The following is a 57,671-nucleotide window of genomic DNA, read 5'->3' on the forward strand; positions in this document are numbered from 1 at the left end:
TTGTTTGAGCGAAGCGAGTTTTGTCCACGGATGGACTTATGCCGCGGAGGCCATGGATGGCCGGGAGCGGCTTGGGCAGGCGCTGAAAAAGGGGCCGGATTCGAGGAAACAAGCCATCGTGTGAGGCCGGCAAGGCAGGCCAATCACTTACAAACCGGGTGAGTAGTTACCATTCGGTTAATCAGAGTGGGGGCTGCGGCTGTCGATGCCGCGCTCCAGCTCTCCGCTTTTGCGCAGTTCGCGCTTGAGGATCTTGCCGGCGGCATTTTTCGGCAGGGACGGGCGCAGCTCCACCTTTCTCGGTACTTCATGCCGCCCCAGGTTGTCCCGGCAATAATGCCTGATATCGGCGGCGGAGAGCCGCTCACCCTCCTGCAACACCACATAGGCGACGGGGATCTCACCGTGCAGCTCGCTCGGCTCCCCGACCACCGCCGCTTCCAGAATCGCCGGATGGGTGTAGAGCAGCTCCTCAACCATGCGCGGATAGACATTCATGCCGTTGACAATGATCATGTCCTTCTTGCGGTCGACAATATAGATATAGCCGTCTCCATCCTTGTAACCGAGATCGCCCGTTCTCACCCACTCGCCAAAGAAACTCTCGGCCGTCGCCTCCGGCAGATTCCAGTACCCCTTCATCACGTTGGGTCCTTTGACGCAGATCTCGCCGATGCTGTCGATGCCGAGCGGCCGGCCGTCGTCGTCATAGATCGCCATCTCCACGTCCGGCACCGGCAGCCCGACCGAGGCCGGCTTTCTCACCCCGTCGACCGGGTTGACACAGGTCACCGGCGAACACTCGGTCGGCCCGTCCCCTTCACACACCGGCACCCCGAAGCGCTCCTCGAACTGACGCATGATCGCCTCCGGCATGGCGGCGCCCCCGGAGACACAGTAGCGGATGCTCGACCAGCGTCTGACCTGCTCATCCGGCAAACGCAGCAGCACGTTGTACATACTGGGCACGCCGAGAAACACCGTGGCGGCCACCGCCTCGATCAACTCCGATACGGCCACCGGATCGAATTTCGCCAGCGGCGCCAGGCTCAACCCATGCAGCAGCGGCGTCAGGGTGCCGACGGTGGCGGCGAAGGAGTGGAACATGGGCAACACCACCAGCAACCGGTCCTCGCCCGGACGCAACTGCAGGGCGCTCCTGACGCTGCAGGTATTGGAGACCAGATTGCGGTGGGTCAACATGGCCCCCTTGGGGTGGCCGGTGGTACCGGAGGTATAGAGGATTGCCGCCAGGTCCTCGGCCGGATCGAACCGCGGCCGGGGCACGGACGCGGTACTCTCGCAGAGTGCCGTAAAGTCGAGATCCCGCGGACTGGTGGCTTCACCACCGATGCAGACGGCAAAACGCAGCGCCGCCAGTTCGTCGCGGAAGGCCGCGACCCCCGCCGCCATCAGCCGATGATAGATCAGGCCACTGATACCGGCATCATTGAGGATATAGAGAATCTCGCGCGGCTTGAGCAGCAGGTTGACCGGCACCACCACCGCGCCCGCCTTGACGATGCCGGCATAGGCGATGGCAAACTCGGCGCAGTTGACGCAGTAGAGGGCGATGCGGTCGCCCTTGCCGACACCCTGCCCGGCCAGCGCTGCGGCCAGCGCATCGGACTGCCGGTCGACCTGGGTGAAGCTGACGTGGCTGTCGGCCGAGAGGATGGCCGGCCGGTCACCAAACCGCTCGGCGGTGGCGCGCAGCATCTCCGGGATGGAGGGTATCGCTGTTGTTGTCATGTTTGTCACCCGCACAATAGAGATAGCGCAGGATAAAACCTGACATGGCCCGATGCAATGGAGTCGATTGCCGGGCAGCAATTCCAAGTATGGCTTTCAATAGCCGTTTCGTTGTCCCAGCTCGGTTAGTAGGGAACCACGGATGGACACGGATTCACACAGATAGGAGATCAGAATTCTGAATCCGTGTTTATCTGTGTGAATCCGTGGTTCTCCTGGGTCCCGCCCATTATGAACTTGTCCATATGCCTCTCTGGCGCCCACCAAACCACCGGAGAGGTTATAGCGTTCATTCCATCCTTAGGCCCGTAAACGGTGCATGGCATCCTCGGCTCCGTAAACGGTACATCCCTGTACCACTCCTCTTGCACCACTCCTCGCGGCTAAAAATGAATCCTTGCCAAGAGATGCTGAGGATAAACCTCGCCAAATTTAGAATTGCTGGTTGCCGGACCCGTCCCTGGGGCCGGACAGCGGATCAGGATCAGATCACCTTGGAGAAGTTTTTCTGCTGCACACCGGCCGACAGATAACGGTCGAAGGCCATGCAGATATTGCGGATCAGCAGGCGCCCCCGGGGCAGCACCCGGACCCCCTTTTCATCCAGCGAGATCAGGCCGTCGGCCGCCATGCCCGGCAGGCGCGCCAGCTCGTCGGCGAAGTACTGGTCGAAACGGATACCCCAGGCCTGCTCGACGACGCTGTAGTCGAGCACGAAATTGCAGATCAGACGGGTAATCACGTCGCGCCGGATGAGATCATCGGACGACAATTCGATACCCCGGAACACCGCCAACCGGCCGGCATCGATGCGGGCGTAATATTCGTCCAGGCCGCGCTCGTTCTGACTGTAGGTGCTGCCGACCATGCCAATCGAGGTGACGCCCAGGGCCACCAGATCACAATCGGAGTGGGTAGAGTAGCCCTGAAAATTGCGATACAGGGTGCCCTCGCGCTGGGCCACGGCCAGCTCATCGTCGGGACGGGCAAAGTGGTCCATACCGATATAGACATAACCGGCGCTGGTGAGGTGGTCGATGGTCATCTGCAGGATATCGAGCTTCACCTGGGCGGCAGGGAGATCCTCGGCATGGATGCGCCGCTGCGGCTTGAACATCTCCGGCAGATGGGCATAGTTGAACACCGAGAGCCGGTCCGGCCCCACCTCGATCACCCGGTCCAGGGTCTTGGTGAAGCTCTCGACGGTCTGGAACGGCAGACCGTAGATGAGATCGATACTGACCGAGCGGAAGTTGTTGTCGCGGGCCGCCTCCAGGACCGCCAGGGTCTCGGCCTCGGACTGGATCCGGTTTACCGCCTTCTGCACCCGGTCATCCAGATCCTGCACCCCGAGACTGAGGCGGTTGAAGCCCACCTCGCGCAAGGTGCGAATGGTCTCGGCGGTGGCCTCGCGCGGGTCGATCTCGATCGAATACTCACCCTTGTCGTCATCCGCCAGGGTGAAGTGCTCGCCGGTGACCCGCATCAGCTCCTGCATCTCCTGGTGGCTGATGAAGGTGGGCGTGCCCCCGCCCCAGTGCAACTGCTCCACCACCCGGCTGTTGTCGAAGATCGCCCCCTGCATGGCGATCTCCTTGTGCACCCGATCCAGATAGGTGGCCGCCATGCTGCGGTCCTTGGTGGCGATCTTGTTGCAGGCGCAATAGAAGCAGATGGTGTCGCAGAACGGGATATGGAAATAGAGCGACAGCGGCCCACCCTGGGCATTGGTCGCCTCGGCCGCCGCCCGGTACTGCGCCTCGCCGAACCCCTCATGAAACTGGGGTGCGGTCGGATAGGAGGTATATCGCGGTCCGGAATAGTCGTACTTGTTGATCAGCTCCAGATCAAATACCAGTGATTGATCCATGCTCAGTCCTCGTCGACATCGAGTCCCCGGCGATGGGTCTCGTTGATCTGTTGCAGAAGAATATGAAAGGGGATTTCGTCGCCATGACTATTGGCCACCTCGATGAATGGCAGATCCTCACGCCCGAAGGCGTAGGTGCCGTTGCACATCGCGTCGTAGAGCTGGTCGATGCCGCGCTCCAGCGGTTCCAGGTAGGCGGGGAATGTGGCCATCTCCTCCATCTCGTAAAGCAGGCACTCCTTCAGATCACCCACTTCGAATTTGGCCTGCTTGACCCACTCCGCATACTCCTGCGCGGTGCGTGCACGTTGAATTGCCATGCTATTGCCTATCCTTCATCAAATATATCCTGATACTCATTCAGCTGCTCGGCGGTGAGCAGAAAAACCCCGTGCCCTCCGCGTTCGAACTCGAGCCAGAGAAACGGGACATCGGGAAAACGTTCGCCCAAGGCATATTCGCTGTTGCCCACTTCGACCACCAGGATACCCTCCGGTTCGAGATAATCGGCGGCTTCCCGAAGTATGCGACAGACGATATCCAGGCCGTCCGCCCCGGCCTCCAGCCCCAACGCCGGCTCCCGGTGATACTCATCCGGCAGGGTCGCCATCTCCTCCACGCTGACGTAGGGGGGGTTACTGACGATAATGTCATAGTGGCGTCCACGCAGTCCGTCAAACAGATCAGAACGGATCGCTTCCACCCGGTCCTCCAGGTTGTGGCGCTCGATATTGATCGCCGCCACTTCCAGCGCCTCCGCCGAGATATCCACCGCATCCACATCCGCCTCTTCGAAGGCGTAGGCGCAGCCGATGGCGATACAACCGCTGCCGGTGCAGAGATCCAGCACCCGGCTCACCGTCTCCGGCTGGATCCAGGGCTCAAACCGGGCCTCGATCAGCTCGGCGATGGGTGAACGCGGCACCAGCACCTGGTCATTGATATAAAAATCCAGGCCGGCAAAGGTCGCTTCGTGGGTCAGGTAGGCCGCGGGGATGCGGCGGATGATCCGCTCCTGAAACAGGGCGTGCACCCGCGCCTTCTCGTCCGCGGTCAGGTTGGCGTCGAGGTAGGCCGGCGGCAAATCCCGCGGCAGATAGAGCGCATGCAGGGTCAGGCTGAGCGCCTCATCAAAGGGATTGTCTGTCCCATGGCCGAAATAGAGGCCGGCCTCGGTGAACCGACTGGCCCCCCAGCGGATAAAATCCCGCAGGGTATTCAGATTTTCGATCGCATCAGTCATGTATGGACCACCCGAAGAAGAGGGTGAATGATAGCCTATTTGGATTAGCTCTGGAAACGACAGCGAATCACCGGGCTGCCGCTGAACAGCGGGACATTCCGCGGCAGGGGTGGTTTTTTTCAGGAGCAATCGGTATACATAGAGCGTGTCCACACTAGCCGCACAAATTCGCCATCTTATCCCGCTACGCGGTCTGCCCGAACCCGTCATCGACTATATCAGTCGGCAGGCGTGGCTGGAGTGCACCGGACCCGGAGAGGACCTCCAGGCGCCCGAGGCTGGGGAAGCCACCGGTTACCTGCTCAAAGGACGGGTTTCGCTTCGGCTTGAAGACGGTTCGACCCGCACGCTGGAGGCCGGATCGGTTGCCACCGGCAGCCCGCTGCTCAATCCCGGCCCGCCCGGGGTGGCGGAGGCGCGCTGTGAGGGGTCAGTGGAACTGCTACGCCTTCCCCGCGATCTGGTGGAAAGCATCTACGCCAGCTGGTGGAACAACCGGCAGCGCAGCGACACCGGTATCGAACTGAAGGAGGACGACCTGGAAGACCGGATCTACATGGAGTTCTACCAACAGATCCAGGCAGGCGACTATGAGCTCCCCAGCATGCCGGATATCGCAGTAAAGATCGGCAGCGCGGTGGAAAACCCCAACAGCAGCAGCGAGGATCTGGCGCGGATCATCTCGGCCGATCCGCCGCTGGCGGCACGCCTGGTACGCACCGCCAACAGTCCGGCATTCGGTGGTGAAAGCCGCATCATCCACTGCCGCGATGCGGTCACCCGCCTGGGCCACGGCAACACCCGCAACCTGGTCACCAGTTTTGTCCTGAAAAACCTGTTCACCACCGACTCCCCGCTGATCCGGCAACACATGCTACAGCTTTGGCGTCACAGCCGGCGTGTCGCCGCCATCGCCTATGTGCTGGCGCGCCTGTCACCCGGCCTGGTGGCGGATCAGGCGATGCTGTCGGGCCTGCTGCAGAATATCGGCGCCATCCCCCTGTTCTGCGCCGCCGCGAAATATACCGAGCTGCTGGAAGACCCGGAGAAGCTGGATCGACTGGTGGATGCGCTCAAACCGGAGGTTGGCGCCCTCATCCTGCGCAATTGGAATTTCCCGCAAAGCGCGATCGATACCGTACTGCAGGGTGATAAGTGGTTTAGACACACGGCGCAGGCCGCCGACTATGGCGATCTGGTGATCGTGGCCCAGCTGTTCTCCTATATCGGCACCCGCAAGATGCAGCGGTTGCCGGCACCCGATCTCTCTCCGGCATTCCACAAGATCGCCGCCGGCAAGCTCAATCCCCTGCTCTCCATGTCCATCATCAATGAGGCGGAAACGGAGATCCATGCCATCGAGGAACTGCTTGAAGGCGGCTAATTCGACCTTGTCAGATGCTGGCGCTGTTTCCGATATTGGGCGGATAGCTTCCGGGTGAAGGGATTCCAAACACGCCGTAAACCCTTTCATGCTACGCATCCTGCTTCGCATGAAAGTCCGGCCCACCCACCCCTGGGGGCTAGACAACGGCATGGCATGCGCTGATGCTTATCCACCCTACGAATTCAGCGAGTTGGGCCTTGTGAAATGGACTCCGGAACTTAAGTTTTAACCACGCTGGCCTTTTGCGATCTCTGCTGTAAGCTTTATAGACCGTAGGGGAAACAACAAAAGTCGGCCCAGATGAAACTGTTTAAGACGCTTAAAACCCAGATCGCCGCAGCACTGGTGCTGATCATGCTGCTGTTCGGGACAATCTTCACCCTGAGCATGATGGCCCTGCAGGAGCAGCAGAGCTACAACACCCTGCTGAACATCACCTCCCGGCTTGAGCAGACGGCGCAAAGCCTGGTCTCCCTGGGGATGAACTATTCCAGGAATGTCCCCCCGGACAGCAGCAGTTATGCGCGTGATGTCAAACTGTATTACAGCGCCATGCACGGTCAGGTAGAGATGCTGGACACCATCACCAACAGCTTTATGCTAGCGGACTTCCCTCCGGCGCTTACCGATTACCCCGACCCGTTCCAGCCCCATCTGACACCGGCCACGGAGCAGGCGGTTTCCGCCGTCGAGGAGGTCTGGAAAGACTTTCGCGGGGGCATCATGGAGGCGCTGGGCAATGACAGCGGTATGCCGCGCCTGGAGCGCGCCTCGGACTACATCACCCACTACAACGCGCCGCTGATCGCCTCCATCAACATACTGCTCTCCCGGATACAGCAGCAGACCGACCAGCGGCTGACTCAGGTTTATCAACTGCATCTGGGCCTGCTGACCGCTGCCGTGATAATCACCCTCGGCGTATTCGCCTGGTTTTTCCTGGTGGTGCTGAGACCCCTGCGTCTGGCCGTGGACGGCTTCCAGAAGGTCGCCCGCGGGGATTTCGGCTATCAGGTGCCCATCAACAGCGACAACGAACTGGCCTTGATGACCCGCTCGTTCAATACCCTCTCATTGCGACTGCATGCCATCTTCCGGCTGATTGACCAGATACAGCAGGGCTCGGACCTGAATGAGACACTCGGTTTTGTCGCCAAGGAGTTCGCCTCCCTGCTGCCGCTTGACTGGGTCGGTGCACTGTTCGTGGCAGGTGACAACAACACCATTGTGCTGGAAGGCAGTTACCGGGCCGGACAACCGGAGATCGCCCGGCGCAGCCGCTATCCCCTGGGCAATACCCTGCTCCTGAAGGCCCTGGAATCCGGCGAGCCGCTGCACATACCGAACATGTCGGCCACTGGAAGTCAGAACCCCGACTTTCAGTTTCTCAACCATCTGATCAGCGAGGGGGTCCAGGACGCCATATTCCTACCCATAACCGATGCCAGCCCGATTCCCGGCGTCCTGGCGTTCGGCACCTGCACAGCGGACACCTACACCCCGGAACATCTCGAACTGCTCACCAATATCGCCGGCCTGATCACCCACAGTTTCGGTAAGACCGTGAAGCTGGCGGAACACAACCGACTGGCCGCCATCGGCGGCTTCGCCTCGGGTATTGCCCACGAGATACGCAGCCCGCTCTCCACCATCAGCATGGCACTGGACTATTTCCAGGACGCCGGACTATCCGATTCCGCCAACAAACGGGCCACGCTGGCCCGACAGGAAGCGGAGCGGATGGCACGCCTACTGGAAGAGATCCTGCTTTATGCCAAACCGCTCCAGTTGCGGCTTGAGCTTATCGACATCAAACAGCTGCTGACCCAGCTGTTCGAGACACACCGGAAGATCGCCCAGGAGAAGCAGCAACGTTTCGAGCTGGTGGCACCGGACACCGAGCTGCAAATACTGGGCGACCAGGATCGGTTGATCCAGATTTTCCTGAACCTTGCCAAGAATGCCTGTGATGCGGCGCCACTGCATGACCCGATCGTCTGGCGCCTGGAGAAGGACGGCATCGCCCGAATCCTGAAGGTCAGCGTGACGAACGGGGGGGATCCGGTCCCGGAAGAGCAGCTGCCACAGCTGTTCAATCCGTTCTTCACCACCAAGGCTCATGGGACCGGCCTTGGGCTCAGTATCGTCAAGCGTATTGTCGAGGCGCATGGCGGTGAAATAGCCATCGCCTCCAGTCAAGGCCAAGGAACCCGCGTCACACTCCTGCTGCCGCTGGCATGACTACGCCGGCAATGTTTGGAACCCTAGGGGTAACTACTCACCCGAGGTGTCCATTAAAGCCGCTCCAATGCACCACGGAGGCACAGAGGACACGGAAGTTAACTGAACGTAACTATTCAGCCGGTTCAGCTTAGGGTTCGATGCCGTCGTGGCTACGGGGAATTTGTGCCAAGAGACGCCGTGAATACATCCATGTAGGTCCACTATGGCCTCCCTGCCATAGAGGCTCTTTCCACAAATTCCCCGTAGCCACGACCCAGCCTGGATTCTGAATAGTTACAACTGAACAACGTAGCGTGGCGGATAATTGGAGCCTTCATTGTACTCAGCCCCCCTTGACCCTGGAATGCACCGCTTTCGGACTTGAGGATGGAACCTGCGGGAGGATCTTGTGGTTTCTCTGTGCTCTCTGTGTCTCCGTGGTGTGGATAGGGGGCGAATAGTTACCCCTAGGGCGGGCCATGCCCGCCGACGGCGCCCATGGGGCGCCCTATGAAAAAAGGCCACCCGTACGGGTGGCCTTTCAAATTACACACAGCGGGAAATCTTTACTGAGACCGGTTCAAGCAGCGGCGGTAGTATCCGCCCGGGGCATGACCGGCTCCTTGTGCTGCTCCTTGCGGCACCCTTCTTCCTTCAGACCACCCCGTTCAACCAGCTCTGCCAGGGTGATACTCTGCAGGAAGGAGAAAATCTCATTACTGAGGTCATCCCAGAGATTGTGGGTCAGGCAGCGTTTGCCGTCCTGGCAGTCACGGTTGCCGCCACAGCGGGTAAACTCCACCCACTCATCAACGGCACAGATGATATCGGCGATGGAGATCTCATCCGCTTCACGACCCAGATAATAGCCACCACCCGGTCCACGTACGCCTTTGACCAGTTGCTTGCTGCGCAGGGCGGCAAACAGCTGCTCCAGGTATGACAACGAAATACCCTGAGTTTCGGAAATCTCAGCCAGTGTCACCGGCCCGTTATTGCCATTGAGGGTAAGATCCAGCATTGCAGTTACGGCGTAGCGCCCTTTGGTTGATAGTCTCATAATTTCAGTTCCACTTGTTGAATAATTACCTACTCCTTTACTTGGTTATAAAACTATCATTTCCCTATGGAAATTGTCAACATTTATTGGATCGACTCCAATAACAAAAAGGCATATGTCCTATTTTTCTTGATTTTCTCTGAAATAACAACAAGTTAAATAAATACATGCGCCCTCTAAGGGCAGAGGTCGGAGTCAAATTTGATCATGGAACGGGGGCATTTCATACGACAATGTCCCGCAAATTACACTCCGACCCCTAGGGGAATCCTACAGATTGTATGAAGCTATTGATAAATGAGGGTAAATATGGGTCTGCAGCTCTTCAGACAGGGGCGAGGCGTTCCTGGGTCGGAGCCGTCAGGGCGTGCCGCGGTAGAAAGCAGTGGCCCTGGCGGACTGAATAGGCGAGCCATTTTGAAAGGAACAGACTGAGTTTCCACTTCTGTTCCAGTGTCGGGCGGATGAACCCCCTGTTGAGGGGGAGTATATGCTGCTTGAGACTGAGCACCTCGGCCTGGCGGGAGTCATGGTAGATTCTGATGGTGGCGTCGGGATCCGGCGACTGCCCCGACTCGTGGGCGAAATAGTAAGTCAGATGCAGCAGGCTGGTGTACGGCGTCTGCTCAAGCACCTCCAGATAGAGATCCATGACCCCATCCAGACGGGAAAGGTAGCGTCCCTGCATGGTCCTCATGTCGGGGGCCAGCCGCATCAGATAATGATAATTCTCATCACACAGATCCATCAGCCAACCCACCGTCGGTTTGCCCGACAGCAGCGTCTTCAGGCTCCAGGGGTAATGCGGACTGCGGCGCACATATTGTCTCTGCATTATCTGTGTCTAACATTCATGGTGGGATTTCCGGGATCCGCCCGACCCACTTGCCTGCCTATCCGTAAACTGCGGAATTTTCGTTCCGCCCGTCTAAAGCTACGTCTGCGACCCGCCTCCATGGCACCGCTTATCTTGGATAATAGTTATCGGCGTCCCCGTATAATACTGAAGCCGCTCACGGCGGCAATGACACCTTCAAGACACTATAGCAAACGGCCCACGGCGCCCTCCAGCATAACGGAACAGCCCCAGGGCCATTTCATCTGAACACGCAACTGCTTGTGCGAGTGGATCTGTCTGCTTGACCGCTCCTGGGCATCCCTGCCCTCGCGGCATTAGTGAATCCATTCACGTCATTGGCGGGTGTCCGCGGCCATGGGTGAGGCAGCGCTTGCGAAGCGTGGCTTCGCGCGCAGCCGAACGCTGAAGCAGCTGTGCTGCGATGCCGGAACGGCCGCGGCAAGCCCCCGGGAGGAGTGGTACAGGGATGTACCGTTTACGGAGCCGAGGATGCAAGGGTTTACGTCGTCCTGGAAACGGTCCTGTATTTCCTCCACAAAGCAGAAGGCCGGCATTTCAGCCGGCCCCGATTCTGCAGTCTGGAGCGCCCGGATCAGGCGTTCTCTGCCGCAATCTGCTGATGAACCTCGCTCATATCCAGTTCACCCGCCTTCTGCACCAGATCGCGGAATCCGCCCTCGGGCAGGGCGCCAGCCTGACTGAAGATGATTACCTTTTCGCGGAAGATCATCAGGGTGGGAATGGAACGAATCTGAAAATGTCCGGCGATCTCCTGCTCCACCTCCGTGTTCACCTTGGCAAACACGACATCCGGATGATCCTCGGACACCTTCTCATAGGTGGGGGCAAACGAGCGGCAGGGACCGCACCAGGGAGCCCAGAAATCGACAATGACAAAATCATTGTTGGTCACGGTCTCTTCGAAGTTATCTTTGGTCAGTTCTATGACAGCCACGGGAAGATCCTCTTTCGCTAGATACAGTTGCGAAACACTATATCATCATTTTCTAATGGATTCTAATTTTATCCGCCCATAAAAAAAGCCGGGGGCTACCCGGCTTTTCCGCAACCCTGGTGATGGACTCAGTCCAGGGCGGCAAAGATATTGTCGCGAATCTGATCCACACTGCCGACGCCGGCAATCTTGTGGTGCACCGGCGCCCCGTCCTGGCCGCTGGCAGCCCAACTGGAGTAGAAATCGATCAGCGGCTCGGTCTGGTCATGGTAGACCTTGAGGCGCGCCTTAACGGTCTCTTCCTGGTCGTCGTCCCGCTGGATCAGCGGCTCGCCGGTGACATCATCCTTGCCCTGCTCCTTGGGTGGGTTGAAGGTGACATGGTAGGTACGACCGGAGGCCAGGTGCACGCGACGGCCGGACATGCGCTTGATGATCTCTTCGTCGGGGACGTCGATCTCGACGACCGCATCCACCAGGACCCCGGCATCTCGCAATGCTTCCGCCTGGGGAATGGTGCGTGGAAAGCCGTCGAACAGGAAGCCGTTTGCGCAATCGGCATCGGTGATCCGCTGTTTCACCATCCCCATGATGATATCGTCTGAGACCAGCCCCCCTTCATCCATGATCTTCTTGGCCGCCTTACCCAGTTCGGTCCCCGCCTTGACATGGGCGCGTAGCATGTCGCCGGTCGAGATCTGCGGAATATTGTACCGCTCCTTGATATAGTTGGCCTGGGTACCTTTGCCCGCGCCGGGGCCTCCTAGCAGAATCACTCGCATTCAAATACTCCTTGGTTCTGGATAATAATCATTTTTGAATGGCGGGAGTCTGACACAGGCCACCCCCAATCACCATTCGAGTATGCAAATATATGAATATAAAAGACTTATGTTGCAACCGCACATAAGCGTGACAACCCTACCAAATAGTTAAATATCACACAATAAATCCGCTCCCGGCCCGCCATGGACAAACCTGTTCCATTGCCAAAAAGGGTAACGCCGGCGGCGGAGTCCAGGGGGACCGAATAGCCGAACTTATTTTTGCGCGAGCCCTGAGTCCATCCCTGAATAAAAAAACCCGCCACGGCTGAGCCGTGGCGGGTTTTTGCTCGCCGGGCGGTATCGGCTCAGGCCGACAGGCTCAGCATCAGCTTGTTGAGCCGGTGAACAAAGGCGGCCGGGTCCTCCAGCTGCCCACCCTCGGCCAGGGTTGCCTGATCCAGCAACACCCGGGAGAGATCGGCAAAACGCTCCTCGTCCGGCTCCTGGTCCATCTTCTCCACCAGCGGATGCTTCAGGTTCAGCTCCAGGATCGGCTTGGTCTGAGGGGCGTCCTGTCCCAGCTGCTTCAGCACCCGCTGCAGGTTGGCCCCCATATCATGCTCGTCGGCCACCAGGCAGGCGGGCGACTCGGTCAGACGACTGCTGACCCGCACCTCCTTCACATCGTCCCCCAGTGCCGCCTTCACCCGATCCAGCAGCCCCTTGTGCTCCTCGGCCTCCTTCTCCAGTGCCTCCTTGTCCTCCATGTCGCCGAGATCCAGCTGGCCCTTGGCCACCGACTGCAGCGGCTTGCCCTTGTACTCGTTCAGGTGGGAGACCAGCCACTCATCGACCCGGTCGGTGAGCAGCAGCACCTCCACACCCTTGGTGTTGAACACCTCCAGGTGCGGGCTGTGGCGGGCCGCCGCGTAGCTGTCGGCGGTGATGTAGTAGATCTTTTCCTGCTTCTCCTGCAGCCGCTCGAGATACTGGTCCAGGGAGACCGTCTCCTCCTTGCCCTCCGACTTGGTGGTGGCAAAACGCAGCAGACCGGCGATTTTTTCCTTGTTGGCGAAATCCTCCGCCGGCCCCTCCTTCATCACCCGGCCGAACTCCTTCCAGAACTTCTGGTATTTTTCCGCGTCATCCCTGGTCATCTTCTCCAACAGACCGAGGACCCGTTTGGTGCTGGCGGTGCGGATACTGTCGATCTTCTTGTCATGCTGCAGCAGTTCGCGGGAGACATTCAGCGGCAGGTCATCGGAATCGACCACCCCCTTCACGAAACGCAGGTAGTGCGGCATCAGTTTCTCCGCCTCATCCATGATGAAGACCCGGCGCACATACAGCTTCACCCCATGCTTCTGGTCGCGTTCCCAGAGATCGAAGGGCGCCCGGCCGGGGATGTAGAGCAGCGAGGTGTACTCGTTCTTGCCCTCGACCCGGTTATGCACCTGGTCCAGCGGCTCCTCGAAATCGTGGGCGATGTGCTTGTAGAATTCGTTATATTCCTCCTGGGTGACATCCGCCTTGTTGCGCATCCACAGTGCGGTCCCCTTGTTGACCTGCTCCCACTCGGGTTCCGGCGCCGTCTCCTCCTCGTCCGTAGCGAAATGCTCCTTGAGCATCTCGATCGGTATGGAAATGTGGTCGGAGAATTTACTGATGATGCTGCGCAGGCGGTAGCCCTCCAGGAACTCGCCCTCCTCTTCGTTGAGGTGCAGGGTGATGGAGGTGCCGCGACCCGGCTTTTCGATGGTTTCGATACTGTACGCACCCTCGCCGGTAGACTCCCAGCGCACCCCGTGCTCAGCCCCCAGGCCGGCCCGGCGGGTCTCCAGGGTCACCTTGTCGGCGACAATGAACGCGGAGTAGAAACCGACACCGAACTGTCCGATCAGCTGGCTCTGGCTGGCCCCCGAGTCATCCCCCTTGCCGCCCAGCGCCTCCAGAAACTTCTTGGTGCCGGAACTGGCGATGGTGCCGATGGTCTCGGTCACCTCCTGACGGCTCATGCCGATGCCGTTGTCCTCGATAGTGACGGTGCGGCGCTCCTTGTCCACAGAGACGCGGATCCGCAGATTGGGGTCTTCCTCATAGAGCGCATCGTCCGTCAGGGCCTCGAACCGGAGCTTCTCCGCGGCATCCGACGCATTGGAAATCAATTCCCTCAGGAATATCTCCTTATTACTGTACAGCGAACGAATCACCAGGTTGAGTACCTGGCTCACTTCCGCCTGAAACTCCAATGTCTCTTTATGCGCATCGACTGTCATGGTGTTGCCGCCTCCAATAAAATTTCAAGTAGCTCGTATTTCAAGTGGATCGATATTCTCAGTTCCCAGGCCCTAACCCCCTAAAATCCGCAAGGTAATCGGCCATCGACAGAAGGTGAGGGTCAACCGGTGAATTTCAAGCCGGCCGACGCGGATAGGAAAGGCGGCGGGCTAAGGGCTCGCGCAAAAATAAGTTCCGGTATTCGGTCGCCACTGGACCCCGCCGCCGGCGTTACGCTTTTTGGCAAGGGAACAGCCATTGCCTGCAAAGCGTGCCTTGCCGGCGTGGCCCAGTGACGCCCTCGGTACTGCGGAATTATTCTTGCGCGAGCCCTGAATCCAGCATACGGTCTTCCGCTTCCTTACCGGCGTAACGCCGAATCGCCCCCTCTCCCCCCATTTTGTTTGCAAAATATGACAAAATCCGTACACTTCAGCCCCACCTGAAGCGAGTAGCGTTCCGATACTGTGTATAGCCGAATACCGACCACAGATCGACGCCCTGGCGCCAACTACTGAAGAACGGTCCTGCACCCGACACCCAGGCCGGATCACGACTGCCATGCTCAAGCGTCTGCTCTTCGTCGTTGTCATCACCTATGGCGCCTATGCGACCTACACCTCTCGCTCCATAGAACATGATCCGGGGGTGCTGGTCGAAAACGCACCGAGTCAGCGCGACCCTGACAACTCCAGCCCCTTTACTCACAAAGGCTACCGGGTGACACCGCTGGCGGAGTTCAGTCTGGAGGCCAGGATACTGGGCACCAAGCGCTATACGCTGGGGCGAGAGTCGGAACTTTCACCTGTCGACCTGGCTCTGGGCTGGGGTCCGATGTCCGACAGCGCGGTACTCTCCCAGCTCTCAATCCGTCAGAGTGGCCGATTCTATCACTGGTCCACCGAGAGATTGCCGATCCCGATACAGGCCATCTCCCGCCACTCGGCAAATATGCATATGGTGCCAGCCGACAAGCAGACCGAGGCCGGGTTAAACAACCTGCGCGAGGGCGATATTATCCGTTTGGCGGGTTATCTGATCCGCGCGGATGCAGCGGACGGCTGGCACTGGACAAGTTCCCTGACACGGGACGATACCGGCAACGGCGCCTGCGAACTGGTCTGGGTCAGGGAGATCAGCCGACGCGGGTCAACGCTCTAAGATTTTATATTTGCTGCAATTTACCGAGGAAGATCATGAACAACTATGTCCAATGGCTGAGCGAACTGGGGATGGACGACGTCGAACATGTCGGCGGCAAAAATGCCTCCCTGGGCGAAATGATCCAGAACCTGTCCAATCTTGGCGTACAGGTACCGGGTGGTTTTGCCACGACTGCCTTTGCCTATCGGGAATACCTCGCCACCGACGGCCTGGCCGATCGTATCAACGAAGCCCTGGGCGAACTGGATGTGGACAATGTGCGGGCGCTGGCCGAGACCGGCGCCCGGATCCGCCAGTGGATCATGGAGACTCCCTTCCAGGCCGCGCTGAACCAGGCCATCGACGAGGCCTATGTCGCGCTGATCGAGGAGTATGGCGAGGAGGTGACCTGGGCGGTGCGCTCCTCGGCCACCGCCGAGGATCTGCCGGATGCCTCGTTCGCCGGCCAGCAGGAGACCTTCCTCAATGTCTCCGGCCTGGACAATATCAAAAAGCAGATCCACGAGGTGTTCGCCTCCCTGTTCAATGACCGGGCCATCGCCTATCGCGAACACCAGGGATTTGAACATTCGCTGGTCGCCCTCTCCGCCGGTGTGCAGAAGATGATCCGTTCCGACATCGGCGCCTCCGGCGTGATGTTCACCCTGGATACCGAGTCCGGCTTCCGCGACGCAGTCTTCGTCACCTCCAGCTACGGCCTGGGCGAGATGGTGGTGCAGGGGGCGGTCAATCCGGACGAATTCTATGTCCACAAGCCCACCCTGGCAGCTGGTCGGCCGGCGGTGGTGCGGCGCAATGTCGGCGGCAAGGCGATCAAGATGGTCTACAACCCCGGCGGCAACAGCCCGGTCAAGATCATCGATGTGGACGAGGCCGAGCGGCACCTGTTCTCCATCACCGACGCCGAGGCCGAGGAGCTGGCGCGTCAGGCGGTCACAATCGAAAAACACTACCAGCGGCCCATGGATATCGAGTGGGCCCGGGACGGTATCGATGGCCGGTTGTACATCGTCCAGGCCCGGCCCGAGACCGTGCAGAGCCGTAGCGGCAACATCATGGAGCGTTATGAACTGAAGACCAAGGGCAAGGTGCTGACCGAGGGCCGCTCCATCGGCTCGCGCATCGGTGCCGGCACCGCCAAGGTGGTGATGAGCCTGGACGACATGGACCATGTGCAGCCGGGCGACGTGCTGGTGACCGACATGACCGATCCGGACTGGGAACCGATCATGAAGCGGGCCGCCGCCATCGTCACCAACCGCGGCGGGCGCACCTGCCATGCCGCCATTATCGCCCGCGAACTGGGTGTGCCGGCGGTGGTGGGCTGTAATGACGCCACCCAGCATATCCAGAACGGACAGGAGGTGACCGTCTCCTGTGCCGAAGGCGACACCGGCTTCATCTACGACGGCAAACTCGATTTCGAGTACAAGACCATCGAACTGGACGCCATGCCGGAGATCCCCACCAAGATCATGATGAACGTGGGCAATCCCGACCGCGCCTTCGACTTCGCCAGCATTCCCAACGCCGGCATTGGGTTGGCCCGGCTGGAGTTCATCATCAACAACATGATCGGTATCCATCCCCAGGCACTGCTGGAGTATGACAACCTGCCGGATGAGCTGAAGGCCGAGATCGGGCCGCGCATCGCCGCCTACAAGAGCCCGACCGACTTCTACATCAGCAAGATCGTCGAGGGCGTCTCCACCCTGGCCGCCGCGTTCCCCGGCCCGGTGATCGTGCGCATGTCCGATTTCAAATCCAATGAATACGCCAACCTGATCGGCGGCACCCGCTACGAGCCGGAGGAGGAGAACCCGATGATCGGCTTCCGTGGCGCCTCCCGCTACATCTCCAAGAGCTTCGCCCCCTGCTGGGAGATGGAGTGCAAGGCACTGAAGTATGTGCGCGAGGTGATGGGCTTCAGCAACGTGGAGATCATGATCCCGTTCGTGCGCACCCTGAGCGAGGCGAAAGGGGTGGTCGAGGCGCTGGAGGCCAACGGCCTGAAGCGGGGCGAGAACGGCCTGCGCCTGATCATGATGTGCGAACTGCCCTCCAATGCCGTGCTGGCGGAGGAGTTCCTGGAGTATTTCGACGGCTTCTCCATCGGCTCCAACGACATGACCCAGCTGACCCTGGGCCTGGACCGGGATTCCAGCCTGATCGCCCACAGCTTCGATGAGCGCGACCCGGCGGTGATGAAGATGCTCAGCATGGCCATCTCCACCTGCCGCGCCAAGGGCAAGTACGTCGGCATCTGCGGCCAGGGGCCTTCGGATCACCCGGACCTGGCCAAGTGGCTGCTGGAACAGGGGATCAGCAGTGTGTCGCTGAATCCGGACACCGTGATCGACACCTGGCTGTTCATGGCGGGGCAGCAGGCCTGACCGGATAGCCGGAAACCGGGCGGTAACGAAACTGGGCGGGGGCAACCCCGCCCGGTTTTTTATTGCCCGAAACAGTGTCGCCTATCAACCTCGACGACGAAAAACGCCAGAGCCGAGACAACGACTCTTAGCCGACGGTTTATCACCAGAAAAGGCTCCGGAATTACACAGAACAACCTACGGCACCCTTCAACCATATAAATTTAAAGGCTTTGAATCTGCGCCCCAGTGTTTACAATGGGGGCGAATTTCACAGCGGGCAGAGACCCGTCAGCCGAATAACGGGAGCGTATTACAGTGGAAGAGAGAAATGTTGATGTCGCCATTATCGGCGCCGGCAGTGCCGGACTCTACGCCCTGGGCCGGGTCAAGGCCTCGGGAAAAAGTTTCGTCCTGATCAACGGCGGCGAACAGGGGACCACCTGCGCCCGGGTCGGCTGTATGCCCTCCAAGGTGCTGATCCAGATCGCCGAGGATTTCCACCGCTGCGGCATCCTCGGGCGCTACGGAGTGGAGGGCCACAAGGCCCTTACCCTGGACGGCGAGGAGGCGATGGGCCATGTACAGGATCTGCGCGACACCTTTGTCGACCGGGTCGTCAGCAACAGCACGGCGCATATGAGTGAGGAGCTGTTCATCGAGGGCTATGCCCGCTTCCTCGAACCCCATCTCCTGGAGGTGAACGACATCCGCATCCGCGCGGAGAATATCATCATCGCCACCGGCTCGCGTCCCATCATACCCAAGCCGTGGCAGGCCTTCGGCGAGCGTATACTGACCACCGACAGCCTGTTCGAGCTGGAGGAGCTGCCGCAATCGCTGGCGGTAATCGGGCTCGGTGTCATCGGCCTGGAGATCGGCCAGTCCATGGCCCGGCTGGGGGTGGAAACCACCGGCTTCGACCAGCTGGAGACCATCGGCGGGCTGGATGATCCGGCGGTCGCCAAGGCGGCCGTCGAGATCATCGGGCGGGATTTTCAGCTCCATCTCGGTCATGCCGCGGAGATCAGCGAAGAGGGCGACAAGTTGCGGGTCAGTGCCGGCGAGCACTCGGTACTGGTGGACAAAGTGCTGGCCAGCCTGGGGCGACGCCCCAACCTGGACAACCTGCAGATCGAGAATACCGGTATCGACCTGGGGGTGAACGCCATCCCCACCTACAACCCCCAGACCATGCAAATCGGCAACAGCCATATCTTCCTGGCCGGCGACGTGGATGCCGAGCGACCGCTGCTGCACGAGGCCGGCGACGAGGGGCGGATTGCCGGCCACAACGCCTGCAGCGACCGGGTCCAGGCGTTTCAGCGCAAGACCCCGCTGGCCATCAACTTTGTCGATCCCAATATCTGTCACGTCGGCCGGCGCTGGTCCGAACTGGACCCGGAACAGAGCGCCATCGGCGAGGTCAATATGGCCCCGGTGGGTCGCGCCCTGATCATGGGCAAAAACAAGGGCCTGATCCGGGTCTATGCCGACAAGGCCAGCGGCCGGTTGCTGGGCAGCGAGATGATCTGCGCCAAGGGCGAGAACCTGGCCCATCTCCTGGCCTGGGCTATCCAGCAGCAGCTGACCGTCGGGGATCTGCTGCGTATGCCGTTCTACCACCCGGTGATCGAAGAGGCATTGCAGGCGGCGCTGTATGACCTCTACAACAAGGTCGACCGCAAGAACAGCGGGCCGATCACCGAACTGAAGCTGGTGGAGTGAGCGGCTACCGGGGGACAGGAACACCCCAAGGCCTTCCAATTTAATATTGCCGGGTAGTAACTACTCACGGGGTGATTGGCCTGCCTTGCCGGCCTCACACGATGGCTTATCTCCTCGAATCCGGCCCCATTTTCAGCGCCTGCCCAAACTCGCTTCGCTCAAACAAGGGCAGGCTTGTATCTGAAAAAGGGGCCGGATTCGAGGCGCCATCGAGATCGCCCGGTAAGGCAAACCAACCACTTACAGACCGGGTGAGTAGTTACGCCGGGTAAAGCTGATTCAGTTTCGTAGGGTGGATAAGCCGGTAGGCGCATCTACCCTACAAAAGCCACACTGGCGCCGAACCACAGATTCACACAGATAAACACGGATGCAGAATTCTGATCTCCTATCTGTGTGAATCCGTGTCCATCCGTGGTTCCTTCTGATAAATATTTCTTATGGACTGGATGCAGGTTGGACTTGCATTGGAACAGAGTATCGACAAAAGTACTTTATCAAATTGAAGTAGTACTAGGAGTCTGTTGGGCTTAACGCTGATTTACTGCGGAAAAGCCCTACGGACTCCTAGGAGGCTGTCGGGTTTATCCGTTTGAAGCGAAAATCACTGGGGGCGAATCAAATCAGTTTATCGAACGAGGCGAATAGTGGACCTATTTAACGAGTTCGATAAGCTGAGTTGATCGCCATCCAGGGATTTGCAGCCAAACAGCGTTAAATCCGACAGCCTCCTAGCATCAGCCCTCCGGGGTCCGGCGGAAATGGCTGATCAATGCCTCATCCCTGAACAGCTGCGCCGTGCCGTCCCCCTCCACCCGCAGGTTGAAGCGGATCCGGGTCTCGGTATCCTCCTGCGTGGTGCAATCCAGCTGAATCTCACCGTCGTTTTTCGCGCCCCAGAAACAGTGGTGACTCTCCGCGCCGCTGGCGGCATCAACAAGTTCGGCCCGCCCCTCAAAGTGGACCAGTACCTTGGAAAAGGGCGTTGCGGCGGAATCGACCGCCTCCCAGTTGCCGGCTCCGGGATGAGGGGAACAGCCGGCCAGGCCAGCCGTCAACAGAAATACCAGTCCCGCCATTCCGATCTTTCGCATCATCAATCCCGTGTTTAACCGTTGCTTGTCGTGGCGGCATTATAATGCAGAGCCGTTCGGTTTGGTTACCCATAATCTCGGCCGCCCCCCACTAGGGATCGGAGTCAGATTAACAAGGAACCACGGATGGACACGGATTCACACAGATAGGAGGTCAGAATTGTGAATCCGTGTTTATCTGTGTGAATCCGTGGTTGTCCTAATTGCCAGATACGCGGAACCTTCCACAAGGTCGCCCAGTCGCCGACTCCAGGATCCGCGCAAAGGCAGATGTGGATGGCCGCCGGATGTGCCACAATAGACGCCGATTTATGACTCCCGGTAATCCGGCCCGCTGACCGAAACGGATCTACAGGCGCCGGCAACCCCCACTCTGTCTCAACTAAAAGAAAGGTTATGGCCCAGTACATCTATACAATGAACCGCGTCGGCAAGGTGGTACCGCCGAAACGGGTGATCCTCCGCGACATCTCCCTCTCCTTCTTCCCGGGCGCCAAGATCGGCGTGCTGGGTCTGAACGGCTCCGGCAAATCGACCCTGCTGCGCATCATGGCCGGGATCGATACCGATATCGAGGGCGAGGCACGGCCGCAGCCAGGCATCCATGTCGGATACCTGCCGCAGGAGCCGCAGCTCGATCCGGCCAAGGATGTGCGCGGCAACGTGGAGGAGGCGTTGGCTGACGTAGTCGAGGCACTGGCCGAACTGGACAAGGTCTACGCCGCCTATGCCGAACCGGATGCGGATTTCGATGCCCTGGCCACCAAACAGGCCAGGCTGGAGGATCTGATCAATGCGAAGGATGGCCACAACCTGGAGCGCACTCTGGAGATCGCCGCCGATGCGCTGCGCCTGCCGCCCTGGGATGCCGATGTCACCAAGCTCTCGGGCGGTGAACGGCGCCGCGTGGCGCTGTGCAAGCTGCTGCTCTCCAAGCCGGACATGTTGCTGCTGGACGAGCCGACCAACCACCTGGATGCGGAGTCGGTGGCCTGGCTGGAGCGCTTCCTGCACGACTACCCCGGCACCGTGGTGGCGGTCACCCATGACCGCTACTTCCTGGACAATGTGGCCGGCTGGATTCTGGAGCTGGACCGCGGCCACGGTATCCCCTGGGAGGGCAACTACAGCTCCTGGCTGGAGCAGAAGGAGCAGCGCCTGGAGATGGAACAGAAGCAGGAGGCGGCCCGCATCAAGAGCATGCAGCACGAGCTGGAGTGGGTGCGCTCCAACCCGAAGGGACGCCACGCCAAGAGCAAGGCGCGCCTGCAGCGCTTCGACGAACTGCAGAGCCAGGAGTTCCAGAAACGCAACGAGACCAACGAGATCTATATCCCGCCCGGCGAACGGCTGGGGGATCTGGTGATCGAGGCCGAAGGGCTGAGCAAGGCGTTCGGCGACAAGCTGCTCTACAGCGATCTCTCCTTCACCCTGCCCAAGGGCGGCATTGTCGGTATCATCGGCCCCAACGGCGCCGGCAAGACCACCCTGTTCCGCCTGCTGACCGGCCAGGAGCAGCCGGATGGCGGCGAACTGCGCATCGGCGAGACGGTGAAGATCTCCTCGGTGGAGCAGTCGCGCGAGGCCCTGGATGACAAGCACACGGTGTGGGAGGAGCTATCCGGCGGTGCCGACATCATCACCATCGGCCGCTACGAGCTCAACTCCCGCGCCTACGCCAGCCGCTTCAATTTCAAGGGCACGGATCAGCAGAAACGCATCGGCGACCTCTCCGGCGGCGAACGCAACCGCGTGCATCTGGCCAAGACCCTGCAGCAGGGCGGCAACGTGCTGCTGCTCGACGAGCCGACCAACGACCTGGATGTGGAGACCCTGCGGGCCCTGGAAGAGGCGCTGCTCACCTTCCCCGGCTGTGTGGTGGTGATCTCGCATGACCGCTGGTTCCTGGACCGCATCGCCACCCATATCCTCGCCTTCGAGGGGGATTCCAGCGTCACCTGGTTCGAGGGTAACTATGCGGATTACGAGGCCGACCGCAAACGGCGCCTCGGTGCCGAGGCGGACCAGCCGCACCGCATCAAGTACAAGCCGCTGAACCGTTGAGCGGTTAAGTACAGGGGTCGGAGTCAAGCCGCTTGGACGGGGAGGAAGTTGTCGCCGCAGGTGCACGGCTTGACTCCGACCCCTCCCCATCGGCACGGAAAAAACCGTAGGATGCGGTGAGTAAAACGAACCGCATCGATCATTGGGCAAATGATGCGGTTCGCAAGCTCACCGGCATCCTACGCTGAAAGTTTGTTGGTACGGTCACGATTTCATACAGGTCATCACCATGGACCAGACAGAGCAACTACTTGAGCGCGCACAACGGCTGATCGAACGCCTGGAGGGGGTCTTTTCGCCCAGGGTTGCGGAACCCGACTGGAGCTGTAGCGCCTATCGCTGGAAGCGCAGCACAGGACTTCAGGCCATCGCCCGGCCGCACAAAGTGCTGCTGAGCGACATCCTCTGCGTGGACCGGGTCAAGGCGGAGATCACCCGCAATACCCGCCAGTTTGTCGACGGGCGCAGCGCCAACAACACCCTGCTCTGGGGCTCCCGCGGCACCGGCAAGTCCTCCCTGATCAAGGCACTGCTGAACGAATTCGCCGACCGGGGACTGCGCCTGATAGAGGTGGAGAAACACGACCTGATCGACCTGCCGGCCATCGTCGAGCTGATCCAGGACCGGCCGGATCGCTTCCTGCTCTATTGCGACGACCTCTCCTTCGAGGCCGATGACGCCAGCTACAAATCCCTCAAGGCGATCCTCGACGGCTCGATCTCGGCACCGCCGGAAAACGTGCTGATCTACGCCACCTCCAATCGCCGCCACCTGCTGCCGGAGTTCAAGCAGGAGAATCAGGACGTACATATCGTGGAGGGGGAGATTCACCAGAACGAGAGCGTCGAGGAGAAGATCTCGCTGTCCGAGCGCTTTGGCCTCTGGCTCTCCTTCTACCCGTTCAGCCAGGATCAGTACCTGACCATCGTCGACCACTGGCTGACTCGCTTGGGGGCCGCGACAACCGCCGATGAGACGATCCGCCTGGAGGCGCTGCGTTTCGCCTTGAAACGGGGCTCACGCAGCGGCCGGGTGGCACTGCAGTTTGCCCGCGACTGGGCCGGCCGGCTACCGGAGGAGCGGCCGGCCAGCGTCGACTAGCCACGCCCTTTACCCATAAGTAGGCCGGACTGCATCCAGGCGTAGGATGGGTGGAGCGCCGCCATGAACTCTCCGCCGACTCCCTCTCCGGCGCGCAACCCATCGTGCACCTGCATCCGCATCCGAAGATGGGTTACGGCGCGCCCGACCGCAGCGAACAGCCGTCAACAAGGGGGCCGCGCCTCCACCCATCCTACACGCGTGTTCGCCGGCATTGTGGGTATAAGGGTAGAACTAACCGCGCCGCCAGGTGGTGCCCTGGGGGCTGTCCTCCAGCACCACACCCTGCTCCTTGAGCTGCTCCCGAATGCGGTCGGCCTCGGCCCAGTTCTTCTCGGATTTCGCCCTTGCACGCTTCTGGACCAGTGCATCGATTTTTTCATCGCTCAACACAATGTGGGCACTAAAACTCGCAGTTAATATTCTAGGTTTACCTTTGAGATAAACTTCCGGGTCATCTTGCAGGATACCCAGCACCCCGCCCAGCCGGCGCAGTTCCGCCGCCAGCCCCGCCGCCCGGCGCTCATCCTCGGGGCGCACCCGGTTGATCTCCCGCACCAGTTCAAACAGTACCGCCAGTGCTTCGGGGGTATTGAAGTCATCGTCCATGGCCGCCCGGAAGCGCTCCCCGAAGGCCTCCCCGCCCGCTGCCTCGGCTACCGGCAGGCCGCGCATGGCGGTGTAGAACCGGGTCAGGGCGCCACGCGCGTTGTCCAGATGTTCATCATCATAGTGGAGCGGACTGCGGTACTGGCTGGTGAGGATGAAATAGCGCACCTCCTCCGCCTGGTAACGGTCCAGGATCTCCCGCACGGTGAAGAAGTTGCCCAGGGATTTGGACATCTTCTCATCATTGATGCGGACAAAACCGTTGTGCATCCAGTAGTTGACGAACGGCTTGCCGGTCGCCCCCTCAGACTGGGCAATCTCGTTCTCGTGATGGGGGAAGGTCAGGTCGGCACCACCGCCATGGATATCGAAGGTATCGCCCAGGCAGCAGGTGGACATGGCCGAGCACTCGATATGCCAGCCGGGCCGCCCCGCGCCCCAGGGGGAGTCCCAGGCCGGCTCACCCGGCTTGGCGGGCTTCCAGAGCACGAAATCAAGGGGATTGCGCTTCTGATTCTCCACCTCGACCCGGGCCCCCGCCTGCAGGTCCTCCAGCGTCTTTCCTGACAGCTTGCCGTAGCCCTGAAAACTGTCCACCGCGTAATAGACATCGTCGTTATCGGCCACGTAGGCGTGGCCGTTGGCCAGCAGCCGCTCGATCATGGCGATGATCTCGGCAATGTGCGCGGTGGCCCGCGGTTCGCTGTCCGGCTCCAGCACGCCCAGTGCCGCGGAGTCGTCGTGCATGGCATGGATGAAGCGTTCCGTCAGCGCGGCGATCGGCTCGCCATTTTCGTTGGCGCGGTTGATGATCTTGTCGTCGATATCGGTAATGTTGCGGATATAGGTGACGTCATAGCCCTGCGCCTGCAGGTAGCGATAGACCACATCGAACACCACCATCACCCGGGCGTGCCCCAGATGACAGAGATCGTAGACCGTCATGCCACAGACATACATTTTCACTTTTCCGGGTTCCAGCGGCACAAACGCCTGTTTCTGGTTGGTAAGATCGTTGTAGATCTTCAGCATAACGACTCCGACAGCTCATCTTGATACGGAAAACCGGCAGCGGACAGAATCCGATTGCCGCTCCCAGACCGCGCATAGTAAACGAAAGCGCCCGGGCAACAAAGTGGAGCAACAAAGCGGGGGTTTTTCCGCGGGCCGGTAACCTATATCATTAAGCACTCGATTGCCCCTGAATCACACTACTACGCGAGCATTGAATATGAATAGACGCCTTTTTTCGCTCCTGCTACCGCTGGTCATGCTATTGGGATTCACTTCTCAAGCCAGTGCGGATAGCACCCGGGTACTGATGAAGACCAGCCTGGGAGAGATTGAACTGGAACTGGACGGCGCCAAGGCCCCCGATACCGTGGAAAATTTTCTACGCTATGTCGATGAGGGCTTCTATAGCGGCACCATTTTCCACCGCGTGATCAACGGCTTCATGATCCAGGGCGGCGGATTCACCCCCGAACTCGACCAGAAGCGCGGCCACGCCGCGATCAAGAACGAGGCCAGGAACGGGTTGTCCAACGCACGCGGCAGCATCGCCATGGCCAGGACCAATGCCCCGCACTCCGCCACTTCCCAGTTCTTCATCAACCATAAAGACAATGACAATCTCGACTATCCCAGCTTCGACGGCTGGGGTTATGCGGTCTTTGGCCGGGTCACCCGGGGGATGGACACCGTGGACCGGATCGCCGATGTCGCCACCGCCAACAAGATGGGTATGCAGAATGTGCCCGTCAAGGATGTCGTCATTGAAAGCATCACCCGACTCTCAAACTAACCCGAAGATTTCATAAATTTGTGCAGAGATCGCGCCGGATATTGTTTTCACAAGGAAATTCCCGAGGGAGTGGCGTATCAGTGACTACGACCGACCGAGGGAATATTTCTTGTGGAAGCAAGAGACAAGCGAGATCAGTGCAAATTTGTGAAAGATTCGGGTTCAACTACAGGAAGCCAGCACATGATCACTCTCAAGACCAATCGCGGCGATATTGTCATCGAACTGGATGAAGAGAAGGCACCGATCACCAGCGCCAACTTTGCCCAGTATGTTAAGGACGGCTTTTATAACGGCACCATTTTTCACCGGGTCATCAACAACTTCATGATCCAGGGTGGCGGCTTCGAGGCCGGAATGGCCGAGAAAAGCACCCGCGCCCCGATCGAGAACGAGGCCAAGAATGGCCTGAGCAACGTCACCGGCTCCATTGCCATGGCACGCACCATGGACCCCCACTCCGCCTCCGCCCAGTTCTTTATCAATGTGGCGGACAACAAGTTTCTCGATTATCCGGGCCAGGACGGCTGGGGCTACTGTGTCTTCGCCCGGGTGGTCGAGGGCATGGACGTGGTCAACCAGATGAAAAGCGTCGACACCACCATGCGCATGGGGCATCAGGATGTGCCGGTGGAGGATCTGATCATCGAAGAGGCCATCATCAGCGACTAGTACTTCTTCAAATTGATAAAGTACTTTTGTAGGGTGAGGAGTGGTACAAGGATGTACCGTTTACGGACCTGAGGATGGCATGCGCCTACCGGCTTATCCACCCTACGAAACCGAAACAGTTTCACCCGGCAATATTAAATTGGAAGACTTCTAGCGAGGCTCAGCCAGCATGCCGCAAGATAGCCTGCTCATATCGGACCTGCACCTGTCCCCGGCACGGCCCGGTACCGTGGAGCTGTTCCTGCGTTTTCTGCGGGAACGGGCCCGCCATGCCGGGGCACTCTACATCCTCGGCGATCTGTTCGATGCCTGGATAGGCGACGACAACAGCCTGCCACCGGCACCTGAGGTGATTGAGACCCTGCGCCAGGTGAGCGACGCCGGCTGTCGACTCTCGGTGATGCACGGCAATCGGGATTTTCTGCTGGGAGAGGATTTTGCCCGGGCCACCGGCGCTCGCCTGTTGCCCGACCCCTGTGTTGTGGAGCTGGGTGTGGGGGAACCGGGCGGGCAGCCGACCCTGCTGATGCACGGTGACCTGCTGTGCAGTGATGATCTGGAGTATCAGCAGGCACGGCGGCGGCTGCGCAGCCCGGAGTTCATCCGCGATTTCCTCTCCCGAAGCATCGAGGAGCGGATCCAGCTCGCCGCCGAGTACCGCCGCCGCAGCGGCGAGGTGGTGTCGCTTAAATCGGCCGATATCATGGATGTGAACCAGCGGACGGTGGAGCAGTACATGCGCGAGCACCGGGTCAGGCGCCTGATACACGGCCACACCCACCGGCCCGCGTTACATGAGTTTCAGCTGGACGGCGAACCGGCGCAACGTTATGTGCTGGCGGACTGGCATGAACAGAGCGGTTCCTGTCTCAGGATTCACGATGGGCTGACCCTGCAGGAAACCTGTGGCTGAATGCCCTACTTGTCTCTCGGCAAGTCATCCAGACTATCGAAATCCAGGTCAACATCGATATCGATGGAGGGGATATCGTCCTCCCCCGCGGGGTATTCCTGCTTGATCAGGTCATCGAAGGAGACCGGTTCACTGTCCCCACTTGAAATTTCCAGATCATCCAACTCGATATCAAGATCGAACGGGTCCTGCCTGGAAGTTTCCTCCTCGGCCTCCTGACCCAACTCGGCCTCTTGACCCAACTCTTCCGGGTACTCCCCGGGGGTGACCGGCAGGATCACCTCGGTAGTTGCGTCCGACTGCCAGGCCACATGATCCGGCAGCAGGTGCCGGCCCATCTCCTCCACCTTCTCCCATAGCTCCGGTGCCTGGAGCATCAGAGTGGGATATACCTGGTCCAGGTAATGTGCAAAGGCCTTCTTGTCGCGCCGGAATGCATAGATCTCAAGACGTTTTGCCTTGAGTTCCAGACTCTCGGGATGCTGTTCCATCGCCTCCTCCACCAGGGACTCGGCCTGACTGTAGCGGCGATAGGCCAGATAGATATCCGCCTCCATCAATATCGAAGCAGCATCATGCGGTGTATCAGGCAGCACCTCGGCATCCAGATGAGCGGTGTCCAGCGGCTCCGTTTGCGGCGCCATCGGTGCGGCGGCCTGCGGTTCACCCCATGCTGCCGGCTGGGCAGACGCCTTCCCGCCGGGTGCGGCGGCCCCACTGGACATTTCAAACAGTTCCGGTGTTTCAAATCGGGTGTCGCGCTGTCGTCCACGCCGGTTGAGCAGGAGCAAGGTGGAGAGGATGACGATAATCGCCCCCATCAGCATCATCCAGTACTCGTTCTTCCAGCCGGAGACGAGGGGGGATATCTCCGTGACGGGGGCGGATACGGCAACATTGCCTTGGGGCGGTGCCGCGGCAGGCGATGTGGCTGCGGCCCCCGTGACCGAACCCGGTTCCGGTATTGCATTTCCCCCGGTGCCTCCGGCCTCAGCAATCTGCTGTCGCAGGTTTTCGAGTTGGACGTCTTTCTCCGCCAGCGCCTTCTTCAGCGCGTCCACTTTTGATTCGAGTGCTGCCCTCAGCTCGATAATATCCTTGTTGATCTCCTGAACGGCCACCAGTTCCTGTTCGGAATCCCTGATCGCTTCACGCAGCTTGTCGCTCTCCTGGGCCGGATAGCCTGCTTCGCTCTTCTCGGAGACCTGCCAATTACGCTCCGGCTCAACCACACGCAGCCGTTGCCGCTCCTCGGCGGTCAGTTCCTGCGCAACCACCGCGGGTGCGGTCGGTTCCTGCACTGCAGGTGCGGACACGGCCGGCCGGTCAGCGCCCGGCTGTTGTTCGGATGCCGCGGGTTGCCGCTCCGCTACGGGTTGGGTTTCCCCCGGCCCGGGCCGGGGTGCGGTAGTTGCGGTGCGACGCCCCTCGCGCCACTCCGCCATCTGTTGTCTGACGGCTGCACGCGCCTCCGCCTCGGTAACTGCCGCCATCTCCCCGGGCGTGGGAATGGTCAGCAACACACCCCGCTTCAACAGGTTGATGTTTCCTCTGTGGAACGCCTCGGGGTTCGCCTCCAACAGGGCAATCATGACCCGATTACGTGAGACCCCCGCAGCTGCCTGAAGTTTTCCGGCAATCAGCCACAGAGTATCGGTCCGTTGCACCGGACCGTAACTGGTGGCGGGTGAAGGACGGCTTGGCGCCGATTGCGGCCGCTGCCGTGGTGCCGCGACAGATTCCGCCCGCGGCGGTTGGTATGTGGGCGGATCGAGCAGTATGGTGAATTCCCGGACCAGGCTTCCCTGCGGCCAGCTGATTTCCAGCAAGAAGTCCAAAAACGGTTCCCTGATGGTCTCCCGCGTGCTGACCCGGATATAGGCTTCGCCATCCTCCGAAAAAACCGGTTGGAAGCGTAACCTTGACAGCAGAAACGGCCGGTCGATGCCGGCCCGCTTAAAATCATTTGGCGCCGCCAGCCTTACCCGGATGTCGTCGATCGCCATCTGTTCGACCGATATCAGTCTCACCCTGGCATCCAGGGGCTCATTGAGGGCGGAGCCAACCTGGATACCACCCAGCCCCAGAGCATAAGCCGAGGCTGACGGAATCAACAGCAGAAGAGATAAAAGTGGCTTTCTGATCATTATTTTATTTGGATTTTATGCAAATCCATTTCTCTGTTGGCCAGCGACTTCCCCGGGCCGGAGAGAAGCCCGGTAAATGTTAGGAGTCTCAATATAAAACAATAAGATAACCACGTCACTTAAATCCAGGCACGAATTCTCTCGGGCGCTGAATTAAAGCGGGCAGTCACTCAGGCCCCATCAGTTGCAACATATCACTGTAGGTCGCGTAATTGGCGTAGGTGAGCACCGGCAATACTACCAGCAGCAACGGCAAGGCGAACAATACGGTAACAAAGGTCAACCCACCCAGCACGATCGCCCAGAACAACATGAGCCGGGGACTGTGCGAGACAATTCGGACGCTGAAAGAAACCGCGTCCACCAATCCGCACCGCTTCTGAAAAGCGTAGGGGATGGAAAACACCGTCACGCAAAAGCTGATGAAACTAAGCACAAAGCCGAGGAAGCTGACGAACAACAGAAATGCCACGGCGTCCGTGCGCAGTACCGGGTCGGCATTGTAAGCCGCCAGGGACGTCGGCACAAAATCAAAGTAAACGCTATAGATTATGAGCGCATCAGATATCCAGATCAGATAGATCACCAGCGAGACCAGCCCGATCACCAGAATAGAGACCGGGCATTCCCTGAATCCCTCGGTAATATCGGCAAAGCCGGGTCTGTTACCGCGATGTATCTTTTCCGCCAGATGATAATAAACGGCAACCAGAACTGGAACAACGATAAGAAACCCGCCGGCGACAATAAAATAGAACAGACTGAAGCCGCGGTACAGAAGCAGCGCGCCGATGGCCAGCCCGATCAACAGAAAAACTCCGGCAAAGATCATATTGAGAAGCGCAGCCTGCCTGAAATCATGCCAACCGCGCCGCAGCCACTCTCCGGCAATGGTGAACATCATCATTTCCCGCGCGACATTGACACTCATCTATCCACACCCGACTGCTTAAGGGTCCGCGCAAGAATAATTCCGTAGTATCGAGGGCGTTCCTGGGCCACGCTGGCAAGGCACGCTTTGCAGGCAATGGCTGTTCCCTTGGCAAAAAGCGTAATGCCGCCAGCGGGGTCCAGGGGCGACCGAATACCGGAACTTATTCTTGCGCGGGTCCTTAGTTACTGTTTTGTATAATTCTAGACGTCTCAGCGAAAATAACAGGGCTAAACGGGGTGGCGTAAAAAATCAGCCTCGTAACGGCGGGACCACTCCGGAAACTCACGCTGAGCGTGCGGTAACAGAGCATTCGCGACGGCGGCCTCAGCCGCGCAGCCAGGGAAGCCGAATCCGCCACTATTTCAGATCCGGTTTATCATCATGTTCCCGGGTGGATTTTATTTTCAGATTGGGGAGATCGACCCGACCGATGACGTGCAAAACAATCCCCGCCCCCACGAAAAAGACCACTGCGGCCCCAAAACTGGCCGCCACCGGATGATCGCCACCCAGCTCGGCGGCATAATAAATGGTCCCAAAAAGGCTGCCGATCGCGGCAATATAAGAGAGGATTGCAACGAAAAACGATACTTTCTGCGCCCTGCTGGTCTGCTTCACCCGGATTCCCACTGTTCAAGCCAAAAGATCGTTGCAGGGTACGCTAATCACCCATAACTGGCCAACGGTTATCCCCAATACCACCATTGATCGCCGCCGGACGGCAGCAAGCGGAATTAGCTTGCCAATAATCAGAAAATTAGTTTATTTTGAACTAATGTTTCCCGCGCTGTTGAACCTATCGGTAACCCATGTCCGCTGACGAACCCATCACGCTTCAAGTCTCGGCTCACCAGATCGAGCGGTACTGTGCCGAACTCCGTTGCGGTAGCGCCAATACCAATCGCAAGCACTCGGCGTTGATCGCTCTTGAGGGCTTTGTCATCCGACATGCCACAACCGATAAATATACCAGTGCGTTCAATAACATAGTCAACATCATCCAGGGCCATGCGGAACAGACACGCCAGGCACTGCTAAACGAGTACGCCGAGAACCTTGAACCGGCGCTGAAAAACAGGGACCGGCATGCACTGGCCGGAATACACCAGTCTGTTTCGCGGAACGGATTCGACCAACTGCTGGAGCAAGTGCTGGCGAGACTATCCCCGGAGCTGCTGCATTCGTTGAAACTCTGGGCTGAAAACTGGGTCAATGAGGCAGAGTCCAAGGCGCGTCTGGCAAGCGGCTATCCCGATGCCCTCAATTTCAGAGAGGCGGGCGTTCCGCTTGACCAGTACCGGGCACTCAGCGAGCTGAAGAGAAAACTGACACCACTATGAAATACCTGACCGCACTCTTTGCTGTATTATTATTCATTGCGCCGTTACATGCCGACGATGATCGGGAGCACGCCGCGTTGGCATCGGTCACGGTCGCCACCAACCTGCAGGCGGATGGCGAGATCGCCAGAAAAGGACGCAAGGCATTACTGCTGCTGGTATCACGAGAAGAATGCAGCTACTGCATACAGATCAAACGCGAAGTGATCGGCCCGATGTTACGCAGCGGCGATTACGACGACCGCCTTTTGATTCGCGAGCTGCGGCTTGATGGCGTCTCCACAGTGATTGATTTCCAAGGGGTGGCAAGAGACAGCCACAACGTTGCCTACGACTATAAGGCCTCGGTCACCCCGACGCTGCTGTTTCTGGATGCCGACGGTAAAGAGCTGACCGCCAAAATGGTCGGCATTCAGACCCCCGATATGTACTATTACTACGTTGATCAATCCATCCAGGAAGCTATCGAGGCACTCGACAGTCGGACTGAACAATGAAACTCCGACCAATATGGACTTTAATGACAGTTAAGAACCCGCACAAAAATAAGTTCCTGTATTCGGTCGCCCCTGGACCCCGCTGGTGGCGTTACGCTTTTTGGCAAGGGAACAGCGTGCCTTGCCAGCGTGGCCCAGGAACGCCCTCGGTACTACGGAATTATTCTTGCGCGGGTCCTAAATTGAGCACCGCCCGCCGCCTGTTGTTACCCTTGCTCGGTATCGCCCTGACGGCCCACGGCCAGTCCGCCGCAACCGGCGGTCCGGAAAAAAGCGGCGGCAGCGCCTGCGTCATCGCCAAAAAGCTGGGAAACTCACTCGCCATAGAATGGGCTGTCGGGGAGCCCTCCGTTGCCCACGCCATGGAAAAGGCGAAGCAGGCACTGCATGCGAAAGGCTATGAGTATGTATTCCCCCAATCCAACAGCAATAACCAACATGGCTGGATGATCATTGTCAAAACCCGCTACCGCACCAATACCGGCAGGGAACGCACCAGTTATGGCTGCGGTTTCAGCACCCAGTCGCCGGCCACCGCGGAGACCAATGCCCTGCTCAATCTTCGCACCTACTCCTGGGGCTGGAAAGAGAGCAGCGGTTACGAAGTGATCGAGAAACAGCAGTACTGATATGCCCGGCCGGAGCGGCAGGTATTTAAAAATACGGCGTAACTACTCACCCGGTCTTCAAGTGAATGGCCTGCCTTGTTGGCCGATCTTGATCCAGCCATCGCGGGAGGCCGGCAAGGCAGGCCAATCACCCCGTGAGTAGTTACAATATGGCCACGCCTGCACGCGCTCAACATCAACAGCGCTGCACAGGCCTTTCCCTCCACTTGCGGTTATACTTGCCTTCAGACAAGCACCATTCAGACCGACCGAAGGAAGAGAGCGACATGCCCGCACAATGCTACGACATCTTTTTTTCAGGCAAGACCGTGGAGGGGGCAGACCTGGCGGAAGTGAAGCAAGAGCTTGCGCGAATCTTCAATACCCGGAGCGAGCAGCTTGAATACCTCTTCTCGGGAGACTCGGTGAAGGTCAAGAGTGGCGTGGATCAGGAGACCGCCATCAAATACCGGGTCGCCTTCAGAAACGCCGGGGCACTGGTGGAGATCCAGTCCGCGGATCCTGTTACCGACGCCCCCCGGCAGGCCGCGGTTGCGGCCCCTACGGTGGAGCAGCAAAGTGAAGAGAAAATGACCCTGCTTCCTCCCAGGAGCGGTAGCCTGATCGATTGTGCCCCGGTCGTAACGCCCGCGCCGCTACCCGATATCAGCGCCTTATCCCTGGCCAGCCCGGGCGCCATGCTGGACGAGACCCCACCGCCGCCGCCCCGGGGAATCGATACCAGCGGCCTTGAACTGGCCCCGGCCAACACCGGCACCCTGGAAGAGTGCCAGATCAAAAAGGAGTCCGCCGAACTGCCGGATATCAGCCGACTGGCAATTATTGAGGATGACAACTTACCCCCAAAACCATCCCGCACTGAAACCTGACATCCAGCTTGTCTCGCCGGATTAAGCTGATTCGATCTGCGCTCCGTGATAAACCTAGGGCAGCATCATTCCGCGTATCATGAAATAGAGCAGCGCCGCCATCAGTCCGGAGACCGGTACGGTAATAACCCAGGCGGCCGCGATCTTCAGCAGGGCTGAACGCCTCACCAGCTCATGCCGATAGACCTTGCGCAGACCTTTCCGCTCTTTCTTGGTCAGGGGTGCATCGTGCTCGGTTTTCGCCTGCTCCTTCAACTCCGCCAGCATTTCACCCTTGCGGCTCAGGGAGGCCTTTTTGAAATCCATCAGGTAGGCCTCGATCGCATCGGGATCATCCTCCTGATGATGCAGCTTGATCTCCGCGACCATCTTGGCATAGCTGGTTTTGATGAATTCACGCAGGAAGCCCACACCGAAGATACCGCCGACGGCGATATGGGTGGAGCTGACCGGCAGCCCGAGCTGGGTAGCCAAAATCACCGTCACTGCCGCGGCCATGGCGATACAGAAGGCCCGCATTTTGTCCAGTTCAGTGATTTCACTGCCCACGGTCTTGATCAGCTTCGGACCATACAGGGCGAGGCCCACGGCGATACCCAGCGCCCCCACCATCATCACCCAGAGCGGGATGGCGGCCTTTTGGGCAATGCCGCCATGGACGATGGCATCATTGATCGCGGCCAGCGGGCCTACGGCATTCGCCACGTCATTGGCCCCGTGGGCGAAACTGAGCAGGGCGGCGGCGAAAATCAGCGGCAGGGTGAACAGCTTGTTGATGCTCTGCTTCTCGTTGGGCAATCTGTCGGCCACCCTGGAGATCAGGGGGCGGACCAGATAGATGACCGCGACACCTGCCGCCAGGCCGATCAGGACGGCGGAACCGAATTCCACTTTCCAGATTTTCTTGAATCCCTTGAGGACGATATAGGTGGTGAAGGCCCAGGTCATAAGCCCTACCAGCAAGGGCACCATGCGTTTGGCCGCCGTAATCATATCCACCTGATAGGTGATGGTCCGTTTGATCAACAATAGAAAGGCGGCGGCGATTACCCCCCCCATGACCGGGGAGATCACCCAACTGGCGACGATGGCCCCCATCTTGTCCCAGTTGGCGATGCCGACGCCGCCCGCGGCAATACCCGCACCAAGCACCCCGCCGACAATGGAGTGGGTGGTCGATACCGGCGCACCCAGTGCTGTTGCGATATTCAGCCAGAGTGCACCGGCGAGCAGCGCGGCCATCATCAGCCAGATGAAGGTGTCCGTGTCGACAATCGCGGAAGGATCGATAATTCCACTTTTGATGGTGCCGACCACATCGCCACCGGCGATCAAGGCGCCGGACGCCTCGAACACAGCGGCAATAACGATCGCCCCCCCCAGGGTCAAAGCCTTTGAACCGACCGCGGGACCCACGTTGTTGGCCACATCATTGGCACCGATGTTCATGGCCATGTAGCCGCCGATCACCGCGGCGACCAGCATCATCACATGCCCCGGCGTATCCATTCCCCCGCGCATGACGGTGAACAGCATGATACCGACGATAAAGAGCAGGGCTACGCCGATCCGGAACAGCTCCTGCCGGCCTTTACTGGTGGCTTTTTCAAGCTCACTTATATTCTGAAGTTCCATAAAAACTCAGTGTGATTTTGCTTTAGATTTCGGCATGGGGATCCAGCACTGAACACACGACATGCCACCCGAAAGTAAAGTGCGCACTGTAACATTTTTGTCATTTAAAAGCCCCATGAAATACCGCTAAAATCAGTCGCGCAAGCGATCAGCAAGGCTCCGGCAAGCGACAGTCCGGGGTAACCTGGTCCATGTTTTGCTTAACTGGTATCAAGAGGCGTTTAACCGGCGTCCCGAGTCAGTTAATTGACAGAATCTGGAGAGTAATTGTGGTCAGCCCTATTTCAAACGACAAATTATTGCCGCAAAACAACGACAGAAACAGCACCGCGACCAGCAAACGGTCCACGGGTGAGCAGCACAGCACCGCGGGTACGGGCGCCAGGCGCCCGACCGATGACACGGTGGAGCTCAGCAGTGCGAGCCGACTGGCCAACCGGGAGATCGCTTCCAGCAGAAACAGCGGCGCCGTCAACAACGCCACAGAGGCCAGGGAGTTGGTCATCAAGATAAGGGAGCAGATTGAAGCCGCCGGTCGCCAGGCGCTGAAGAGCCACAACCCGCTGGAGAAAGGTGAGCTGACCGCATTACTGGAATTTTCCGCGGCCTAGAACATAGGGTGGGTCATACCCATCGAAGGTGCCCTATGAGTGGAATATTCCGCGCCCTGGAACATAGGGCGTGCCGTGCCCACCGACGGAACTGTGGGTCAACACGGCTCAACCGAACCGCTATGCACCGTTATTCGGGGCCGATCTCCAATCGCTCTACCTCGGCCAGGGTCACCACCCTGTCGTCAGTGGTGACGAAGGTACGTCCGTCGATATCGCCTTTATAGGCCTGGTAGGTGGTCACCCGAGCGCTACGCGTATCGATCACCCGGACGGTGACCACCTGATAGGCATCGCTCCATTGATGGTAGAGATAGAGACCCGCCCCGACCAACATCAGAACCACCGTCCCAGCCGCCAGGAGTTGAGTTATGCGCCGTCTTCCCTGCCGGACATCCGCGGGTGCATTGAGTACCCGGGCCGGTGACCTGTAGTGCCGCATATTGCGTTGACTACGCAGCCGCAGGGTCAGGAGTGCCCCGGCAATCACCAATGCGGTCAAAAGAAGTTTCAGGAACATGGGCGCGTACCTTATCATGGGCTTGGTAATGGCGCTATTATTTGAACCAGGGAACCGGACTATCAGACAGACATGAATAAATTAAGGGATCGTGCAAGAATAATTTCGCAGTACCGAGGGCGTTCCTGGGCCCCGCCGGCAAGGCACGCTTTGCAGGCAATGGCCGTTCCCTTGGCAAAAAGCGTAACGCCGCCGGCGGGGTCCAGGGGCGACCGAATACCGAAAGTTATTCTTGCACGAGCCCTCAACCTCTTGGTATTAATAGCATTGCTTTTTGTGGCCGCGTGCAGCGAGCCTGACAAACCAAGCATCCCGCTCAGTCTGGCGGTCGAACGTGGCGACATCAATCAGATCGAACGCCATATCCTCTGGGGCAGTGATATCAACCAGCCCAATATCAACGGTGAGGCGCCCATTCATGTCAGCGCCACTCTGGGTAACTACATCGCAGTCAAACTGCTTGTTGAAAATGGCGCCGATATCAATCTTGCGGATAAAAACGGGATCAGCGCCCTCGGGCGGGCTGTTATCTCGGGCCGCACACAGATAGCCGAATATCTTCTCAAGCAGGGCGCCAAACAGGCACCCGACCAGTTACTCGACCTGCTAGTCAAGACCGGCAACACAAGCCGCGATATCATCCCCCTGCTGATCAGGTGGGGGGCGCAGATCAACCACCAGGATGAGTCGGGCCAGAGCCCGCTGATGCGCGCCATTGCCGCCGGCAAGCGGGTGCTGGTAAAAAACCTGATCCAGAATGGTGCCGACGTCAATCTGGCGGACAATGCCGGCCGGCGGCCGCTGGCTGTCGCCAGAGCGCAGGGAGATGAGGATATTATCCGCATGCTGGAACGCAATGGCGCACAGTAAGCTCGCCAGATCACTCGTGACGCCGCACCTTTCTTCTGTTAAGTTTCCGCCTCAATCATTCAGTTATTAGCCATGGGCACACCAGGCTCCGAAAACAGGATTATCCAAAATGGCATCGACCGTTGACGAACTCACGATTAACTATTCAGAAGACGGTATAGACGTCGTCAAAGAGCTGGACAAGGTGATCCTCTCCAAGGGGGCCTGGTCAACTGTGATGTTCCGCTACCAGGAGTGGAACCGCTCCAAAAATGAGTACAGCCCGGACAAATACAGCATCCGCCGTTACCAGAAGCGCAGTGGTGAATATATCCCGAAATCCAAGTTCAACATCTCCAGCAAAGCCCAGGCGGAAGCGATCATCGAGGCCCTGAGCAACTGGACCAGGGATTAACTGTAGTGGCGGCTTAGCCACCGGGGTCGGAGTCAAGCCGGATCACGGCCGAGCGCAACAGTCCGTAGGGGCGATCGGCTTGACTCCGACCCCTCTCGCATAAACCTAGAAAAAATCAATGCAACCGCTAAGAACGCAAAGACCACGAAGGAAAACACCGGTCTGGATTCTCCCGATCCGTCACCTGTTGGGTTGGGCCGGAAATGCAGGCAAGCCATTCTATCTCTTTGCTTTCCTGGCGTTCTTCGCGGTTAAATCAAATTCGTAGTCGCGTAGGATGCTGGTGAGCTTGCGAACCGCATCATTCCATCCTCGGTCCGTCAACGGTGCATTGCATCCTCAGCTCCGTTATCGGTACATCCCTGTACCACTCCTCCTGCACCACTCCTCACGGAAAGGCTTGATGCGGTTCGTGTTACTCACCGCATCCTACCGCGCTACGGAATTATTCTTGCGCAGGCCCTTAGAATGGCCGCATGAATCCCCTTTGGGGTTCGCGGACTCACCCCAACGAGCTACTCATTCACTCCAGCCCGATCATCATCGGCCAATCGGCCAGCTCTGAAAGCACCTGCTTGCGGCCGCTGTCGATTGCCGGATCGATCATGAGCCTGGCCAGTTGCTGGCGAAACGCGCTCAGCGTGATGCTGCCGCCACCCTGCGGATCGGTCAAGCGGTCGATACGATACTCCTGCCAGCGTTCACGCTCGGCCGCGGTCAGGGACTCCGGCCAGTTGCGTGCCCGATAGCGAAACAGCATCTCCGGCAGGCGGGCATCATCAAACACCGGCGCCATCTCCGCCAGCGACTCCGGGGTAGCGGTCAATACCCGGTCCATCCGCTTGCGATCATCCGCACTGAAAAAATCCCCGGCATAGAGACTCTGATCCGGATCCGTAATCGGTGCGAACTCCCGCCCCCCGTGAACCGACTGGATCTTCTCTTCCAGACCCGGCGCACTGTTCAGGCGATCAAGATGACGCAAGCCCTGCGCCTGATCGATCCCCCAGCGCTGGGCCGCCTGCTCGGTCAGGGTTTTCATCGGTACCACCACCGGGCATTTGTTGAGATGAATGGTTTTCAGCGGGATCCGCTCCACGCCCTCGGGCAGCTGATCTCTCGGGGTAAACAGGCGTGATTGAATCTCCTCCACGGCCAGCCCGATCAGCGGACCAGGATCCTGCCCCAGATCATAGACAATCACACCATTGGGATTACCGGGATGCCGGGCTACCGGCACCACCATGGCAATACACCCCTTCTCCGCCGGATACATGGAAGAGACATGCAACACCGGTTGCCGGTCGCGAAGGTTGAGCAACTCCGCAACCTTGCGTTTGTTGCGCATGCCCAGCAGGTAATCGAACAGCCGGGGTTGCCGCTGCCGTATCAATCCGGCCAGGGCGATCGTGGCATGGACATCCGACAAGGCGTCGTGCGCCGCTTCATGGGCGATGTCATTGGCCGCCGACAACTCCTCCAGCCGGAAGCTGGCGGTACCATCCTCCCGCTTCGCCCAGACGATACCTTCCGGTCGCAGCGCGTGGGTCAGCCGCACCATATCGATAATATCCCAGCGGGAATTTCCATTCTGCCACTCCCGGGCGTAGGGATCGATAAAATTGCGGAAGAATCCGAAGCGGGTGAATTCGTCATCAAAACGGATGCTGTTATAGCCCACGCCACAGGTGCCGGGCTGGGCCATCTCCCGATGAATCAGGCGAAAGAACTCCGCTTCGTCCACCCCCTCGCGCAGCGCCTTTTGCGGCGTCAGGCCGGTAATCAGGCAGGCCTCCGGTTGCGGCAGCAGATCATCGGCCGGCCGGCAATAACAGACCAGCGGCTGGCCGATAATATTCAGTTCCTCGTCGGTACGGATGCCGGCAAACTGGGCCGCCCGATCCTTACGTGGATCGGCTCCCCAGGTTTCGTAATCATGCCAGTAAAATGTCAGCGCCATTGCACCCTCTACCCGTTGTCCGTCAACAATGCTTCAGCGGTATCTTGGAGGGTTTTGCCTGGGGAGGCAACCGCAAGTCCGGTAGGGTGGGCACAATTTACCAATCATCTCGCTGCGAATTCGGCGTAGAGACGTAGGATGGGTGGAGGAGGAACGACGTAACCCATCAAACAGCCAGCCACGCCGTGCGCAGGAGATGGCCGGTTGCATTGCGCCATGCGCGCGCCGTAACCCACCGTTTGACGATCGAGGATTCGGTGGGTTACGCGGCGCCCGAGCGTTGTGACGGCCTGGAAGAACCGTGCCTGTGCGCCGCAAACCCACCCTACATCTACGTTGCTGCGAATCCCGCAAAGCCGCTCCCGGCCATCCCTGGCCTTCGCGGCATAAGTCCATCCCTGGATAAAAAAACACCCCGCCGGGGCGGGGTGTTTTCGCTACAGGGCAAGATCAGGCAGGGATCAGATCTTCTCTCTGATACGCGCCGCCTTACCGGTGCGGCCACGCAGGTAATAGAGTTTCGCGCGACGCACATCACCGCGACGCTTGACTTCGATCGCTGCCACGGAGGGGCTGTAGGTCTGGAAGACACGCTCAACCCCTTCACCATGGGAGAGTTTGCGCACGGTGAAAGAGGAGTTCAAACCGCGATTTTTCTTGGCGATCACCACACCTTCAAAGGCCTGCAGACGCTCGCGGGTACCTTCGACAACCTTCACCTGAACAACTACGGTGTCGCCTGCGCCAAAAACGGGAACCTCGCGGTTCATCTGCTCGGCTTCAAGTTCCTGAATGATATTGCTCACGGTCGTATGCTCCTGTATTTCAATCAGCGCTCGTCTGCGCCTGGATAAACTCGTTTAGTAAAATCTCTTCTTCCCGGGTGAGAACACGTCCCTCCAGGAGGTCTGGCCGTCTTTGCCAGGTTCTGCCCAATGACTGCTGCAGTCGCCAGCGACGAATCAATTCGTGGTTGCCGCCCATCAGCACCGCCGGCACGCGGTCACCTTCAAATAGCTCTGGCCGCGTATAGTGCGGATAATCCAGCAAACCATCCGTGAAGGAGTCCTGCTCGGCCGAATCCTTGTCGCCGAGCACCCCGGGCAGCAACCGGATCACGGCATCCATCAGCACCAGAGCCGGCAATTCGCCGCCACTGAGTACATAATCGCCAATGGACCACTCTTCATCCACATAGCGGTTGATCAGCCGCTCATCAATCCCTTCATAGCGTCCGGCAATCAGGATCATGCCGCTGCGCCGCGCCATCCGGCCCGCCGTGGCCTGGTCGAATCGCTGTCCCTGCGGCGAGAGATAGGCTACCGCCGAATCCGGAGCAACACTCCGGGCCTGGGCGATCGCATCTCGCAGCGGCTCAATTTTCATCACCATACCGGGACCGCCCCCGTAGGGTCTGTCATCCACCGTACGGTGCACATCGTGGGTGTAATCCCGCGGATTCCACAACCCCAGGCTGACCTGCCCACGGTCCACTGCACGACCGGTCACACCTTCCCCGATCATGGCCCTGAACATCTCGGGGAACAAGGTCACCACGTCAAAGCGCATGGTCACCTCAAAAATCCGGATCCCAATCGACGGTGATCAGATCACCGTCCAGATCGACCTCTTTAATCACCTGTGCAATAAACGGCAGCAGGTGCCGGCGGTCGCCCTCGACCACCATGACATCGTTCGCCCCCGTCTCGAACAGGTGATCCACCCGTCCAAGCTCGACTCCTTCCAGGGTAACGACCCTTTTTCCCTCGAGGTCACACCAGTAGTACTCATCCGCCGGAATCGTCGGCAGCTGGTCGCGCGGTATGGCGATTTCGGCCCCATTCAGCGCTGCCGCCTGATCCCGATCGACCACACCTTCCAGGGCGGCGACTATCCCCTTTCCATGGGTCTTGCCCTGCTTCAGCTTATACTCCCGCCACTGCCCTTCCCGGTATAAATACCAGGAGGGGTGGTTGAGGATATTCTCTTTCGGAGCCGTGTGTGAATAAACCTTTATCCATCCACGCACACCGAACAGCCCGGAAACCTGTCCCAGGATGGCCCAATCAGCCGGTTGTTCTCCCACCGCGACGCTCATCTCAAGCCACCCGGCAACAGATCTGTTCAGCTACTGGTAACACCCAGGGGGCTTCCAGCCAGTCGCCCGGACAATCAGGCTGCGGCCTTGGATGCTTCCTTGACCAGCTGTGCAACGCGGTCCGTCGGCTGCGCACCCTGGGACACCCAGTGGCTGATGCGCGCCTGATCCAGGCGCAGACGCTCTTCACCGCCGGTCGCAATCGGATTGAAGAAACCCAGTCGCTCAATGTACTTACCATCGCGGGGGTTTCTGCTGTCAGCCACAACGATGTGATAAAACGGCCGCCTTTTCGCGCCGGTTCGTGCAAGACGAATTGTTACCATTTCAAACCCTTAAATTAAAAAAATCTGCCACGCACCACCGGCCAACCAATCCGGCCGGAGTGAAACGGGGCATTCTACCCGTTTCCGGGGAAAAGTGAAGTGTTTTGTCGCCTCAATTCAGAACCCCGCATTGGTGGATGCGCCTACCGGTTTATCCACCCTACGAAACGGCGTCCCGATCAATTACCCGCCGAGCACCGGACAGAACCGTAGGGTGGGTTAGGCGCGCCCTGCGCAGGGGGTGGCCGCTTGCATTGCACCGTGCGCGCGCCGTAACCCACCGCATTCTCAACCCGCCAAATGGCGGGTTACGCGGCGCCCCGGACATAACCGTAGGGTGGGTTAGGCGCGCCCTGCACAGGGGGAGGTCGTTTGCATTGCACCGTGTGCGCGCCGTAACCCACCGTTTTCTCAACCCGCCAAACGGTGGGTTACGCGGCGCCCGGGTATTGTCCTGATCTGGAAGTGTGGTGCCAGTACGCCGCTAACCCACCCTACGAAACGCTCGGCGCGCTGGATGGAAGCCTCAGAAGGGAAACCCGCCCCCGGGTGGCATCCCGCCGGGACCCAGCTTGGACTTCAGGCCACGCATCATCTTGGCCATGCCCCCACCCTTCATCTTCTTCATCATCTTCTGCATCTGGGCATACTGCTTGAGCATTTTATTCACTTCCTGCACCTGGGTCCCCGACCCCAGGGCGATCCGGCGCTTTCTTGAGCCCTTGATCAGGTTCGGGAAGCGCCGCTCCTGCGCTGTCATGGAGTTGATGATGGCGATCGAACGGGTGATCTCCTTGTCATTGACCTGCTTTTTGACATGCTCCGGTACGTTCCCCATCCCCGGAAGCTTGTCCATCAGGGAGTTCAGCCCGCCCATATTGGACATCTGCTCCATCTGGTCGCGGAAATCCTCCAGATCGAAGCCCTGCCCTTTATGCAGTTTCCTGGCCAGCTTCTCGGCCTTGGCCTGGTCCACCTTGCCCTGGACCTGTTCCACCAGGGAGAGCACATCGCCCATACCCAGAATCCGCGACGCCATCCGTTCCGGATGGAACGGTTCGAGGGCCGTCGTCTTCTCCCCCACGCCGAGAAACTTGATCGGTTTGCCGGTGATCTGGCGGATTGAGAGCGCCGCGCCCCCCCGGGCATCGCCATCGGTCTTGGTGAGGATCACGCCGGTCAGCGGCAGGGCATCATCGAAGGCCTTGGCGGTGTTGGCGGCATCCTGGCCGGTCATGCTGTCGACCACAAACAGGGTTTCGACCGGGGTTATACCGGCATGCAGCTCCCGGATCTCGTCCATCATGGCCGCGTCCACATGCAGGCGGCCGGCGGTATCGACAATCAGCACATCGATGAACTGCTTGCGCGCCCGATCCAGCGCCGCCCTGGCAATGGCCAGGGGCTGCTGCAGCGTGGTGCTGGGGAAAAATTCCGCCTCCACTTCGGCGGACAGGGTCTTGAGCTGGTCGATGGCGGCGGGTCGGTAGATATCACAGCTGACCACCATGACCGATTTTTTCTGGCTCTGTTTCAGCCAGCGCGCCAGCTTGGCCACGCTGGTGGTCTTACCGGAGCCCTGCAGGCCGGCCATCAGGATCACCGCCGGCGGTTGCGCCGCCAGATTCAGCCCCTCATTGGCCTCGCCCATGATCCGGACCAGTTCGTCATTGACGATCTTGATCAGTACCTGGCCGGGGGTGAGGCTTCTCATCACCTCTTCGCCCAGCGCCTGCTGCTTCACCTGCTCGACAAACTCCCGAACCACCGGCAACGCGACGTCCGCCTCCAGCAGCGCCATGCGGATCTCGCGCAGGGTCTCCTTGATATTGTCTTCGGTCAGTCGACCCTGACCGCGCAGCTTGTTCAGTACGCCACCCAGCCGGTCTGTCAGATTGTCAAACATGCTTTAACTCAGCCTCTCGCCATGAATTTGCCGTATTATATATGGAAACAGCCGGCGCCGCGTAACCCACCGATCCCCCGATCGCCAAACGGTGGGTTACGGCACGCGCACGATACCATGCAAACGCCCACCCCCTGCGCAAAGCGCGCCTAACCCACCCACAAAACTTTCCGTACTCACAGCACATATTCAGCCAAAGGATCATTACTCTCGCCAAGACGCCAAGCACGCCAAGGAAAACCCATTCCCGCTTTAATCTTTGCGCTCTTGGCGTCTTCGCGAGAGTCCATTTGCCACCTGTCATCCGGAGGCACTCGATCCATGCATAGGTCAAGCGTGACAAATACCCGGCCAAACCGGGGGATTGCTTACTACCCGGGCTAGTCACAACAAGGGTGATATGCGATTATCACGCCCCATATGAACCAGACTCTCGTTGCTTTTCTCGCCATTGCCGGCTATCTCGCCAGCGGGACCATTATCGCCATCCGGCTGTTCTCGGATCGGACGGGGAAAACCCTCCCCCGCTATCCAGGGATCGCCTTGGGCATGGCGGGTGCCGCCCTACACGCGCTCCTGCTGTACCAGGGCATGGACAGCGAAGGCGGGCTGAATTTCAATTTCTTCGGTGCCGCTTCCCTGATCGCCTGGACCATCATCCTGCTGCTGATGCTGTCGGCACTGACCAAGCCGGTGGAAAATCTCGGGATCACCCTGTTACCGCTGGCGGCCCTGACCATCGCCCTGGACATGCACTTCCCCGCGGACCATATCCTGGCGGCCGATTCACCCTGGGCACTGCGCATCCATGTGCTGATCTCCCTGCTGGCCTACAGCCTGCTGGCCATGGCCAGCGTCCAGGCCATCCTGCTGGCGATTCAGGACTATCATCTGCGCCACCGCCACCCCGGGGGGTTCATCCGCGCCTTGCCGCCACTGCAGACCATGGAAGCCCTGCTGTTCGAGATGATCGGGCTCGGCTTTATCCTGCTCACCGTGGCACTGCTGAGTGGTTTCGTCTTTCTGGATGACCTGTTCGCGCAACATCTGGCTCACAAGACCATACTCTCCATCGCCGCCTGGCTGGTATTCGGTATGCTGTTGTGGGGACGCCACCGTTCCGGCTGGCGCGGCCCGAAGGCGCTGAGTTGGACACTGGCGGGGTTCGTGGTGCTGATGCTGGCCTATTTCGGCAGCAAATTCGTGCTGGAGGTGGTTATCCCATCCTGACCACCGGACACGGGGGTCGGAGCCTTGTAGTAACGGGTAGGATGCGGTGAGAAAAACGAACCGTATCGGTCCGGGCCTACGCAAACGGTGCGGTTCGCAAGCTCACCGGCACCCTGCGACTTGTTCCCGGGACACGCAGCGGGCTCGGCCCGCCCTATTGATGGTGGATTTATCCCCGCGAGGTATCCTGGTAGGCCCGGGTGGCTACCCGGCCCTGGTTCATCTTGCCGAGGATTTTGCCTATCTCCTGCTGCTGCGCCTGGGCCAACTGCATGAGCTGTTTGTCCAGATCCAGAATCACCCGGATCTGCCGGGCGGCCTCATCCGCAGCCCCAGCCCCCGCTGCCGTAGCCCCCGCAGCCATAACCCCCAGATCCAGCGGAAACGCCTGCTCGATCATCCGTTGGCGCTCAACCTGTCGCTCGGTCAGCTGCTCCCACTCACCCTGGCGGGCCAGCGACAGCATCTGTTCAGAGAGGCTAACTATTTGACTGAGCACGGCCGGTTCTCAGAGCGCCGTCTGCCGGTTTTCCGTATCCAACTGCGCCGGGATCACGTCCCAGGCGGATTTTACCTCCAGCAGCAGTGACGACACCTCATCCAGAATCGCCGGGTCATTCTTGAGTCCGGCCTCTCCCAGGCGGCGCACCATGTAGTCATACAGGTCATCCAGGTTCCGCGACAGCTCGCCACCGGCCTCCATATCCAGACTGCTCTGCAGACCGCTGATGATGGAGATAGCCCAGCTGATAAAGCGCCCCTTGTCGGCCGGTTCACTTCTCAGCATATGCCCCTTGGCGGCGGCGATCTTGTCCAGCGCGCCCTCCATCAGCATCTGCACCAGGCGGTGCGGTGTGGCATCCTCGACTCCGGACTTGACGCTGACGCTCTTGTATTGAGACAAGGCACTTTTCATTCTTGATTTTACCATTGGGTACTCCACCTGATTTCGTTATCCTGATGACCCAGCCTTGGGCAAGTTATCATTTCCTGCTGCCACTCAACAGGTTGGACAGGCTGTCCAACTGGCTTGTTAAATAGTTACTGGTTGTCTGCATGTTTGACATCAAGGTATCCAGCGCCTCGAACTGGCTGCGAATCCGCGCCTCGGTCGATATCAATCGCTGTTCCAGCAGACTTCTGTTGCGCGCAATCCGGGTAACCTCGCTCTTGGCGCCATCAACAATGCTGTCGATCACGCCGCCACTTTGCAGGAACGAGTCGAGCATGCCATCCATTTTCGCCGCAAAGCCACTATTTTCATCAGTAAAGAATTGAATAATGCTCTCCGGATCATCCTGCATGGCCGCGGTCAGATCGGCGCTGGTCAATTTCATCCCCCCGCCCTCTTTGGTGGTAATGCCAAGCTCGGCCACATATGAGAAGTTCCCCAACCCCTTCAGCCCGGTGTTGAGTATGGAGCTGATCTGGGTCTCGATGCTGCGCATCACGCTACTATTTCCGCTGCCACCGGAGGAGATGGATTTAATCTGCTTCAGCACATCATTCAATGAATTGACAAAACTGTTGACCGCACTGGTGGCTTGGGAGGTATCGGCACTGATGGTGATATCCCCGCTTCCCTCTGACTTCAGATCAAGCGAGACACCCGCGATGGCGTCGCTGATGCTGTTGCTGCTGCGGGTGACGGATACCCCGTCGATGGTCACCGAGGCGTCCAGCGCATTTTCCGTGGCCAGCACGACCCCGTCGCCATCCCGGTTCAGCATCGAGAAGTTAAATGTTGATGCGTTCAGGGTCCCGCCGAACGAGAGCTGCACGCGATTATCGTATCCCACGCTATCGGAGGTCAGGGTCAGGGTCTGCAGATCATTGTCCCCGGTGATCAGACCCGCCGTAACGCCGGTGGTATTCAGCTCATCGTTAATGGCCGTCTGAATCTGCTGCAATGTCTTGGCCGTGGAGAGATCCAGGGTAAAACTCTTCTCACCCACCGTCAGGGTCATCTCGTCGCCGGCGGTGCCGCCGAAAGTGGCCGTATCGGCAAACTCGGAGGAACCCGTCTTATGGGCCTGGGCCAGGCGGTTGACCGTCACCGCATAACTGGCGGCCGTGGAACCTGTACTGGATGTCGCCGTGAACACGGCACTGTCGGACGACTTGGTCGACATGGCGCGAAAGGTATCTTCCTTACCCAGCGCGGTCAGCGAGGACTGCAGACTGGAAAGCGCGCTTTTGAAGCTCCCCATGGCCGAAATATTGGCCTGAACCTTCGCCTCTTTGGTATTCAATACCGTCAGAGGGCGCTGTTCAATCGCCATCAGCTGGGTCACGATGGAGTTGACATCCAACCCTGATCCCAACCCTGGAGATGAAATGGTCATACAGGCTTCCTCGATGATTGAGCCACAGGGGTCGGAGTCAATCCGTCCAAACCCATTCTTTCTGCGATGCGACAGGGGTCGCGACGACAGGGGTCGGAGTCAAGCCGCCTTCCAACCCTGCAAATTTTTCCTCGGTCGGTCGAGCGGCTTGACTCCGACCCCGCCGTCCAAATTTTTCCTCGGTCGGTCGGGCGGCTTGACTCCGACCCCGCCACACTTTGGGACACCCCGTGGGCGCCGTAATCAGCCGGGACATCCCTGTCACCAGCCTTTGGTTATGCCTTGCCCTGGAACAGCCAAGAGACACTTTCATTACTGCCGCTGAAAATGGCCTCACTCGTCTCCTTGAGTCTTTGTTGCATGGCCAGAACCTCTTCCGAGGGGATACTCCGAATCGTCTGTCCCGACTCCTTGTCTATGACCTTGATCACAGTCTTCCCGCTCTCTTCATCTACGGAAAACTCCAACTGACGCTGTATGGACTGGGCAAAATCGTTCAGCTCTCCTACTGCCGCGTCGATTGCCTGTCCGTCCACCTTCGAGGATGGTTTTTCGGCCGCCTTCGCCTCATCGCCGGATCGAGGCTGTCCAACCGGGACCATCGTCTTGATGGCAGAACTCTCCCGCACCACGCCGGTACTCGTTGAAGCTCCTTTGGGCTGGGTAGCGACGCTACTCAGCACACTTTGAGAGATTTCATTCACCATGGCGATCTCCTAGTCTACGCGGGGAGCGCCAGGCCTACTTCTCCTGTCGCCCCCCGTGTCCATGTTACTGGAGAAGTGACAGCACGCTCTGCGGCAGCGCATTCGCCTGGGAAACCATCGCCACACCCGCCTGCTGCAGGATCTGCGCCCGGGTCAGGTTCGCCGTCTCCGCGGCGAAGTCGGCATCCAGGATACGTGACCGCGCGGCACTGAGGTTCTCCGAGGCGGTGCTCAGGTTCGCCATGGTGGACTCGAAGCGGTTCTGCACCGCACCCAGGTCCGCCCGGTTGCTGGAGATCTGGGCCAGGGCGCCGTCGATGACTGCGATCGCCGAGTTGGCCCCAGCAACGGTTGAGACATCTACAGCGCTCAGTTTTGACAGACCTATAGTCAACGTAGAAAAGCCTGCATCAGTCAGACCGGAGCCCGTCCCAGTGAGTGTAAAGCTCTCAGAAGCGTTCAGGGTCAGGGTGCCGCCTGTGATATTGGTCAATTGAGCACCAGCAGCCGTATTATCAGCACTCGTGGTAGCGTAAGCAAGGTTAGCGCCGGCTTCGGTAATTACACGACCAACGGTGGCAGCTGCACCCGCACGCGTATCAGCGATGGACACAACGCCCGCAAGAGCCGTAGCAGTCAATGGCAATAACGCACTACTTGTTTGAGAGTCGGCCTTAGCGAGATTGAAGGCGGCAAGAGTGTTGGATGCCAACGTGCCAACTGTGCCTAGGTCACCGGTAGCCACCCCTATAGTCACAGATGTTGCAGAGTTTACAGCAGTGGTGCCGTTTTCATCGATGTCAAAAGTAATGCCATTTATAACAAACGACTCTCCATCAATCGCAGCCCCACTAAACGTCAGTGTATCAGCGACTGTCGTTGCCGCTGTGCCGCCAGAAGTTGCCGTTAACCCAGTGGCATTCAAGACACGGGTTGCAGCCGCGCCACTTGCCGAAACCAGAGAGATATCGCGTCCTTCGCTGGAAGCCAGCGACAGCGCGCCTGTAGCGGCATCAAAAGTAGCTGAAACACCAGTCTGTGAACTCAGCGCATTAATGGCCGTAGCTACATTTGAGCCTTGATCTGCGCCAGTCGCTTGAGCTGGAATCGCACCGAGGGAGATGCCGTTAATGCTAAGGTCCCCTGCATCGATGCTTGAGCCCGCAATAGGTGCAACACCCGTAACGCTTGTAGAAGCGGTAGCAGTAACGCCGGTGGTGGCAGAAGCAGCATTGATAGCCGCGGCCTTTGAGGCGGCGCTACCCGCGGTAAAGCCAGGAGACTGAGCGCTACGGTCGGTGGAAGCGCCTATCTGGGTGCCGTTGATGGAAATATAATTGGACGTGCTAAATGCGGTAGTTGAAACAGCCGTTCCTGCACCACCATAAGAACCAAGAGTATCGGTGGTTGCACCCGCAACACTTACATTAATGGTTTGGTTGGCGTTAGCGCCGACCTGGAACTGTGACGCCTGGAAGGAGCCATCGATGATGTTCTGGCCGTTGAACTGGGTGGAAGTGGCGGTACGCTGGATCTCGGAGAGCAGCTGATTCACCTCGGAGTTCAGGGCCGCGCGGTCGGAGGCCGAGTTGGTGGAGTTGGCCGACTGGATCGCCAGCTCACGGATACGCTGCAGGTTGTTGGACGATTCCGACAGGGCGCCCTCGGCCGTCTGGGCCAGGGAGATACCGTCGTTGGCGTTACGTACCGCCTGGTTCAGACCGCGGATCTGCGAGGTCATCCGGTCGGTAATGGCCAGGCCGGCCGCGTCGTCCTTGGCGCTGTTGATGCGCAGGCCGGAGGAGAGACGCTGAATCGCGGTATTCAGTGAGGATTGTGATTTGTTCAGGTTACGCTGTGCGGTCAGGGACAGCACGTTAGAGTTAATGACCTGTGCCATTGTCTTGCTCCTTATTCCCCTTTAGCAACCACGTCGGGTGCCCTCGGGGTCAGGTTGATGATTGGCGGATATATCTGATTATTGATCTGATATTTACCGCCTCCGATGTCTGTAACGGCCATCCCGAGGGATTCTTTAAGGGAAAAAACAAAAAATCTTGTGAATGCCATTACAAAAAATACCCGTCTGTTTTTTGTTTAAAAATCAGTTATGTAGATGCGCACGTCTTCTGGAACCAACCTACGGCCTGCCACCTGTAGGAGTGGCGCCCTCGCCGCGATTCGGCCCGGGGGCGGGCCTCCTACAGTGCCCAGTGCGTAGGCTGGGGTGAGCCTGCGAAACTCAACAAATACCCCTTAATCGCCAGGGGTCGGAGTCAGGCTATCCACCCATGCCGGCCTCATCCCGATAATCGCTCCGCCTGACTCCGACCCCGTATTGCTCAATCGGATGGCGGTGGATGCGCAAGCTTATCCACCCTACAAACACTGCAATCCACCACCTGCAGGAGTGGCGCCCCGCCGCGAAATCGGCCCGGGGCCGGCCTCCTGCAAGGGGTTGTTACAGGTAATTAAACAGGGAAAGCCCCTTCACCTTCACAAACGCCTGCTGTGCCGCCTGGAGCGCGGTCATCTGGGCCTCGAAGCGGGAGATTGCCGAGGCATAGTCCAGGTCCTGCTCCTCCGAACGCTGGGTCTCCAGGTTCAGTTTAAGATCCTCGTTCACCGTCTTCTGCTCCTCGATGGCGTTCAGACGCCCGCCCACCGAGGTTTTTGCCTCGATCACCGCCTCCAGGGCCAGATCCACATCGGTGATATAGCGGGTGACCGAGTCGCCGGCCTCCAGCGTACTGACCAGCTGATCGAGTGTCTCAAACACGCTGCGCCGGGAGGTTACCGGGGGGGTGGTGCCGGTGGTCAGGCCGGTATTGGCCGTGGTGGCCGTGCCGGCCAGGGTCACATCGATCCCGGTTCCGCCGATCGAGGTCAGGGTCAGGGTGTTGGCAGGGCCGCTCTCGGCGGTGACGCCGGTCTCACCACTGATCGCATTAATGGCATCCCGCAGCTGGGTCGCACGTTCGGCCGGATCGGCGGCCAGGGGCAAGGCGCCGATACTGATGGCGCCGTTGCCATTGCCGCCGTCAATGGTGATATCACCCGCGGTGATGGCTGCGGGCGCCGGATCGGTCGGGGCCACCACATTGACCGTGGTGACAGGCCCGGTGGCCACGTTCATGAAGAGACCAAAACCGTTGTCGCCGTCGGCCACGGTACGGCCCGGGGCAATCTGCAGCTCCCGCTGGCCGTTGTCGCCATTGTAGGTGTAGACGCCCGCGCCATAGGTGAAGGGCCGGGTGCCGGTCTGATAGCCGGAAAAGATGTACTCGCCATTGCTGTCCTTGGCATTGGCCATGGAGAACAGTTGATCACGTAATTGCCTGACCTCGACCGCAATGGCGCCCTTGTCGGTGGGTGACAGTACGTCGTTGTTGCCCTGGACCGTCAACTCCCTGGCCCGTTGCAGCAGGTTGGTTATCCCGTTCAGCGACCCCTCCTCCGTCTCCAGACGCGAGGTGAGCCGGTCGATATTATTCTGATACTGGGAGACGGTCTCCACCGCCCCGTTGAGCCCGAGGACCCGGACCGCGCTGGCGGGATCGTCTGCCGGCGTCAGCACCCGCCGGCCAGTGGAGAGTTGCAGCTGGGTATTGCTCAGATCACTCTGCTGCCTGAGCATGGCGCTGAGGGAGCGTTCGGTGATCATCTGGGTCGATATGCGTATCATAATTACCTCCTGATCGCACCGATCAGGGTATCAAACAGGGTATTGGCCACGGCGATCACCTGGGCCGCCGCCTGGTAGGCCTGCTGGAACTTCACCAGGTTGGCCGCCTCCTCGTCCAGGTTGACGCCGCTAAGCGAGAGCAGTGAGTTCCGGTGCCGCTCACGTAGGCCATCGGTGGCGTTGAAATTCACCTCGGCCTGGTGGGTCTTGGTACCCACATCGGACACCAGTTGGGCGTAGGTCTCCTGGAAGGTGGCACTCTCCTGTCCACCGCCGGTCTGCCCCAGCAGGGTATCGGTCGACTGCAGGTCCGCCAGCTTGAGGGCATTGCGGTTGTCGCCCACGGCACCGCTGTTGTTTTCAATCACAAACCGGTCACCGGCCGCGGGGGTGCCGCTCAGGGTGAAGCTCATACCGCCGTAGGCCGCGAAGGTGAAGCTGGCACCGTTGCTCTGGGTCGCGGGATCAAAGGCGATGGTCCCGCCCGGGCCGCCGGTAACGGTGAACCCGGGTCCACCCAGGTGTGCCGTGGCGCCCCACTCCAGGGTGATGGTGGCCGGTCCGGCCAAGGGAAGATTGGCGGTACTGCTGAAATCGGGCTGGGAGATAGCCCCGCTACCCTGGTTGGGGCCACCGGCCGAGTTGGTCGAATGGACCGCCCGGATCGGGCCCGCTACCGCTATTTTCCGCGGATCGCTGATCAGCAGTTCCATGTTTCTGGCGGCATCCCGGGTCGGCTGAATCAGGTAGCTGTCACCGGCCGCCGCGGCGGCCGATATGGTCACGGCGATGCCGTCCACTTCCGCGGTCGTATACGGGTAGGTGCCGCCGGTATTGAGGGTGGTGACCTGGCCATCGGAGAGCCGGGTCAGGGTGAACTGGTCGGCCACTGTGGTCGCCTTCAGTTCATAGTCACTGGCCGTCAGGTTGCCGGTATCGACAAAGGCCGCCGTCACCACGGCCGAGCCGGTATTATTGGCGTTATCCAGAATGCCCACGCTGTGGGACGCAAAAAACTGCCCGCCAAAGCTGCCATCCAGATCCAGACCCTGCTGGTGCTGGCTGTTGATCTGGTCGGTCATACCGATTGCCACCAAACCCAGTTGATTCATGGCCGGCTGCAATATCTGGTCCCGATAGTTGATCAGTCCACTGATCTCGCCACCACTCAGTTGGGAGGTGATCACCTGGGTACCCGAGACATTGGTAAAGGCGATGTCGCGTTGGCTGGGATCACTGCTGCTGTTGACCGATGTCAGCGTGGCACTGGTGCCGCCCATCACCAGTGCCTGGCCCTTGCCGATAAAGACATTCCACGCCCCGTTATCCTGCGGCACCACCGAGATGCCCACCAGCTTGGAGAGATCATTGAGCAGCACCTCCCGCTGATCCAGCAGATCATTGGGCGAACCGCCGCCGGAGGCACCGACGGCCTCCACGATCCCCTGGTTGATCCGGGCGATCGATTGCGCCAGTCCGCTGATCTCGTTCGCCAGGTCGCTCATCTCCTTGTTCACGTTATTGTTGGCATCGCTGAACTGGCGACTGAGATCCTGGTAGCGATTGACCATCGCCCCCGCCTCGGACAGCAGCACCTGCCGGGTGGAGATGGATGAGGGGTCATCCGCCACCACCTGCATGGCATTGAAGAAATCCTGAATGGCGGGATCCAGGCCGATATTGGGGTCGGCCAGGATATTGTCGATGCGGCTGGCGTGGGTGTGATAGTTCTCCATTTCGGAGGCGGAGGTCTGGGCCGTGCGCATCTGGGTGGCGAGGAAATCGTCGTACATGCGCTCGATCTCGATCACCTTGACACCGGAACCGAGGTAGCCGACGCCGGTCAGTTGCGGGATCTGCGTCGCCAGGTTGACCCGTTGCCGGCTATACCCCTCGGTCTCGGAATTGGCGATATTGTGCCCGGTCGTTGACAGCGAACGCTGAAACGAGAGCAGTGCCGATGTGCCTATGTTGAGTATGCCTGCCATCTGTCTGTCCTGGTTGCGGCTGACGCCGCTCTACGTTCATAGCGGCCGTGATGCCTCTGGCTTGAGCCTTTCCAGCGCCCGGGTCATTTCCGACCCATTCAGTACCGCGTTGATTTTATTCGCATATTCAGGGTCGGTCGCATAACCGGCCCGCTGCAATTCCGTGAAATAGGTCGCACTGTTTTCAGTGGCGCCCAGCGCTTCGCTATAGCGCGGGTTCGACTGCAGGAAATCCACATAGTCATGAAAGCTGTCCCGCAACGACGCGTAGGCACGGAAAGAGGCCCGCCGCTTCACCGCCGTGCCCGCCTCGTACTCCAGGCTACCGACACTCACCCGGTCGCCGTCCCAGCCGCGGTCCGCCTTGATACCGAACAGATTGTTGGCCGGCGCCCCTTCGGCGGTGCGGATCAGCTTTTTCCCCCAACCGGTCTCGAGCGCGGCCTGGGCCAGCAGTGCCTGGGGCTTGAGCCCGATCAGCCCCGCCGCCTCGCTGGCCCAGGGCCAGAGGTTTTCGACAAACTCCTCGGGACTCCAGTGGCGCGGATCGGGCTGTTCCGTGGCGTCAAGGCCGGTGAGGCCCGCCCTATCCGCTGCATCGCTACGGGGTGCCCCTGCAATGCCAGCGGCCGCGGCCTCCTCCTCGAGGCGGCCCGGCCTATCCGCTGCGCCGCTGCCTGCTTCCGCGGCGCTATACAGCTTCACCGCCATCGCCAGGCGCCGATAATCCTCGATCGACTTGACCGGCAGGCCGATATCGCTATCAATGTCGCTGCCGGCGCCCTCTTCCCCGTCCGCCCCGGCGGCACCGCCCAGTTGTCGCTTGATCACCTCGGCCAGTCCCATGCCGCCGCTCTCGGCGAGATGGAGGGAGAGTTGCTGATCATACATGTCGCGGTAAAACAGGCTCTGATCACTGTCCATCAGCCCTTCACCCAGGCTCGCCTGGCGCATGCTCTTGAGCATCTGCTGCACAAACAGCGATTCGAACTGGCGCGCCACCTCATCCAGCGAGCCCTTGGCATCCGCGGATGCACGGGCCTTGAGCGCCGTCAGGCCCTCCATATTGGTGTAAATTGCCGCGCTGGCCAGTTCCATCAGATGATCACCAGTTCGGCCTTGAGGGCGCCGGCCTGTTTCAGCGCTTCCAGGATGGCCACCAGATCGGAAGGTGCCGCCCCCACCTGATTCACCGCCCGGACCACCTCGTTGAGGGTGACGCCGGGGTTGAACAGGAACATCCGGCTGCCGCCTTCGGCCACACTCACGTCCGAGCGCGGCACCACCGTGGTGGTGCCGCCGGAGAGCGCTTCCGGCTGGGAGACCTCATTGCTCTCGCTGATGGTCACCGTCAGGCTGCCGTGGGAGACGGCGGCGGGCGAGACCTGAACCTGGTTACTGATCACCACCGTACCGGTGCGGGAGTTGACAATCACCCGTGCCGCCACCTCGCCGGGTTCCACCGGCAGATTCTCGATCAGCGAGACAAAGCTGACCCGCTGGCCGGGGTCGATGGGGGTGTTGACCCGGACGGACGTCGCATCCAGCGCCCGTGCGGCACCGGGGCCTATCGCCTGGTTGATCGATTCGACCACCCGGTTGGCGGTGGTAAAGTCCCCCTCATGCAGATTGAGGGTGAGGAAGGTCCCCTGATTGAAACCCGAGGTGACGGTGCGCTCCACCGTGGCCCCGTTGGGAATCCGCCCGACACTGGGAATATTGATGGTGATACTGGAGCCGTCGGCACCCGACGCGCTCAGGCCACCCACCACCATGTTGCCCTGGGCAATGGCATAGACCCGGCCATCAGCACCCTTCAGGGGCGACATCAGCAGGGTGCCGCCACGCAGACTCTTGGCATCGCCGATGGAGGAGACGGTGATGTCGATCTTCTGCCCCGGCTTGGCGAACGCCGGCAGATCGGCATTGATCGATACCGCCGCCACATTTTTCGGATTGATCCGGGTGCCGGGGGGCACCACGATGCCGAGCTGGGTCAGCATGCTCTTCAGGCTCTGTTCGGTGAACGGCGAGGAGCTGCTCTTGTCTCCGGTCCCGTTCAAGCCCACCACCAGGCCGTAGCCGAGCAGCTGGTTGGTGCGCACCCCGGCGATGGAGGCGAGATCCTTGATACGCTCGGCCTGGGCGGTGGCGGAAAACAGGAGCAGCAGCGCCAGCAGGCCGATGCCGGCCGCAAACAGGGACCGGCAAACCGTGGCGAACTTCATGGACCTGAACTCAATAGACTGATTCATACAATTCACCTAAAAGGGGAACAAGGCGCTGATGAAGAATCTCCCCAGCCAGCCCATCACGTTGGAGTCGGCCACCGCACCATCACCCACATAGACAATGGTGGGATCGGCCAGGCGGGTGGAGAGCACGGTATTGGTGGCATCGATATCCGCCGGGCGCACAATACCCGAGACCTTCACATATTCGTTGCCCTGGTTGATGCCGATGCGTTTCTCGCCCCGGACCATCAGGTAGCCGTTGGGCAGTACCTCGATCACGGTGACGGTGATATCGCCGGTCAGCTCATTGTTCTGTTCACTGTCGCCCTCGCCGGAGAAGTCGTGCTCCGACTCCAGGGAGAAGTTGAGATTGTTGTCCCGGTTGCTGAGCAGCGGTATCAATCCCGGGGCATTGAACTGGGGCGTGGAGCCGAGCAGGGTCGGATTGGTCACGCTGTTGCTGTTGGATTTACTGACCTCGGTCGTAGCGCTCTTTTTCGCGTCGGTCTTCTCCGCCAGCTTGATGGTGAGCATGTCGCCGACACGGCGGGCGCGCATATCCTCAAACCATGACTGCTCGTACCCGGCCTGATAGATGGAACCGTTACCCACCGGTGCGGGCGGTGCCATCACGGGACGAATCGGCGCGTAGGCCGGGTCACGCACCGGGGCGCTTTTGCAGCCGGCCAGACCGGCGGCGACCAGGGCCAGCATCATGAGAGAGAAAAGCCGCTTCGTCATCCCGTCCACCTGTTGTTAGAGCTGGTTGCTCACGTAGGCCAGCATGTCATCGGCGGTGGAGATCGCCTTGGAGTTCATCTCGTAGGCGCG

General features: G+C 59.5%; 51 protein-coding genes (1 of these 51 running past the window's edge). 18 read left to right on the forward strand and 33 right to left on the reverse strand.

Features of this window, described 5'->3' with window-relative positions; genetic code table 11:
* Window positions 1-177: 177 nt before the first annotated feature.
* The 4 genes from NPX02_RS00005 to prmB form a co-directional block, all read right to left on the reverse strand.
* Window positions 178-1,752 (reverse strand): long-chain-fatty-acid--CoA ligase, encoded by a 1,575-nt coding sequence (locus NPX02_RS00005; RefSeq protein WP_260291042.1) that lies wholly within the window; start codon window positions 1,750-1,752, stop codon window positions 178-180.
* A gap of 484 nt (window positions 1,753-2,236) precedes the next feature.
* Entirely contained in the window at window positions 2,237-3,622 is a 1,386-nt protein-coding gene (hemN, locus tag NPX02_RS00010) for an oxygen-independent coproporphyrinogen III oxidase (protein WP_260291043.1), read from the reverse strand.
* Window positions 3,623-3,624: 2 nt separating this feature from the next.
* Window positions 3,625-3,942 carry a general secretion pathway protein GspF gene (locus NPX02_RS00015; protein ID WP_260291044.1) on the reverse strand — a complete coding sequence of 106 codons (318 nt, stop codon included), beginning with the start codon at window positions 3,940-3,942 and terminating at the stop codon, window positions 3,625-3,627.
* Between the two features lie 8 nt (window positions 3,943-3,950).
* Entirely contained in the window at window positions 3,951-4,865 is a 915-nt protein-coding gene (prmB, locus tag NPX02_RS00020; protein WP_260291045.1) for a 50S ribosomal protein L3 N(5)-glutamine methyltransferase, read from the reverse strand.
* A gap of 145 nt (window positions 4,866-5,010) precedes the next feature.
* Here prmB and NPX02_RS21430 point away from each other — a divergent pair, with 145 nt between their 5' ends.
* Together NPX02_RS21430 and NPX02_RS00030 are read left to right on the forward strand one after the other, a co-directional pair.
* Window positions 5,011-6,249: an HDOD domain-containing protein gene (locus tag NPX02_RS21430; protein ID WP_260291046.1), complete on the forward strand. Its 1,239-nt coding sequence runs from the start codon at window positions 5,011-5,013 to the stop codon at window positions 6,247-6,249.
* Window positions 6,250-6,552: 303 nt separating this feature from the next.
* A complete protein-coding gene (locus tag NPX02_RS00030; protein ID WP_260291047.1) occupies window positions 6,553-8,493 on the forward strand; it encodes a sensor histidine kinase in 1,941 nt (646 codons plus the stop codon).
* A gap of 562 nt (window positions 8,494-9,055) precedes the next feature.
* Here the strand turns inward: NPX02_RS00030 and NPX02_RS00035 are convergent.
* The 5 genes from NPX02_RS00035 to htpG all read right to left on the reverse strand — a co-directional run bounded on the left by NPX02_RS00035 (window position 9,056) and on the right by htpG (window position 14,392).
* Entirely contained in the window at window positions 9,056-9,535 is a 480-nt protein-coding gene (locus NPX02_RS00035) for an Rrf2 family transcriptional regulator (protein ID WP_260291048.1), read from the reverse strand.
* 325 nt (window positions 9,536-9,860) lie between these two features.
* On the reverse strand, window positions 9,861-10,370 hold the full coding sequence (locus NPX02_RS00040; RefSeq protein WP_260291049.1) for a DUF1249 domain-containing protein: 510 nt from the start codon (window positions 10,368-10,370) through the stop codon (window positions 9,861-9,863).
* A 616-nt stretch (window positions 10,371-10,986) separates the two neighbouring features.
* The gene (gene trxA, locus NPX02_RS00045) at window positions 10,987-11,349 is read right to left on the reverse strand and encodes a thioredoxin (RefSeq protein ID WP_260291050.1); all 363 of its coding nucleotides are present in this window, start codon (window positions 11,347-11,349) and stop codon (window positions 10,987-10,989) included.
* A gap of 128 nt (window positions 11,350-11,477) precedes the next feature.
* A complete protein-coding gene (adk, locus tag NPX02_RS00050) occupies window positions 11,478-12,131 on the reverse strand; it encodes an adenylate kinase (protein WP_260291051.1) in 654 nt (217 codons plus the stop codon).
* Between the two features lie 350 nt (window positions 12,132-12,481).
* Complete coding sequence (gene htpG / locus NPX02_RS00055; protein WP_260291052.1) at window positions 12,482-14,392, reverse strand: molecular chaperone HtpG; 1,911 nt, start codon at window positions 14,390-14,392, stop codon at window positions 12,482-12,484.
* A 562-nt stretch (window positions 14,393-14,954) separates the two neighbouring features.
* On the opposite strand from htpG, the gene NPX02_RS00060 reads away from it, so the two are divergent.
* The 3 genes from NPX02_RS00060 to NPX02_RS00070 all read left to right on the forward strand — a co-directional run bounded on the left by NPX02_RS00060 (window position 14,955) and on the right by NPX02_RS00070 (window position 19,657).
* Entirely contained in the window at window positions 14,955-15,554 is a 600-nt protein-coding gene (locus NPX02_RS00060; protein ID WP_260291053.1) for a hypothetical protein, read from the forward strand.
* 35 nt (window positions 15,555-15,589) lie between these two features.
* Window positions 15,590-17,950, forward strand: a complete 2,361-nt coding sequence (gene ppsA / locus NPX02_RS00065; RefSeq protein ID WP_260291054.1) for a phosphoenolpyruvate synthase — start codon at window positions 15,590-15,592, stop codon at window positions 17,948-17,950.
* Window positions 17,951-18,247: 297 nt separating this feature from the next.
* Complete coding sequence (locus NPX02_RS00070; RefSeq protein WP_260291056.1) at window positions 18,248-19,657, forward strand: dihydrolipoyl dehydrogenase; 1,410 nt, start codon at window positions 18,248-18,250, stop codon at window positions 19,655-19,657.
* Window positions 19,658-20,394: 737 nt separating this feature from the next.
* Here the strand turns inward: NPX02_RS00070 and NPX02_RS00075 are convergent.
* A complete protein-coding gene (locus tag NPX02_RS00075) occupies window positions 20,395-20,751 on the reverse strand; it encodes a hypothetical protein (protein ID WP_260291057.1) in 357 nt (118 codons plus the stop codon).
* Between the two features lie 396 nt (window positions 20,752-21,147).
* Between NPX02_RS00075 and ettA the strand changes: the two genes are divergently transcribed.
* Window positions 21,148-22,815 carry an energy-dependent translational throttle protein EttA gene (gene ettA / locus NPX02_RS00080; protein ID WP_260291059.1) on the forward strand — a complete coding sequence of 556 codons (1,668 nt, stop codon included), beginning with the start codon at window positions 21,148-21,150 and terminating at the stop codon, window positions 22,813-22,815.
* Window positions 22,816-23,044: 229 nt separating this feature from the next.
* A complete protein-coding gene (locus NPX02_RS00085; RefSeq protein WP_260291061.1) occupies window positions 23,045-23,917 on the forward strand; it encodes an ATP-binding protein in 873 nt (290 codons plus the stop codon).
* Between the two features lie 234 nt (window positions 23,918-24,151).
* Here the strand turns inward: NPX02_RS00085 and cysS are convergent, their stop codons facing one another.
* Window positions 24,152-25,558, reverse strand: coding sequence for a cysteine--tRNA ligase (gene cysS / locus NPX02_RS00090; RefSeq protein WP_260291063.1), 1,407 nt, complete (start codon window positions 25,556-25,558; stop codon window positions 24,152-24,154).
* A 199-nt stretch (window positions 25,559-25,757) separates the two neighbouring features.
* Between cysS and NPX02_RS00095 the strand changes: the two genes are divergently transcribed.
* The 3 genes from NPX02_RS00095 to NPX02_RS00105 all read left to right on the forward strand — a co-directional run bounded on the left by NPX02_RS00095 (window position 25,758) and on the right by NPX02_RS00105 (window position 27,915).
* Window positions 25,758-26,330 (forward strand): peptidylprolyl isomerase, encoded by a 573-nt coding sequence (locus NPX02_RS00095; RefSeq protein WP_418067308.1) that lies wholly within the window; start codon window positions 25,758-25,760, stop codon window positions 26,328-26,330.
* 183 nt (window positions 26,331-26,513) lie between these two features.
* Window positions 26,514-27,002 carry a peptidylprolyl isomerase gene (locus NPX02_RS00100; RefSeq protein ID WP_260291064.1) on the forward strand — a complete coding sequence of 163 codons (489 nt, stop codon included), beginning with the start codon at window positions 26,514-26,516 and terminating at the stop codon, window positions 27,000-27,002.
* A 169-nt stretch (window positions 27,003-27,171) separates the two neighbouring features.
* Window positions 27,172-27,915: a UDP-2,3-diacylglucosamine diphosphatase gene (locus tag NPX02_RS00105; RefSeq protein ID WP_260291065.1), complete on the forward strand. Its 744-nt coding sequence runs from the start codon at window positions 27,172-27,174 to the stop codon at window positions 27,913-27,915.
* Between the two features lie 5 nt (window positions 27,916-27,920).
* On the opposite strand, the gene NPX02_RS00110 is transcribed toward NPX02_RS00105, so the two are convergent.
* The 3 genes from NPX02_RS00110 to NPX02_RS00120 all read right to left on the reverse strand — a co-directional run bounded on the left by NPX02_RS00110 (window position 27,921) and on the right by NPX02_RS00120 (window position 31,614).
* On the reverse strand, window positions 27,921-30,062 hold the full coding sequence (locus NPX02_RS00110) for a type IV pilus assembly protein FimV (protein WP_470423635.1): 2,142 nt from the start codon (window positions 30,060-30,062) through the stop codon (window positions 27,921-27,923).
* A gap of 166 nt (window positions 30,063-30,228) precedes the next feature.
* On the reverse strand, window positions 30,229-30,993 hold the full coding sequence (locus NPX02_RS00115) for a DUF2189 domain-containing protein (RefSeq protein WP_260291069.1): 765 nt from the start codon (window positions 30,991-30,993) through the stop codon (window positions 30,229-30,231).
* Between the two features lie 360 nt (window positions 30,994-31,353).
* Window positions 31,354-31,614, reverse strand: a complete 261-nt coding sequence (locus NPX02_RS00120; RefSeq protein WP_260291071.1) for a hemerythrin family protein — start codon at window positions 31,612-31,614, stop codon at window positions 31,354-31,356.
* Window positions 31,615-31,805: 191 nt separating this feature from the next.
* Between NPX02_RS00120 and NPX02_RS00125 the strand changes: the two genes are divergently transcribed.
* The 4 genes from NPX02_RS00125 to NPX02_RS00140 all read left to right on the forward strand — a co-directional run bounded on the left by NPX02_RS00125 (window position 31,806) and on the right by NPX02_RS00140 (window position 34,331).
* A complete protein-coding gene (locus NPX02_RS00125) occupies window positions 31,806-32,336 on the forward strand; it encodes a hypothetical protein (RefSeq protein ID WP_260291073.1) in 531 nt (176 codons plus the stop codon).
* Window positions 32,333-32,833: a thioredoxin family protein gene (locus tag NPX02_RS00130; RefSeq protein ID WP_260291074.1), complete on the forward strand. Its 501-nt coding sequence runs from the start codon at window positions 32,333-32,335 to the stop codon at window positions 32,831-32,833. The genes NPX02_RS00125 and NPX02_RS00130 overlap by 4 nt, the downstream gene beginning before the upstream one ends.
* Before the next feature lie 182 nt (window positions 32,834-33,015).
* Window positions 33,016-33,462 carry a hypothetical protein gene (locus tag NPX02_RS00135; RefSeq protein ID WP_260291076.1) on the forward strand — a complete coding sequence of 149 codons (447 nt, stop codon included), beginning with the start codon at window positions 33,016-33,018 and terminating at the stop codon, window positions 33,460-33,462.
* Window positions 33,463-33,728: 266 nt separating this feature from the next.
* Window positions 33,729-34,331, forward strand: coding sequence for a ubiquitin family protein (locus NPX02_RS00140; protein ID WP_260291077.1), 603 nt, complete (start codon window positions 33,729-33,731; stop codon window positions 34,329-34,331).
* A 54-nt stretch (window positions 34,332-34,385) separates the two neighbouring features.
* On the opposite strand, the gene NPX02_RS00145 is transcribed toward NPX02_RS00140, so the two are convergent.
* A complete protein-coding gene (locus NPX02_RS00145; protein ID WP_260291078.1) occupies window positions 34,386-35,966 on the reverse strand; it encodes an inorganic phosphate transporter in 1,581 nt (526 codons plus the stop codon).
* Between the two features lie 269 nt (window positions 35,967-36,235).
* On the opposite strand from NPX02_RS00145, the gene NPX02_RS00150 reads away from it, so the two are divergent.
* Window positions 36,236-36,577 carry a hypothetical protein gene (locus NPX02_RS00150; protein WP_260291080.1) on the forward strand — a complete coding sequence of 114 codons (342 nt, stop codon included), beginning with the start codon at window positions 36,236-36,238 and terminating at the stop codon, window positions 36,575-36,577.
* 130 nt (window positions 36,578-36,707) lie between these two features.
* On the opposite strand, the gene NPX02_RS00155 is transcribed toward NPX02_RS00150, so the two are convergent.
* Complete coding sequence (locus NPX02_RS00155) at window positions 36,708-37,097, reverse strand: antitermination protein NusG (RefSeq protein ID WP_260291081.1); 390 nt, start codon at window positions 37,095-37,097, stop codon at window positions 36,708-36,710.
* A 159-nt stretch (window positions 37,098-37,256) separates the two neighbouring features.
* Between NPX02_RS00155 and NPX02_RS00160 the strand changes: the two genes are divergently transcribed.
* Complete coding sequence (locus NPX02_RS00160) at window positions 37,257-37,967, forward strand: ankyrin repeat domain-containing protein (RefSeq protein ID WP_260291422.1); 711 nt, start codon at window positions 37,257-37,259, stop codon at window positions 37,965-37,967.
* A 109-nt stretch (window positions 37,968-38,076) separates the two neighbouring features.
* The gene (locus NPX02_RS00165) at window positions 38,077-38,361 is read left to right on the forward strand and encodes a hypothetical protein (protein ID WP_260291082.1); all 285 of its coding nucleotides are present in this window, start codon (window positions 38,077-38,079) and stop codon (window positions 38,359-38,361) included.
* A gap of 523 nt (window positions 38,362-38,884) precedes the next feature.
* Here the strand turns inward: NPX02_RS00165 and sbcB are convergent.
* The 6 genes from sbcB to ffh all read right to left on the reverse strand — a co-directional run bounded on the left by sbcB (window position 38,885) and on the right by ffh (window position 44,651).
* Complete coding sequence (sbcB, locus tag NPX02_RS00170; RefSeq protein WP_260291084.1) at window positions 38,885-40,321, reverse strand: exodeoxyribonuclease I; 1,437 nt, start codon at window positions 40,319-40,321, stop codon at window positions 38,885-38,887.
* Between the two features lie 461 nt (window positions 40,322-40,782).
* Window positions 40,783-41,127: a 50S ribosomal protein L19 gene (rplS, locus tag NPX02_RS00175; protein ID WP_260291085.1), complete on the reverse strand. Its 345-nt coding sequence runs from the start codon at window positions 41,125-41,127 to the stop codon at window positions 40,783-40,785.
* Window positions 41,128-41,146: 19 nt separating this feature from the next.
* The gene (gene trmD, locus NPX02_RS00180; protein WP_260291423.1) at window positions 41,147-41,890 is read right to left on the reverse strand and encodes a tRNA (guanosine(37)-N1)-methyltransferase TrmD; all 744 of its coding nucleotides are present in this window, start codon (window positions 41,888-41,890) and stop codon (window positions 41,147-41,149) included.
* Window positions 41,891-41,897: 7 nt separating this feature from the next.
* The gene (rimM, locus tag NPX02_RS00185; protein ID WP_260291087.1) at window positions 41,898-42,419 is read right to left on the reverse strand and encodes a ribosome maturation factor RimM; all 522 of its coding nucleotides are present in this window, start codon (window positions 42,417-42,419) and stop codon (window positions 41,898-41,900) included.
* A gap of 74 nt (window positions 42,420-42,493) precedes the next feature.
* Window positions 42,494-42,745, reverse strand: coding sequence for a 30S ribosomal protein S16 (gene rpsP / locus NPX02_RS00190; protein WP_260291088.1), 252 nt, complete (start codon window positions 42,743-42,745; stop codon window positions 42,494-42,496).
* Window positions 42,746-43,271: 526 nt separating this feature from the next.
* Complete coding sequence (ffh, locus tag NPX02_RS00195) at window positions 43,272-44,651, reverse strand: signal recognition particle protein (protein WP_260291089.1); 1,380 nt, start codon at window positions 44,649-44,651, stop codon at window positions 43,272-43,274.
* Between the two features lie 420 nt (window positions 44,652-45,071).
* Here ffh and NPX02_RS00200 point away from each other — a divergent pair, with 420 nt between their 5' ends.
* Window positions 45,072-45,881: a cytochrome C assembly family protein gene (locus tag NPX02_RS00200; protein ID WP_260291090.1), complete on the forward strand. Its 810-nt coding sequence runs from the start codon at window positions 45,072-45,074 to the stop codon at window positions 45,879-45,881.
* Between the two features lie 169 nt (window positions 45,882-46,050).
* Here the strand turns inward: NPX02_RS00200 and NPX02_RS00205 are convergent, their stop codons facing one another.
* The 11 genes from NPX02_RS00205 to flgG all read right to left on the reverse strand — a co-directional run.
* Entirely contained in the window at window positions 46,051-46,380 is a 330-nt protein-coding gene (locus NPX02_RS00205; RefSeq protein ID WP_260291091.1) for a flagellar protein FliT, read from the reverse strand.
* 9 nt (window positions 46,381-46,389) lie between these two features.
* Complete coding sequence (fliS, locus tag NPX02_RS00210) at window positions 46,390-46,812, reverse strand: flagellar export chaperone FliS (RefSeq protein WP_260291092.1); 423 nt, start codon at window positions 46,810-46,812, stop codon at window positions 46,390-46,392.
* A gap of 52 nt (window positions 46,813-46,864) precedes the next feature.
* The gene (gene fliD, locus NPX02_RS00215; RefSeq protein ID WP_260291093.1) at window positions 46,865-48,226 is read right to left on the reverse strand and encodes a flagellar filament capping protein FliD; all 1,362 of its coding nucleotides are present in this window, start codon (window positions 48,224-48,226) and stop codon (window positions 46,865-46,867) included.
* A 275-nt stretch (window positions 48,227-48,501) separates the two neighbouring features.
* Window positions 48,502-48,933 (reverse strand): flagellar protein FlaG, encoded by a 432-nt coding sequence (locus NPX02_RS00220; RefSeq protein WP_260291094.1) that lies wholly within the window; start codon window positions 48,931-48,933, stop codon window positions 48,502-48,504.
* A 64-nt stretch (window positions 48,934-48,997) separates the two neighbouring features.
* Window positions 48,998-50,833 carry a flagellin N-terminal helical domain-containing protein gene (locus NPX02_RS21305; RefSeq protein ID WP_305792681.1) on the reverse strand — a complete coding sequence of 612 codons (1,836 nt, stop codon included), beginning with the start codon at window positions 50,831-50,833 and terminating at the stop codon, window positions 48,998-49,000.
* A 561-nt stretch (window positions 50,834-51,394) separates the two neighbouring features.
* A complete protein-coding gene (flgL, locus tag NPX02_RS00240; RefSeq protein ID WP_260291095.1) occupies window positions 51,395-52,618 on the reverse strand; it encodes a flagellar hook-associated protein FlgL in 1,224 nt (407 codons plus the stop codon).
* A 2-nt stretch (window positions 52,619-52,620) separates the two neighbouring features.
* Window positions 52,621-54,606, reverse strand: a complete 1,986-nt coding sequence (flgK, locus tag NPX02_RS00245; protein WP_260291096.1) for a flagellar hook-associated protein FlgK — start codon at window positions 54,604-54,606, stop codon at window positions 52,621-52,623.
* 36 nt (window positions 54,607-54,642) lie between these two features.
* Complete coding sequence (gene flgJ / locus NPX02_RS00250; protein ID WP_260291097.1) at window positions 54,643-55,704, reverse strand: flagellar assembly peptidoglycan hydrolase FlgJ; 1,062 nt, start codon at window positions 55,702-55,704, stop codon at window positions 54,643-54,645.
* Window positions 55,704-56,834 carry a flagellar basal body P-ring protein FlgI gene (locus NPX02_RS00255; RefSeq protein ID WP_260291424.1) on the reverse strand — a complete coding sequence of 377 codons (1,131 nt, stop codon included), beginning with the start codon at window positions 56,832-56,834 and terminating at the stop codon, window positions 55,704-55,706. The genes flgJ and NPX02_RS00255 overlap by 1 nt, the downstream gene beginning before the upstream one ends.
* 36 nt (window positions 56,835-56,870) lie before the next feature.
* On the reverse strand, window positions 56,871-57,581 hold the full coding sequence (gene flgH, locus NPX02_RS00260) for a flagellar basal body L-ring protein FlgH (RefSeq protein ID WP_260291098.1): 711 nt from the start codon (window positions 57,579-57,581) through the stop codon (window positions 56,871-56,873).
* Window positions 57,582-57,596: 15 nt separating this feature from the next.
* Window positions 57,597-57,671 carry the final stretch of a flagellar basal-body rod protein FlgG gene (gene flgG, locus NPX02_RS00265; protein ID WP_260291099.1) on the reverse strand. 711 nt of this gene lie beyond the right edge of the window, so only the last 75 of its 786 coding nucleotides appear in the window; its start codon lies off the right edge, out of view; it ends in the stop codon at window positions 57,597-57,599.

Origin of the sequence: Sedimenticola hydrogenitrophicus (assembly GCF_025175675.1) — a bacterium.
Lineage (GTDB): Bacteria > Pseudomonadota > Gammaproteobacteria > Chromatiales > Chromatiaceae > Sedimenticola > Sedimenticola hydrogenitrophicus.

Coding starts and splice junctions, on each gene's coding strand:
- fliD (WP_260291093.1), bottom strand. CDS start 48,226: ATGACCATTTCATCTCCAGGGTTGGGATCAGGGTTGGATGTCAACTCC.
- NPX02_RS00115 (WP_260291069.1), bottom strand. CDS start 30,993: ATGAGTGTCAATGTCGCGCGGGAAATGATGATGTTCACCATTGCCGGA.
- NPX02_RS00255 (WP_260291424.1), bottom strand. CDS start 56,834: ATGAAGTTCGCCACGGTTTGCCGGTCCCTGTTTGCGGCCGGCATCGGC.
- rpsP (WP_260291088.1), bottom strand. CDS start 42,745: ATGGTAACAATTCGTCTTGCACGAACCGGCGCGAAAAGGCGGCCGTTT.
- NPX02_RS00030 (WP_260291047.1), top strand. CDS start 6,553: ATGAAACTGTTTAAGACGCTTAAAACCCAGATCGCCGCAGCACTGGTG.
- NPX02_RS00200 (WP_260291090.1), top strand. CDS start 45,072: ATGAACCAGACTCTCGTTGCTTTTCTCGCCATTGCCGGCTATCTCGCC.
- ppsA (WP_260291054.1), top strand. CDS start 15,590: ATGAACAACTATGTCCAATGGCTGAGCGAACTGGGGATGGACGACGTC.
- rimM (WP_260291087.1), bottom strand. CDS start 42,419: ATGAGCGTCGCGGTGGGAGAACAACCGGCTGATTGGGCCATCCTGGGA.
- NPX02_RS21305 (WP_305792681.1), bottom strand. CDS start 50,833: ATGGCACAGGTCATTAACTCTAACGTGCTGTCCCTGACCGCACAGCGT.
- flgH (WP_260291098.1), bottom strand. CDS start 57,581: ATGACGAAGCGGCTTTTCTCTCTCATGATGCTGGCCCTGGTCGCCGCC.
- NPX02_RS00040 (WP_260291049.1), bottom strand. CDS start 10,370: ATGCAGAGACAATATGTGCGCCGCAGTCCGCATTACCCCTGGAGCCTG.
- prmB (WP_260291045.1), bottom strand. CDS start 4,865: ATGACTGATGCGATCGAAAATCTGAATACCCTGCGGGATTTTATCCGC.
- NPX02_RS00165 (WP_260291082.1), top strand. CDS start 38,077: ATGGCATCGACCGTTGACGAACTCACGATTAACTATTCAGAAGACGGT.
- ffh (WP_260291089.1), bottom strand. CDS start 44,651: ATGTTTGACAATCTGACAGACCGGCTGGGTGGCGTACTGAACAAGCTG.
- NPX02_RS00220 (WP_260291094.1), bottom strand. CDS start 48,933: ATGGTGAATGAAATCTCTCAAAGTGTGCTGAGTAGCGTCGCTACCCAG.
- NPX02_RS00100 (WP_260291064.1), top strand. CDS start 26,514: ATGATCACTCTCAAGACCAATCGCGGCGATATTGTCATCGAACTGGAT.
- cysS (WP_260291063.1), bottom strand. CDS start 25,558: ATGCTGAAGATCTACAACGATCTTACCAACCAGAAACAGGCGTTTGTG.
- flgJ (WP_260291097.1), bottom strand. CDS start 55,704: ATGGAACTGGCCAGCGCGGCAATTTACACCAATATGGAGGGCCTGACG.
- trmD (WP_260291423.1), bottom strand. CDS start 41,890: ATGCGCTTTGACGTGGTGACCTTGTTCCCCGAGATGTTCAGGGCCATG.
- htpG (WP_260291052.1), bottom strand. CDS start 14,392: ATGACAGTCGATGCGCATAAAGAGACATTGGAGTTTCAGGCGGAAGTG.
- adk (WP_260291051.1), bottom strand. CDS start 12,131: ATGCGAGTGATTCTGCTAGGAGGCCCCGGCGCGGGCAAAGGTACCCAG.
- NPX02_RS00015 (WP_260291044.1), bottom strand. CDS start 3,942: ATGGCAATTCAACGTGCACGCACCGCGCAGGAGTATGCGGAGTGGGTC.
- NPX02_RS00060 (WP_260291053.1), top strand. CDS start 14,955: ATGCTCAAGCGTCTGCTCTTCGTCGTTGTCATCACCTATGGCGCCTAT.
- ettA (WP_260291059.1), top strand. CDS start 21,148: ATGGCCCAGTACATCTATACAATGAACCGCGTCGGCAAGGTGGTACCG.
- NPX02_RS00035 (WP_260291048.1), bottom strand. CDS start 9,535: ATGAGACTATCAACCAAAGGGCGCTACGCCGTAACTGCAATGCTGGAT.
- flgK (WP_260291096.1), bottom strand. CDS start 54,606: ATGGCAGGCATACTCAACATAGGCACATCGGCACTGCTCTCGTTTCAG.
- NPX02_RS00105 (WP_260291065.1), top strand. CDS start 27,172: ATGCCGCAAGATAGCCTGCTCATATCGGACCTGCACCTGTCCCCGGCA.
- NPX02_RS00130 (WP_260291074.1), top strand. CDS start 32,333: ATGAAATACCTGACCGCACTCTTTGCTGTATTATTATTCATTGCGCCG.
- NPX02_RS00005 (WP_260291042.1), bottom strand. CDS start 1,752: ATGACAACAACAGCGATACCCTCCATCCCGGAGATGCTGCGCGCCACC.
- NPX02_RS00145 (WP_260291078.1), bottom strand. CDS start 35,966: ATGGAACTTCAGAATATAAGTGAGCTTGAAAAAGCCACCAGTAAAGGC.
- NPX02_RS00155 (WP_260291081.1), bottom strand. CDS start 37,097: ATGTTCCTGAAACTTCTTTTGACCGCATTGGTGATTGCCGGGGCACTC.
- NPX02_RS00075 (WP_260291057.1), bottom strand. CDS start 20,751: ATGCGAAAGATCGGAATGGCGGGACTGGTATTTCTGTTGACGGCTGGC.
- NPX02_RS00140 (WP_260291077.1), top strand. CDS start 33,729: ATGCCCGCACAATGCTACGACATCTTTTTTTCAGGCAAGACCGTGGAG.
- fliS (WP_260291092.1), bottom strand. CDS start 46,812: ATGGTAAAATCAAGAATGAAAAGTGCCTTGTCTCAATACAAGAGCGTC.
- flgL (WP_260291095.1), bottom strand. CDS start 52,618: ATGATACGCATATCGACCCAGATGATCACCGAACGCTCCCTCAGCGCC.
- hemN (WP_260291043.1), bottom strand. CDS start 3,622: ATGGATCAATCACTGGTATTTGATCTGGAGCTGATCAACAAGTACGAC.
- NPX02_RS00110 (WP_470423635.1), bottom strand. CDS start 30,062: ATGATCAGAAAGCCACTTTTATCTCTTCTGCTGTTGATTCCGTCAGCC.
- NPX02_RS00125 (WP_260291073.1), top strand. CDS start 31,806: ATGTCCGCTGACGAACCCATCACGCTTCAAGTCTCGGCTCACCAGATC.
- NPX02_RS00160 (WP_260291422.1), top strand. CDS start 37,257: ATGGCCGTTCCCTTGGCAAAAAGCGTAACGCCGCCGGCGGGGTCCAGG.
- sbcB (WP_260291084.1), bottom strand. CDS start 40,321: ATGGCGCTGACATTTTACTGGCATGATTACGAAACCTGGGGAGCCGAT.
- NPX02_RS00095 (WP_418067308.1), top strand. CDS start 25,758: ATGAATAGACGCCTTTTTTCGCTCCTGCTACCGCTGGTCATGCTATTG.
- NPX02_RS00085 (WP_260291061.1), top strand. CDS start 23,045: ATGGACCAGACAGAGCAACTACTTGAGCGCGCACAACGGCTGATCGAA.